Genomic DNA, 57,671 nt, shown 5'->3' with positions numbered 1-57,671 from the left:
CGGTTCCTCAAACCTCTTCTTTAGTGTTCCATCGGTTGTTCGATCTGCATTTTCATCTGTCTTCGGAAAACTTCGCGGACCATGTAGCCGACCCCATGTTGGTCGTTGGATCTCGTCACCCAATCCGCCGCATTCTGAACGGACTCTGGCGCATTGCCCATCGCTACACCTAATCCTACCTGACGGATCATTTCAATATCGTTCGTGAAATCTCCTACTGCTACCATCTCTTTCAAGGAAATACCTAAATGATTGCCAAGGAATTGAAGACCTGACGCTTTACTCACACCTTTTGGGCCGATCTCGAATCCGCAACGTGTCGAGGCTGTAACATCGATCTCCTCAAACTCTTCCATGAGCCTTTCGTATGCTTCTTCTTTTTCCTCTTCGTTGAAAAATTGAATGTCGATCTTCGGAACGGACATCGGTTTCTCTTCGAGATGATTGCTCAGCCTTTCCGTAAAGGTGACCGGATAGAACAGCGGATCGCCGATGCCCATCGTCATTTTCGCAACCAGCTGTGACTTTTGCTGCACTTGATTACCTAAAGCATAGCGTTCATGCAATAGACGCACATGCGCGTCATAATCCTCTACCACTTTTACAATGTTTCTCACTTTTTCCGCTGAAATCCTGTTTTCGTAGAGTGGTTCATCAATGGAAGAAGCAATTAATGCTCCGTTATGCGTAATCAGTATGCAGTCGAGCTTCAGGTCCTTTGCAATCTTCTTAGCAGAAGGAAAGTTCCGCCCTGTCGCAAGCGTGACATACACACCTTTTTTACGGACATAATCAATCGCATCCTTTGTCGAACGGTCAATCTTGAAATTACTTTTCAGCAGGGTACCATCGATGTCTAGAGCCAGCAGTCGATAAACCAGGATAATCCCCCCAATCTAGAGTTCTCCTCTTCTCAACTCTATGTACGAGTGAAAGAAAGTAGAACTGTAAAGGAAACAGGAATTTCCTCTTCCCTTCACGAATAGATTGTGTGGGTCAGAAGGAGGATTCGTCATGGAAAAACAACTAGTAGAACAGACAGACCAACCAAGAACAAGATTCACCATAGCAGAAGACTTACGCAATTTAGGGGTTCAGCCGGGTGATACCATCCTCGTGCATGCTTCGTTAAAATCATTAGGCTGGGTATGCGGCGGGAGTCAGACGGTCATCCAGGCTTTGATGGATGTGTTGACTGAGAAAGGAACGCTCGTCATGCCTGCACACTCAGGAGGACTATCAGATCCAGCCAATTGGGAGAACCCTCCTGTACCGGAAGATTGGTGGGAAACGATCCGTGAGACGATGCCGCCATTCGAAGTCGATAAAACCCCGACCAGGGCAATCGGGACGATACCTGAACTATTCCGCACGTATTCAGGGGTATTACGAAGCTATCATCCGAATATGTCGTTCGCAGCGTGGGGGCAGGATGCGCCATATGTAACGAGCGATCATTCCTTGGACGATGGGCTCGGTGAACAATCACCACTCGCTAAGCTTTATAAGATGGGTGCACAAGTCCTCTTCCTCGGATCAGATTTTGACACCCACACGTCATTCCATCTTTCAGAGCATCGAGCAGGCGCACGTAAAGCTATGTCGAAGGGTGCCCCTATTCTCGAGAACGGCAAAAGGGTATGGAAAAATTATTTGGAGATCGATTATGATGATGAACCATTCGGAGCGATCGGCAAGGCTTTTGAACAAGAGCACGATGTCACGATCGGGAAAGTCGGCTCAGCAACCTGCAAGCTCTTCAGCATACGGGAGTCGGTCGACTTCGGTGTAAAGTGGTTCAAAGAGAACCCACAGGATTAAGCGACCGGTTGGACATAAAAAAATGGCTGACACTCGAGGGTGTCAGCCATTTTCACTTCTTGCGATTATTGTTGTGGATCCTCTGGATTACCGTACAATTCTTCCAAAGGCTTCGTCACAATCTTGTTAATGTCCTGAATCAATTGGCTTACGCGTTGCTCAGCGTTCATCAACTTAGAGATCACTTCGTTCTGTTGAACGAGTTCAAACGTTTGTTGTGCTTTCTGAGCTTCTTCTTCTGTGATTTGTTGACCTTGCATCTGCTTTTGTTGAAGCTCTACTTGCAAGTTACGGAAGTTATCGAACATGTTCTTCACGCTCTCATCCGCGTTCACTTGATCATACAGATTGCGAAGCTCTTGGAAATCATCACTTTCACGCAACGCTGTTTCTAGATTGTATGCCGCATCATGGACATTTTTACTCATATTTAGCCTCCTAATATTTGCATTTCATGCCGTTACTATTAAGCACCTCTTCCACTATAACAAGAATTACGTAAGGAAGTAAACCATCAGCCCTTGTATGAAGCCGATTGCACCACCGAGTAACGCTCCCAGGTACGTAATCATCTTCAATTCACTCCTTGAAATGGAAAGGACCATCTCCTCAAGCCGCTGTACAGAGAACGTTTGAACTTGATGGCGGACGAGCTCTGATAGCTGTAGCTTCTCCATGATCTCTTCCATATGGCCCGCGATTCCATCCAACCCAAGATTGATTGCGTGTGGAATGAGTTCATCTTCAATATAAGGTAAGTAAGGGCTTAACAATTCATGAAGAGGTTTGTTGAATATCCCTTCCAGGTCCACTTGCCGAACAACATAATCAATGACATGTTCCTGTCCTTCCTTGAGCTTCAACAAGTCGATCAGTTCTGAAGCCGGTCTCTCTTTCAGTGCGTTCCATTCTTTCATCAACACTTCTTCCATCATAGAAGAGACTGTATGCCTTTGAAGGAGTTTAATCAACTCCGATTGAACCTTATCAATCAGACTTTCATTCCCGAGGAACATGTTGATCATATTGCCTAGCATGCCCCTCCCTGCAAGGAAATCATCCACTAATCGCTTCAGCTGCATCTTACCTTCCGGACTTTTGATAAAATCAATCAGCCGTGACTGGATGAAATCCGTCGTCTCAGGTATGTAGGCGTCTATATTTTTAAGTAAAGACTCGGGCACAACCTCTTTAATCGGCTTTCCTTCGATCTCTGAAATCTTTTCAGATACCTTGGCGTTCATATAGCTTTTCAACTGATCTTCCAGTGACTTGGTTACGTCCTCTTTATTGAATAAACCGACTACGCATTCGTTCAGTGTCCGCTCTTTCCCGATCTGCTTCTTCATCTCACGGCGTGCCCACGCCACGAGCTCTTCTTTGAATTGAGACTGCTGTAGCTTCTTTTCCAATCCCTCTTTTGTAATGAGATGGTTCACGGTCATTTGTCCGAGCTGGACCGCAAGCTCTTCCCTTCTTTTCGGGATCAACCCCGGCGTAAACGGGAGTTTGAAACGTCCTATATAGATTGCCTGATAAGGTCTGAATAACATTTTGATGGCAAGAGAGTTCGTGAACCCGCCAATCGCCGCTCCGATCACTACCATCATAAGTATGATCCATAAAAACTCCATCTATCTCAACCTTCCCGAACTGATGTCACCATTTTTCATATCTTACCATAGTATACGATATCCGCAGATGCCTATAAATGCAATAAAAATGAGGGAGTCCAATGAAGGGAAAAGAAACGATCCAAATCGCCTATACGCCACATACTTCCTCAACCCCCTATGTCATATGGCTCAGCAACCATTTATGTACCTCATTCCAAATCGAGCCGGGTAGTAAAACCTGGTTCCGATTCGGTAGTGAACGTTTTTTGGTGACGTGTGAACCGAAATTGGACGACACTTTCAGTCTGATGCTCTTTCCGGAGGAACTCGCCCTGAACCACATTTTACCTTCTCCACATCGCACCTATACGCTTTCTTATCATGTGGAAAAAAACGAACTCCAAGTCGGGCCGATCTTATCGATGCTCGTGGAAAAACAGGAAGACCAAAAGGACGATTTCGGAAAGCTTACCGATTTCGCTTCGGAACTGAATGAATACTGTCAACAACATCATGCGCTCTTCTATATGTTTTCAATCGACGATGTGGATGAGGACCGAATCTGGGGTTATCGGTTCAATGGAACGGAACTTCTAAAAGACGTATACCCTTTTCCGGATGTGATCTATAATCGCATTTCCAACAGGAAATTCGAACGTTCAGTTCCTTGCGTGCAATTTTTCAACCGTTGTCAGGATTGGGGCATCCCTTATTTCAATGACCGTTTCTTATCCAAATGGGATGTGTTCAACCTCCTTGTGGATCGCAATGCGTTGGCCGCACACTTGCCGAAAACCATTCAGCTTAAGGAGGAAGAATCCATCCTTGAGCTCTTGAACACGTTTCCGAGTCTGTTTTTAAAACCGATCGATGGCAGTGAAGGCAGAGGAATCTTACGAATCACCCGCCTATCCGATGGGCAGTTCCGATTGGATGCATCGAAAGCATTGGATCCACCTCTCCCATTATTGAATGAACAAGGTGTAATCACATTCATTGAACAGTATGTTCCTGAGGAACACTATATCCTTCAACAGGGTATCCCACTCATTCAGCAAAACGACAGCTATGTAGATTTTCGTATACTTTGCAACCGGAACGAATACGGTATATGGTGTATCACCTCAAGTACGGCAAGGGTCGGGACTAGAAACCGTATTATCACGAACGTCTCAAGCGGGGCTGCAATCGAGCCATTGATGGATGTGTTGGAAAAACGCTTTCCGATACAAAAAGCGAAATACATCCGCTCGGTCCTTTTCGATCTCGCTATTGAAACGGCGCAATGTATTCATGAAAAAGCAAACGGAATCTACGGAGAGTTCGGTATTGATTTCGGTGTGGATACGGAAGGACACGTATGGATCCTCGAAGTCAATACGAAGCCTTCAAAGCATGCGTCGATTCAGCGTGAATCTGGTGAAATCCGTCCTTCCGCCAAGGGCGTTTTCCTGTTTGCAAACTACCTTTACACAACATCTTCTCATGAATGGAATCACCATAAAAGCAAACGATGAAAGGAGCTTTCGTATGCACGACCCTCAAATCATCCCTGTCATGGAAGGCAATACCGACATCCTGTATGCGCCTAACAGCCAGTTCAGGGAATGGATGAATCTAAAGTCGTTTCCGAATACAGTTTGTTATGGACAGAAACAGATTCCGATTCAAGTTCAACCCCATCCGGATCAGATTGAACAATACGCAATGACTTGCTCTCTACAAAAAAAGTTGAACTGGCCGGCCGATGATCCCGTCCATCTGTTTGATAAGGACTCCATCTTATACGCTGGTCCGATTGTCGGAATCTTTACCGCCGGTTTTACGAGTAATCTCCATCTCCCTTTCGGTGAAAGGACGAAAATGTTCGCGAAGCTCCTATCAGCTGCACGCAGAAACGGTGTGATCTGTTTTGTCTTCGGCTCCCATCATATCGATTGGGAAAAAAGTGAAATCACTGGATACCAATATGATGCCTCTGGCTGGTCACGAAAGGATTTTCCTTTTCCAAATATCATTTATGACCGCCTTCCCAATCGTAGAATCGAGCAGATGCAAGTCTCAGTTGAAACGAAAGGAAAGCTGCAGGAGCAAGGCGCCCTCTGGTTCAACCCGGGCTTTTTCGATAAATGGCAGGTGTATGAAAAACTGAAGACGGATAAGACAGTGAGAAACTTCCTGCCGAACACAGTACTGTCACCGAATCAGAATCAGATTGAGCAACTATTATCCCGCTATCGAAACATCTATTTGAAACCGACGAACGGAAGCCTTGGCAATGGGATTCAACAAATCATCAAGCGAAAGAATGACCCATTTTACTATATTCGTTTCCGGAGCAGTGATTCGAACCGGCTGAGACGTTACACGAGCTTGAAACGCCTACTCCGAAAACAGTTCGCGAATGGAACCGATGGATTCATGGCACAACAAGGTATTCATCTCGTCCAGTCAAACGGCAACGCCATCGACTTCAGGGTCCATACGAATCGTGGGAGGAGAGGACAATGGGAGGTCAGTGCGATTGCGGCGAAACTTGCGGGTTCAGACAGCATCACGACACATATTACAAGTGGCGGCAAGACTTTAAGTCTTTCGGAAATCATCAATGACCTTGGATTGTCGAAAACGATTGTGCAAGACATTAAAGAGGCAGCGCTAAGTTTAAGTGATGCTTTGAGCGAGCATGAAAATGGGGAAATCGGGGAAATCGGATTCGATTTAGGTGTCGATGAAAAAGGATCGATCTGGATGTTCGAGGCAAACTCGAAGCCCGGTAGAAGCATTTTCGACCATCCGAATTTGAATGCCTATGATCGAAAAACGCTCGAACTTCCTTTCCAATATGCCCTTTACTTGTTTGAACAATCAATTGGACAACAGGCAGCTGTCAAACAATGATCCCGCTTTTCTACAATGTAAAAAAGAAGCAATGGTTTCATCGGGAAAAAGGTAAAGCCTACACATGGGGTGTGCTTGACACACCTATCTCCTATCTTGAAACAGATACAGATGACGAAACGTTTAAAACGGTGCTGCACGAAAAGCAGACGAAACTCGGTCCCGTCGTCGGGATTTTGGCTTCATCGAGTAAAGACGCTCCTTTTACAGGGAATACCAAGACGTTTCAAAGGTTCATCAACCATGTGCATAGCCATCATGGCTTCGCATTCGTTTTTACAAGGTCGGGGATCAAGGTGGACGCAGTAGACGGCTACACCCTCCATCCTGTTACACATCAATGGATTAAAATCCGCCTGCCTTATCCCGACTTCGTTTATAACCGGATTCCATCGCCTGACGACGAAGATTCTCTCGAGTATGAAGAGAATATGAGCTGGTTGAATGAATATGGGATCCCTTTTTTCAACCGCTCTTTTTTATCTAAATGGGAGACGTATCTATTATTGAACCACCATGTCCACTTACAACCGTTCTTGCCAGAAACGAAGCGCGTCACCTCTCCACAGGTTTTGAGACAGATGCTAAAGGATCATGGAGCCATTATCCTGAAACCTACATCACGATCAAAAGGAAGCGGTGTCTTGAAGCTTGAGAGGTCGTCTAATGGTAAGCTCCAGGCTTTCTCTAATGCAGGATTGGATTCATTTGAAGATGTTACGGAGTTTTGGAAAAAGCGTTTTGACCACACAGTGAGGTTTATCGCCCAGCCTTTCATTGTGCGGAAGAAAATAGAGGGTCTCCCATACGATTATCGGGTCCTCGTCCAAAAGGGACCGGATGGCTGGCGAGTTTCAGGGTATGGAATTCGTTGTGCAGGAAAAGGTAAGCTGACCACCCACGTTCCGAGCGGCGGTACTCTGTTACCTGTGAACATGGCGCCACTCCACGGGGAACGATTGAACCGTTTAGCCATCATGATTGGAAAAACACTCGACAATGCATTAGGACCGATCTGCGAATTTTCCATCGACCTTGGAATTGATCAAGGGAACCACTGTTGGATATTCGAAGTCAATTCGAAGCCGATGGTCTTTGACGAAGCACCGATTCAACGGGAATGGGAAAAACGGTGGTTCGAGCAGGTTTTAGCAATTACTGGGTTTTCTCAACATGACATAAATCCCCTCCCCGGCACTCATACTATCGGATAAGGAGGGTCAAAACATGGCTGATAATGGTTCACAGTATGAAGGACGCGACAAATCCTATATGGACATCGACCGGATGATCAATGAAGGGATGGCTGGAGGTACGGTAACAGGCCGTTACAATCATGAACAAATCGACGAAAGCCGTCCACTTTATGATGAAGAGCCTCCTGTTGAGTACAAAAACTCATCTAAAGACCGGTTGAAATAAAGGATTACGACGGACTGTACCATCCCCTTTATTGGAGATGGCAGTCCTTTCTATTTTTAATAGCGATGATTATACGTTCTGATCTAGCTATTGTTATACTAGAGTCAATACGTTGATGAAGGGATTATGGGCAATGACAGATCTACATAAACTGAAAAATATTCTAGGCCGTGACAACGTCATCCAACACAACCATGAGAAAGGAACGGACGAGGAGTTCTTATGGTACCGGACGCAAGAAGGTGAAGAGCTCGGGATCCGAAAAACAGCTGTGACCTCAGACAATGAACAGCTGCTTGGCGTGTTCCTTACACCTTTGGCAAGCCGTCCGATGGATGAGGACCAGACACAGTCCGCCTGGTTTGAGCTGTTGTACAATGACCGGACATCAGACAAGAATTATCGTATTGAAAAAGGCCGCCTTTTGCACTTTCAAATCAACAGCGAGGATGTCGAGCATGAGCTATTCGTAGAAGCTTTTCAGAACATGCTTTCTCCAGACATCATCCCTGTGTGGAGAGATCGGTATTCAGGCGTCTTCATTGAACCGTCGGACCTCCCTCCCACTACTGTCCAGCAATTAGACGAGCTGATCCATACAATTGAGAGCGACTTTTACATGAAAACGACGATGTTCATCGGCTCTCCCTTTTCTTCTATCCAGGAAGCGAAGAAATGTTTCGATAAGGAAGAGGATTTTTACGAAGTGGTGGCTGAATATCCGCAACGGTCGCAGATCTACACGCTCACTTCTGCCTTACCTGCCATACTGTTACATCAAGCAAAGCGCGATGATCTGACGTATGTACAAAATCAAATATTGAAAGAAGTCGATACCGAACTGTTGAATACGGTAAAAGTGTTGCTGGAGTGTGATTTGAACTATTCGTTAGCAGCGAAGAAATTGTTCATCCACCGCAACAGCCTGCAGTACCGGATTGAGAAGTTCTCTGATCTGACCGGTCTCGATCCGAAGACATTCATGGATGCCGTCACATGTCATCTGCTCTTCTTATCACTCGATTAATCAAACGTTTGTACAAAGTGCATAACAATAGGTGCATTTTTTGTGCATCCTTCCAATTTACGTGAAAACGTTTTCCCTCTAAACTTATGTATTAAGAGAAAACGTTTACATATTGGAGAGGGGAAATTGACATGGCAGATATCACTATGAGCAAAATCGTTAAACGATATGACAACTCCGTCACTGCAGTACAAGATTTCAACCTGGACATCAAAGATAAAGAATTCATCGTATTCGTCGGACCATCCGGTTGTGGTAAATCGACTACCCTTCGTATGATCGCCGGTCTTGAAGAAATTTCTGAAGGAGACCTAGTAATTGGGGACAAGCGTGTAAATGATGTTGCGCCTAAAGACCGTGACATCGCAATGGTTTTCCAAAACTACGCACTTTATCCGCATATGAATGTGTATGACAATATGGCTTTCGGACTGAAGCTCCGTAAGTTTGATAAAGGTGAGATTGAAAAGCGTGTAAAAGACGCCGCTCGTATTCTCGGACTTGAAGAATATTTGGATCGTAAACCAAAAGCATTGTCCGGTGGTCAGCGTCAGCGTGTGGCACTTGGTCGTGCCATCGTACGTGACCCACAAGTGTTCTTGATGGACGAGCCGCTTTCCAACCTTGATGCTAAGCTGCGTGTACAAATGCGCGCTGAGATTTCGAAGCTTCACCAACGTCTGCAAACGACTACGATTTACGTAACGCATGACCAGACGGAAGCAATGACGATGGCAACTCGGATCGTCGTCATGAAGGACGGCGTCATCCAACAAGTCGGAACTCCGAAACAAGTATACGACACACCTGAAAACGTATTTGTCGGCGGATTCATCGGGTCCCCTGCCATGAACTTCTTACATGGGCAATTGGAAGATAACCACTTTACCATGGGGAACATTAAATTGAACGTTCCTGAAGGAAAGATGAAAGTCCTTCGTGAGCAAGGTTATGGTGGTAAAGAAATCATCCTTGGCATCCGACCAGAAGACATTCATGATGAGCCTGTATTTACAGAGGCTTCTGAAGGAACGAAAATCTCTGCTGTCATCGATGTAGCAGAATTGATGGGTGCAGAAACGTACCTCTATTCAACTGTAGCGGATCAAAACTTTATCGCACGTGTCGACTCCCGTACTGACATCCAGAATGGACAAAAGCTCGAACTCGCATTCGACATGAACAAATGTCACTTCTTCGACGCAGAAACTGAAAAAAGAATCCACAGCTAATTGAAACTTAAGGAAGCTGACTCGAACATTCGAGTCAGCTTTTTTCATTACCTTTCTCCTATTTTTCTCCGATCATAAAATGAATAACCCCGATGCGTTATCCTCCTTCCATTTTCCCGAAGCATAGAGATTATGAAGAAGAGATTCAATCGTGCCTGGAACGGGAAATGCAGTTCACAAGATGTTTGTTTTAGCTGAAAATGAACATAATACTTTATGATTGACTTCACACGTTTACCTCACTACAATGTAAAAGGTACTTAGTTATCCTATGTATTTTGTCAGAATTAAAACATAAACCATCAGGAGGGTATATACATGAAACGTACTTGGCTTTATTCCTTTATTGCTGTCCTTCTCATTGGAATCCTCGCAGCTTGCGGAGGCAACAATGAAAACGGACAAGGTGAAGCGGGAGGAGATGGAGACGAGCGTGAAGTTCTGAAAATCGGAACGGAAGCGACCTATCCACCATTCAGCTTCAGAGATTCTGAATCCAATGAAATTACGGGTTATGACGTGGAAATTGCTCGTGAAGTCGCAAAACGCATCGGTATGAAAGCAGAATTCGTACCGACCGAATGGAAAGGTATGTTCGGAGCGCTTGATACAGAACGCATCGATATGGTTGCGAACCAGGTGACCATCACAGATGAACGTAAGGAAAAATACGCTTTCTCTGAGCCGTACACGGTTTCAGGTGGTCAAGTCATCGTTCATGAAGATAACGACGACATCAAAAGCATTGAAGACTTGAAAGGTAAAACCGTCGGTACGACCCAAGGAAGTAACTATGCGGAAGCTGCTGAAAAAGCGGGCGCAAACTTGAAGTATTACAAAGGGATCGCTCAAGTTCTTACTGATCTGAACGTCAAACGAATTGATGCAGCCTTGAACGACCGTCTCTTCATCCAGCAAGAATTGAAAGAGGACAGCTACAAGGTAAAACCTGTCGGAGATCCATTCAACCAAACGAAGATGGCATTCGCTTTCCGTAAAGGTCAAGATGAGCTTATTGAAAAAGTGAACAATGCGATGAAGGAAATGAAAGAAGACGGAACACTTGAAGAAATTTCTCAAAAGTATTTTGGAGAAGATGTAAGTGAATAACGACATCATCAACCTCATGACAAACTCCCTCCCGTTCTTACTGGAGGGAGTTCAAATTACAGTCTTCCTAAGTGTCGTTTCCATTATCGGCGCTTTGTTCCTTGGGCTGATCATTGCGGTTATGCGGATCTCGAATGTGAAGGTCTTATCGGGCTTGGCTCGATTCTATGTATCCTTTTTCAGAGGAACACCTTTGTTGACCCAGCTGTTGCTCATCTATTTCGGGTTGACCTGGTTATATGCATTCTCTGGCGTTCAAGCTGCGCTTTTAGGACTCATTCTCCATTTTAGTGCTTATATTTCAGAATCGTACCGGGCATCGATCCTTTCCATTTCAAAAGGACAATGGGAAGCAGGATATTCACTCGGTATGAACACAGCGCAAGTGTTTAAGGAGGTCATTCTTCCTCAAGCGTGGAGAAGATCGATTCCTCCTGTCTGGAACTCTTTAATTGATATTGTAAAAGCATCCTCTCTTGCGTCCGTATTGGCTGTCCAAGAACTGACTGCAAGAGCAGATATCATAGCGGCTTCGAACCTGGATGTCTTTTGGATCTACGTAGAAGTCCTCTTTATGTATTGGGGATTGACGACGTTGTTGAGCTTCCTTCAAACGTATCTGGAACGAAAACTGGATGTCAGTTTACAAGCCTAAGCAATAGCTCGAATGGAGCTGTTGCTTTTTAATTGGATTCAGATCGCCATTCGTGGATCAGCAATACATTTTCAGCCGCACATTGTGAACAATAAAATACATGAGGGCATTGGTTGTCCTTCTCATCATCCGGAATACCGTCTTCCATTTTCAATGAGTCGATTTCCGCATAGGGGCTATAATCATCATAGTAATCCATCACTCGACCGCTGTCTTCCATCATTCCAAGACAAGAGGGGCAACGATATTGGGTTGAACTTAATTGATTACAGACTGGACAAATGGACATAGTTGTCGATCTCCTTTTCAATAAAGTTGAAAGAAGGAGTGGAACTTGTCCACCCCCTCAAAGCCATCTTTATGAATGTTATCTTCCACCAAGTTGTGATTGAGCTTGTTGAACAAGACGCTTAGTGATTTCTCCTCCAACAGATCCGTTAGCACGAGAAGTTGTGTCTGGTCCTAGTTGTACTCCAAATTCAGAAGCGATTTCAGTCTTCATTTGGTCTAAAGCAGCTTGAGCACCTGGTACTACTAATTGATTAGAATTGTTTTGAGCCATGTATCTCACCTCCTCCTTGGTAACCATAGTTTGCGTTATTGAGAATGCGTTATTCATATTTATCGCATGGAATTTTATAGCACATGAATATGACTGCTTTTTCTCGAAAAACGAACCGTTCCTTTCGAGATACGAACCACTTCTCCCGAATTACGAACCACTTCTCCCGAATTACGAACCACTTCCCTCGAAATACGAACCGCTTCTCTCGAATTACGAACCACTTCTCTCGAATTACGAACCACTTCTCTCGAATTACGAACCACTTCTCCCGAAATACGAACCAAAATCTGTTCACTCCCAGAATTAACCCACTTTTACACAAAAAAACGACTGAGCTTTTCCGCTCAGTCGTAACATTTCTAGCCAATGATGACTTGTTCTTTTGGATAGTGATAGGTTTCTTTGACGATTTTCCCTCGAATGATGAACAGGAACGACAGGATGCCGACACGTCCTATGAACATCAGGAAAATGACGAGCACTTTTCCAGGTGTACTCAACACTGGGGTCAGTCCCATTGATAAGCCACACGTTCCGAAGGCTGATGCCACTTCAAAAATGATCGCCATCAGAGGAGCTGATTCCGTGTACATCAAAATAAGTACAGAGGTCCCGAACATGAGCACAGCGACACTTAGGACGACGAATGCTTTTTGCACATCCTCTGAAAGCAGTTCACGCTTGAACACCTTGATGGTCGGTTTTCCTTTCGCAAAGGACAGAATCGCCAGGATGACGATTGCGAAGGTAGTCGTCCGGATTCCGCCACCGACGGAACTTGGTGAGGCACCAATGAACATGAGACCGGACATCAGCAGCTGTGTCGGTTCCGAAAACGCATTGATGTCCATCGTCGATAATCCCCCACTCCGTGTCGTTACGGATTGGAACAAGGAATAGAACAAGATTTGATGCCACTTTTTATCTTCATAAAATAAATTGAACTCCAGTACAATAATGAGAAGTGTACCTATAACGACTAGGAAAAAGAAGGTCACTGTCGTCAATTTCGTAAACAATGAGAACTGGTACTTCCCTTTCTTAGAAGTTATGTATTCTTTTACTTCCAACAAGACCGGGAACCCGATTGCTCCAAGAATCATCAACAAAATATTGATGAATTGGACAAAATAATCGGCGGCAAATGGCTGCAGCGATTTCCCTGTTATGTCGAATCCTCCGTTCGTCGTCGCACTGACGGATGCGAAGAACCCTTGCATGAACGCCTCTTGCCACGTTTCGAAGTAATTCAGGAAATACACGCCAAGGATCATCGTTCCGATTGCTTCAATGATCAAGATGAGATAAAGGATCTGGATCATCAGGCGGACTAGCCCCTGGAGAGTCGATAGGTTCTGGTCGGTCATGATGAGCTGCCGTTCCCTTAACCCGATCCGCTTACCGACTAAGAGCCAGATGAACGTTCCGAGTGTCATGATTCCGATACCACCGAATTGTAAAACGAACGCCAACAAGAAATAACCCAGCTCGTTGAACGTCTCAGCCGTATTCACGACTGTCAGACCTGTTACACTGATCGCACTGACCGCCGTAAACAATGCGTCGATGAACGACCAGTCCATCCCGCCTCTATGCGCATATGGAATGCTTAATAAAGAGGTCGACATGACGACGGCCCCTAGGTAAAACAACACAATCAATTGTACGGAAGTTAAACGTATTCTGCGATAACGTCGAATTTTTTTCATCATTATACAACCTTCTACGATTTTCTATGTCGAATGAATCTATCGTACCTAATTTAGATAAAACTGAAAACCCTTTTCTTGAATTAGTTTTCCCATCTTTTCCCGACACAAATGCGTTTTATTGTTATTTAGTATTAACACCCAATGTAAATCAAAGTATAATATTGGTATTGTTTTGAAAAATAATAATCACCATCGCTTTATATCTGCATGGATTGGAATGAAGGAAATGAATGTTGTTTTGAAATATGTGTTGAAATCCCTGCCTCATCACGCGATTACGAATCTGGTGGGGACATTTATGAAATCCCGTCTCAGTAAATTTGCGATTCCTCTTTATATACGTTCATATCAGATCGATGTTTCAACAGTTGAGAAGCCTCTTTCTGAATTCGATAGCTTGAATGACTTTTTCAAAAGGAAATTGAAGTCGGATGCACGTCCGATTCATTCACATAAAGATGTATTCGTCAGTCCGGTCGATGGCGTCATCAGCCAGGTCGGTCGAATTGAAGACGGTGAATTGATCCAGGCGAAAGGCGTCTCTTATACGGTCGAGCAGCTGCTTGCTGATCCGTCCAAGGCAGAGATGTTCGAGAACGGTTCTTTCATGACGATCTATTTGAGCCCGAAGGATTATCACCGTATCCACGCACCTGTAGAAGGAACGATAACCGATTACAGCTATATTCCTGGACGGCTTTACCCGGTCAATAAAATCGGTGTCACCTCGATCGAAGGACTTTTCACAAAAAATGAACGCTTGTCCACCTACATGGATACTACTACTGGAAAAGTGGCGATTGTCAAAGTTGGAGCATTGATTGTAGGCAGTGTCCAGGTCGCTTACCAGGAGCAAGTTGAAAGGCTTCATCAAGGAAAACCGTATTCCGCGGTCCTTGAAACGATCCAGTCCGTCCACAAAGGGGATGAGATCGGGCACTTCGAATTCGGTTCCACCGTCATTCTATTATTTGAAGAAAATCAGATTGAAATGGCGGGGAGTGTCGCGGAGGGCTCATCCATCAAAATGGGTGAACCACTCGGCTATACAATGAAAAAGCTTGAACGGAAAGTCGATTAAAGGGTGATGAGATCACCCTTTTTTCATTTTACAAGAACAGCCTTCTCCTTATCATGTCTTGAAGCTTTATAGTATTTCACGATCGCTTCCCCGTATTCTTCAAAAGAAGGACAACGTATTCCTGAGCCATCCAAATCTTCGATCGTATTCGTCGCATCATAAATCGTTTCACAAAGGAAATAATCAAGCGTCTCCCTCTCTACCTGTACCCATCTTCTGAACTGAGGAATCCTCAGCATCCCGCTTACAACGGATGTCGGAAGGACCCAGGAAGGTTTCTTATGAAGGAGATGGCCGACAATCTGTTCATACAGATCTCTTGCGTCACTCGGGCGCGGATCGGTGAGATGATAGACCTTTCCTTCACTCTTATCATAATGCGCAAAATAATAGACGGCTTCCAAAATGTAATCGACGGGAACCAAATAGACCGGCACCTCTCCTCGTCCGATGTACGGAATCGGAAGACGTGCAAACTTATCGAGGAATCGCATGATGAAATAAGGACCGTCAAATTTCACGGTTTCACCTGTCTGAGAATGTCCGACAACGATGCCAGGACGAATGATTGTTGTCGGGACCTTGTCCATTCTTTCCTGAACGAGAACCTCCGCTTGATACTTTGTCGCTTCATAATGATTTTTGAAGCGTTGCCCCTTCACTAGCTCCTCTTCATAAACGATTCCAGTCCTGTCTCCAGATACATAGGCGGTGCTGAAGTAAATGAACCTCTTCAAATTAGGAAGTTGTTCTACGCAATCGATCACCATCCGAGTGCCTGTGACATTCACATTCTGTGCGAGCGTTTTCGGAACTGCGAGATCGTATATGGCAGCAAGGTGGAACACATGCGATACAGAATCCAGCTGCTGCTCCTCCTCCAAACCAAGTCCTTTTTGCGTGATATCTCCTTGTAAAAGAGTGTAGCGCTCCTGTGTCCCCAACATCCGAACGGTTGATTCCGCCTTTTCTATTTGGCTTGGATGGACCAACAGCTTGAACATCGCATCTGGTTCTTTTTCTGAAATGAATTCAACCAGCTTGGTAGCCAGAAAACCAGGGAAGCCTGTCATCAAATAAGTGTTGCGCATCGTCTTCACTCCAATCGTTTTCATTAAACTGGAAATCCTATATAATTTGAACTAACAGACCAAGTCGTGAGAGGTGACTAAGCAATGCCGAATGTATGGACACATATGTTTTTTGGGGAACGATTATTAGAAAAAACCAACATCATAAAGCTGGATGCGGACACGAAACCGTATTTCAATTTTGGTACCCAAGGTCCGGATCCCTTTTTCTATCACAATTTCTGGCCGTGGAAATCGAGTGCTGTTACGGAAGTCGGCGACCGGATCCACCATGAAATGTGCGGGGACTTCCTATTGAAACTGATCGACTTTACGAAAGACCGTTTGGATGATGAGAAACTCGTCGCCTTTACGACCGGCTTCATCACGCATCACATCCTGGACCGGAATGCACATCCGTACATCAATTACCGGTCAGGAACCGAAGGGAATCGACACCAAAAGCTTGAAATCATTATCGATACACTACTTATGAAAAAGTTCAAAAATATCGAAACGTGGAAAACGCCTGTATACAAAGAGTTGTCCATCGGAAAATCATTGCACGAGCCTGTTGAAAGGATGCTTAGAGAAACTGTCGATGCCACCTTCCCGGATCTTCACGCCAAAATGCCTGATGGCTATGTTCAGCAATCGTACCAACATATGCAGACGGCACTTCGGGTTCTATACGATCCGTTCGGTTGGAAAAACAAGCTGTTGAAAGAGCGTGTTCATCCTTTTTCCTATCAGAAAAACATTGCTCCGGCTGATTATTTGAATGAAGAAAGAACGCCATGGTTCCACCCTGCTCAACCCGATGAAAGACACGAAGAAACGTTCTTGGAATTGGTGGAGCAAGCAGAGCGTGAAGGGATCGATATTTTTACAGAGCTGAAATCCTATTGGTTTGAAGATGACATGAACGCTTATGAGTCTCTGAAACAAAAGCTCGGCAATATTTGCTATGACACAGGAAAAGATCTCTCACTGCAACTGGAAAACAGACACTTTGAACCGATTTTATAAGAAAGCCTGAGCGGAGCAACTCCTCCACTCAGGTTTTTTTACATTGTCACCTCATTGTTCAGCTGCGCTTCTTTTTTACCTTTTTCAATATCGACGCGGGAAAGTAGGAAGATTCCGAGCAGGAAGAAAATGATTAACGAGAAGATTCCCATGCGCGTAGATCCTGTCAGTTGACCGACGATCCCGAACACAAATGGTCCAAAAATCGCTGAGAACTTTGCTGATATCCCATAGAATCCGAAAAACTCTGCGTGCTTGTTCTCGGGCACCATGCTTCCGAATATCGAGCGGCTCAACGCCTGTGCCCCGCCTTGAACGAAACCGACCATGATGGCGAGCGCGTAAAAGTGTACGGCCGATGTCATGAAGTATCCGAGCATGACGATGACGACATATGTCCATAGCGCGATGTACAAGGCACGCTTCGCCTGGATCTTTTTCGCTAAAAAACCGAATAGGAAGGCAAACGGGATACCGACGAACTGGGTGATAAGGAGTGCAGCAATCAGATCTGTTGAACCGATTCCGATATCTCTCCCGTAAATGGTCGCCATTTTGATGATGGTCGAAATGCCGTCGTTGAACAACCAGAACGCGACTAAGAAGATCAGCAATTGCTTGAACTGGTTGATCTCCTTGAATGTCGTCTTCAAGCGTTTGAAGCCGATCGTGACATATGATCCTTTCAGGTCAGGTTGCTCGTGCTTGCGTTCCTGGATGTTGCGGAACAGCGGCAGTGAAAAGACGAACCACCAGACACCGACACTGGCGAATGAGAGTTGTGTTGCAATCAGTGAGTTCGGTAGGAAGAACCATGCCGGCTTCATGATCATCGTCAAGTTGAGGAGCAGGAGCAAACCTCCGCCAATGTATCCGAACGCATATCCTCTCGCAGAAATCCGGTCGATCTCCCCTTTTGGCGCAATTTCAGGTAAGAATGCATCGTAAAAGGCATTTCCCCCTGAAAAACCGATCGTACCGAATATGAGGAGAATCGAAGCGAGGATGTAGTCCCCTTCCCCGACAAAAGCGAGCAGGATACTCGCAAGGATCCCCATGTATGCGAAGAATCGTAGAAACTTTTTCTTAGAGTTCGAATGATCCGCGATCGCTCCGAGTATCGGGGCGAGTAGTGCGACAATCAAAACAGCGATGGATTGCGAATATCCCCAGTAAGCTGTTGCCGTCGTCTTATCGATGTTCTTTGCTGCAACATCGTAATAGAACACAGGTAAAACAGCTGCCATGATGGTCGTGGCAAAGGCGGAATTCGCCCAGTCGTACATCGTCCACGAATAGATTTCTTTCTTCTTCATATCGATCCCCCTCTTATCTGCACCAGATTATCGCTTTATATCATTGTATGTCCGATATTTTCCTTACAGTTCTATATTCGCTTCCATTAGGAGGTTCACCTTTTTGATTTTTGTAAAGCTTGGGAACGGTTAAGATGGACTTGAAGCCCATAAAGAAAGGACTGATCCACTAGGATCAGTCCTCCTCTCTCTTTCATACAGCCTGGGATTGTTTCGTTCCTTGCTGCATTTGATACATTTGATAGTATTTGCCTTGTACTTCCATCAGCTCATCGTGCGAGCCTCGCTCAACGATTCGCCCGCGATCGAGCACGAGAATCTGGTCTGCGCTCTTAATTGTAGAAAGTCGATGCGCGATGATGAACGTCGTTCGTCCTTTCTTCAATACATCCAGTGCCTCTTGGATGATCGCTTCCGTCTCAGTGTCGATGTTCGCTGTCGCTTCATCCAGAATCAAGATCGAAGGATTATAAGCCAACGCACGAGCGAATGAAATCAACTGACGCTGTCCAGCTGACAACGTACTTCCTTTTTCAATGACCGGCTCATCATAACCGTTCGGAAGATGCTGGATGAACGGCTCTGCACCGACATCGCGCAACGCTTTTTCAACCGTTTCACGAGAGATGTTCGGATCATCCAGGCTGACGTTCGAAGCAATCGTCCCTGTAAAAAGGAACGGATCCTGCAGCACGATTCCCATGTGCTTACGCAAGTCCTGCCTCGTCATCTTCTGGATGTCCTGCCCGTCAATCATGATTTTACCGTGTTCAATGTCATAGAAACGGAACAGCAGGTTCATGATGGAACTTTTACCTGAACCAGTGTGACCGACAAGCGCGACAGTCTCGCCTTGTTTCGCTTCAAAGGAAATGTTTTTCAACACGTAATCGTCCTCTTTATAGGCGAACGTCACGTCATCAAAGACGACATTTCCGTCATAACGAGGAAGTGTCGTATTGGACACGTCCTCCCCTTCACGATCCAACAAGCGGAACACTCGCTCACCAGAAACAAGTGCTTGCTCTAAGTTTGCGAGCTGCGTCACGATTCCCATGATTGGCTGGAACAAACGGTTCAAGTAATCGACGAATGCATACAGCACACCGACGGAAACAGCAGTTGTCGCCGTGAGGGATGCCCCACCGAAATACCAAATCAAGGTTACGAATGCGATGTTCCGCAGCAACCCGACTAGGTTGTGTGACATCAAGGCATCGAGACTGAGCAATTTGTTCCGATATTGGAAATACTCCTCGTTGATCGTTTCGAACTCTTTCGTCGTCTGCTTCTCTCTTCGGAATGCTTGGATGATCGTCATCCCTTGGATCGATTCGTTGATCATCGCATTCAAATCACTCAGCCGTTGACGGATCAAGTGGTTGTACTTGGACGCATACTTTCGATACATGATGATCCAGACGAACATGATCGGGATGATGACAGAACAGATCATCGCTAGTCGGACGTCCAGGAAGAAGAGCGCCGTCAGGATCCCGAGGATATAGATGATCCCTGTGAAAAATTGCGCCAACACCGTGACGTACAGTTCACGGATCGCTTCAGTATCGTTCGTGATTCTTGAAACGACTTTCCCGGCTGGCAAGTTATCAAAATAATTCACTGGCAATCGTTGAATCTGTCCGAATACATCCGTCCGCATATTTTGGATGATCCGATTGGCAGACTTCTGTAGCAAGTACTTTTGCCAGTAGGTGAAAAATGCAGAAATCACGAGCAACCCTAGGTAAAAGGCACTCAAATAGATGAGCCACTTCACTTCCGGTTGATAGAACGCGAGTAACTGATCGGTCGTCAGTTCGACCGCATCATACTCCGCTTGGTTTTCACCTTTTTCAATGACGATGCTGTCGCCTTCAATCGAGCGGTTCCCATCAAACTCAATCGGTTCGTCAATGAAATAGTAATCTCTTTTTACTTGTAGGATCCGGACTTCCGGGTACTCAGAGGCATCTCCGTCAAAATAAGCTGTACGGATGTAATGGTTCCCTTTGTATTCGACTGTCTCTTCACCTGGACCGTCTACTTGAATCCAAGGTTTTTCGATTCCTAGAATATGATTGTCGATCATTTTCTTTGCGATGAACGGACCGGTCAGCTCAGCTGAAACCGCAATCGTCAACATCGCCAATGCGAAAAAGATCATCTTCTTATATCGTAATGCGTATCGGTATAATCGTTGACCTACGCTCATAATTACACCACACCTTCTGAGAGGCCGTCTTCAAGCTGCTGTCTTTCGTATTGCTCCTTGTACCAGCCTCCGTTTTCCAATAGTTGTTCATGTGTTCCTTCTTCAATCACCTTGCCCTCATCCATGACGAGGATCCAGTCTGCATGCTGGACCGCGGAAAGACGGTGCGTCGTGATGAAGGTCGTTTTACCTGATCGTTCATTCCGGATGCTTTCGATGATTTTCGCTTCCGTTTTCCCATCGACAGCTGACATCGCATCATCCAATAGTAAAATCTCTGGATTGACGAGTAGCGCGCGGGCAATCGAAATCCGTTGCTTCTGACCACCTGACAACGCAACACCCTTCTCACCGACAAGCGTCTTCATGCCTTGCGGTAAGTTTTCAATATCATTTGTGAGTGATGACAGTTCGACCACATCGTTCAGTCGTTTTTGTGACGTATCATTCACGCCGAACGTGATGTTTTCCTTCACTGAACGTGAGAACAGGATTTGTTGTTGAGGAACATATCCCATCCATCCGTGCAATTGCGTCAATGGAATGTCATCGATCGGTGTGCCAGAAACGGTGATCGCACCTTTTCCGAGTGGATATTCACGCAGCAACTGCTTGATGAGCGTCGTCTTCCCGCTTCCCGTCTTTCCGACGATTCCTAGGGTTTGACCCTGTTTTAACGTAAAAGAAACATTCTTCAAGTTGTCGACTTGGGACGTTGGATAACGGAACGTCACGTTGTCGAACTTGACTTCAGTTGCCTTCGCTACCGGCTGAACGTTCTCTTTATCCTTCACATCCGCTTCATAATCAAGCGTATCGTTCACTCGGTCGAGGGACGCATTTCCACGTTGCATGATGTTGATCAATTCTCCGATCGCGAACATCGGCCAGATCAACATCCCAAGATAAACGTTGAAGGAAATCAACTCACCGAGCGTAATCGTCTTATGGAAAACGAGATACGCTCCGTAACCTAATCCAATCATATAGCTGATTCCGACGAGTATTTTGATCGTTGGTTCGAACAATGAATCAATCCGTGCAACAGAAATGTTCTTCTGGTAAACATCATCTGCCAGGTTTTCAAAACGTTTATGGTCTGCTTTCTCCTGAACGTAAGCACGTAGGACGCGGACACCGGAAACCGACTCCAACACCTGGTCATTCAAATCACCGAACGAATCCTGGGCGGTCGTAAAACGTTTATGCATCAGCTTTCCGTAGCGGTTCATGAGGATCGCCATGATTGGCAATGGCAACAATGCCGCTAACGTCAGCTTCCAACTGATCATGAATCCCATGACGAACAGGATCGTGATCAGGAAAAAAGTCGAGTCGATCAATGTCAGAATTCCAAAGCCTGCGGTCATCGAGATGGCCTTAAGATCATTCGTCGCTCTTGCCATCAAGTCACCGGTACGATGCTTTTCATAAAACGTCGGGGTCATTTTCAACAGATGTCCCATGAATTTTGAACGCATCGTCTTTTCAACCAAGAATGCACCCCCAAAGAGCTGATACATCCAGATGTAGTTGATACCGTAATTCGAAACGAGTAGCGCTCCGTATATCCCGACGAATTGCATCAATCTTTCAAAAGTAAGGCTGCCGATCGTCATTTCGTCGATTGCCATTCCGATCAGTTTCGGTGGAATGACCTCCATGACGTTGACGATCTGTAATAAGATGATTGCGATTGTGTATCTTTTCCAATGTTTTTTAAAAAACCAACCTAGTTTGACTAATACTGAAAACATGCTAGATCTCCTCTCCTGCTGTTCGCTTTTGTTTTGGTTTGTCAGCCGCCTTCGATCCGATCGATATGGCGTGCTTTTCTTTGGATTTTTGCATTCATGAGAATGGCTCCTTTCAATTACATGGGTTTTATTTATATGAAGCATTCCGTTTCGTTTCGGATGCTTATATACAAGTGGCACATCATGCTCCCCTTTTTTGTTTCCATAGAAGTTTAATCATTGAGGTTTCACTTTCAGCAACTTCTTTTAGTTTTATTTATTGACTATTTTCTTCATTTGGAAGTAGATTGAAGCGCAAGGTGCGAGACTCCTACGGGACGAGCGGTCAGGTGGAGACTCCTAATGACGCGAAGCGTCAGGAGGCTCACCGCCCGCCCCGTGGAAAGCGAGCAACCTGGAGCGGAAATCAATTCATACAAGAGCAACAATGCATAGGAAAACAGCTTTATTATAAAAAACAAAAAAAGCATGCCACACGTAAGCGGCATACTTCTTCCTTGGATTGAAATTTCTAAAAGAAATATAAAAAGCTCACGCATATAGGTGGCGTGAGCTGAATGTACAAATATCTAAAAATGCAGATAGAGGTGCCTTTATCGGTCCACGCCATGCTTTATGAAGTTGTTTGCAATTGAAACAATGCAATCTTGTTTCACTGAACGTACGATGTAGTTTTGCATGACGCTACCTCCTTTTCATCCTATTTTTATGAATTCCTATTAAAGTTTATACCAACCCTTTCCAAATGGCAATAGACTTTTGTCTATTTTTAAAATTTTTTTACAATTCCATTCAGGTTGGTATTCGCCTTACTTTTTCACCCAATATTCACTACAGTCTTTGCTGCGGTCAAGAAATCCATATTCAATGAGGTATCTTCTAACTGTAACAAAATCATCGATGATCGGTTTGAGCACTTCATTGACTTCCATTTCATTATATTTCCGTTCTGGCTCAAAACGACGAATAATTTGTTGAAGAACGATGATTTTCCGTTTCTCTTTACTCGGAAACTGGGTCAGTGGTCCATCTACGCCCTTGTTAAAATACGTATTCAAAACTTTTTCCCGTTCTTTGGTCGTTATTGCATATCGTTCATCCACTTGAGTTGCCCCCTTATGAATTTGTACGAGATCATCCTTTTGATCGGTATTTGTCTGCTTCAATAACTCCATGATGGCCAGGAACACCTTGGCTTGCTTTTCTTTTTCCTTCAACTTAAATCGGTGGGTCCGGATCGTAGAAGTACTACCTAAATCAAGGTGCTGAGCAATTTCCTTATCGGACTGCCCGTCTTTGAAGCAGGACAGGATTGTACGTTGGACATCCGTCAGCCCCGTGTATTTCTTGTTCATGCTTAATAGGTAGTCGAGCATCGTACCATGTTCATCCGTGATGTGTTGTTCGATCGCCCTTTCCGCTTCCATCAATAGATCATCAGTCCATTTATAGATGAAGCCTTTCTGAAAGCTTTTGCCGCAAACCAGGCATGAGTACTGCTCTCCATTAAATGTGTAGCCTTTTTTCAATTCTTCCGTATTCGCGTCCCAAAATCGGTCTTGGTGTTCCAATCGTAAACCCTCCATTATTCCGTTTGCTCTCTAACAAACACTTTACACTAATGTTTGCATTTTTACAATCGTTTTCTGGTTTTGTTTATAAAAGAACAAACAAAAAGGCTGACCGTTTGTAAAAAAACGGTCAACCTTTGACATTTATCCGGTTCAGTCTGATCACTTCTCCAATTATTCTGTTCAAATGTCGATTTATTCTATCCAAATCCGCAATAATTCTGCCCAATCTTCACATTTATCTGCCCAATTCTCAATTTATTCTACCCAATCTATTATTCCTTCTTCAATGAAACAAAAGAACCGTCCCCAATACTCACAGGTTCCTCTTATGCATACCCTTCCCATCGTAAGTGAAGGCGACTGGTTTGTTCTCTACCATCGTTTCCATGTGGACTGCTCTTCCCCACAGGTCGTATATATAAGGAAGGACTTTCTCAAGATATTTCAAATCCAGCTCGATGTCTTCGAAATGGTGCAGCAAATAAAGTTCCCCATTTTTCAAGTAATCCCCATCGTTTACAGTTATATAAGGAAAGCCTCCGTTCACCCGGCTGCTCACCAGCTGATCGCGCACTTCCTCCCATTGCTTGGTCGTGATTCGATAATCCTTCCCTTGCTTTTGGAATAAGTACAGATCCTCTTTATCGCAAAGATCCTTCGTCAAATAATTACGGATGAAAGAAATATCCGATTCAATTTCCCTTACTTCAAAAATCTTGTCTCTTCCGCTTCCCTTCGTGACCCCTTGCCTTATCAATTCTTCGGATGGATTATCATAACATTCTTCAATATCCTCGAAGATCTTCAATCCTAAGTAATAAGGATTCACTGAAGTTCTGGAAGGTTGCACAACACCCGCGTTCAACTTCGCAAATTCAATGACCTCGTCACTCGTCAGATCCATTTCACGTAAAATGCGCGCATGCCAGTAAGACGCCCAGCCTTCATTCATGATTTTCGTTTCGAGCTGTGGCCAGAAGTACAGCATTTCTTCACGCATCATTGATAGGATATCGCGCTGCCAATCTTCCAGTTCACGGCTGTACTCCTCAATGAACAAAAGGATATCTTTTTCCGGTTGTGGAGGAATCTTACGCCTTGTCGTCGGTTTCGCCTTTTCCCGCTTCTCATCCGTTTGGTCGATCTGCCATAGATCATCATACGGAGTAGCTTTTCTCTCCAGTTCCACTTCTTCATCGTCCCATTTATAGTTCAGCTTTGGCCTCATGATGGAAGGATCGATATGTTCTTGGATTGAAAGAATCGCATCGAGGAAGTGTTCAACTTCTTTCTTCCCATATAACTGTTCATATTGAGCGACCCGTTCTGCAGTCGAAGTCATGCTTTCGACCATATCCCGCCTCGTGTTCGAGAACCGGACATTGTTTTTGAAAAAGTCGCAATGCGCAAGTACGTGCGCGATGATCAATTTGTTCTGGATCAACGTATTGCTGTCCAACAAAAAGGCATAACAAGGATCTGAATTGATGACCAACTCGTAAATCTTGCTCAACCCAAGATCATATTGAAGCTTCATCTTATGAAATTGCTTACCGAAACTCCAATGAGAAAAACGAGTCGGCATCCCATACGCACCGAATGTATAAATGATATCAGCAGGACAGATTTCATATCTCATCTCATAGAAGTCAAGACCGAACCCCTCAGCAATTTCCGTAATTTCATGAATGGCGTTGATCAACTCTTTGTGTTCATCGATGCTCATTCCGGTCCCTCCTTAATCAATCTTCAAAACCCCTTTATTACATCAATGTATGATGGGAATCCCTTTTCATGAGTGGAAAGCCGAAAAGTGCGAGCGTCATTCCCCATACTTGTCTTTGCCTGTCCTTCGCTACCGTTGATATAACGGAATTTTCCGATAACTTAGATAAATAAAAAATCTGTGTTTTTCAGCAAGCGTATACATCCCTGTGCATAGATGAGACTTCCTAAGAAAGGATTTGAGACATATAAAAGTCGATGTAAACGCTTACTTGGGGTTTTTCGTCCTTATTCAACCTATTTGGTATATACTGTTGAATTAATTTGCCTGAATGTTACGATTAAAAACGTTGAAAAAAGGACGGTATATAGGAGTGGTTACTTTGTTAAAACAACGCGTTGCCTTTCTAGGCGCAGGTAATATGGCTGAAGCGATGATCTCTGGAATTGTTGAATCAGGAAAATTAGCTCCAGAACAACTCGTCGTGACCAACCGTAGTAACCAAGAACGTTTAAATGAAATGAAAGTAAAGTATGGAATTGAAGCAATAAAGAAAAGTGAATTAGACTTTAGCGAAATCGATGTATTCATTCTAGCAATGAAACCGAAAGACATTGATGCAGTATTAGAAGACTTGAAAGATCGTCTTCGACCTGAACAAGTGCTCATCTCGGTATTGGCTGGTATTTCAACCTCTTATATGGAAGAAAACCTGAATGAGAGCCAGCAAGTCATCCGAGTGATGCCGAACACATCCAGCATGCTGCGTGAATCCGCAACAGCAATTTCACCTGGTAAGCATGTTTCAATGGATCAAGTCGTCTTTACGAAAGAACTTATGCAATGCATCGGAGAAGCTTACATCATTGAAGAAGAGCAAATGGATATCTTCACAGGAATTGCAGGCAGTGGCCCAGCTTACTTCTACAACTTGATGGAACACATCGAGCAAGCTGGTGTCGAAGGCGGAATGGATCGTGAAATGGCTCGTAAAATCGGTGCCCAAACGATTCTAGGCGCGGCGACAATGATGCTTGAACGGGAAGAAACGCCAACACAGCTTCGTAAGAACGTCACCTCCCCGAACGGAACAACTGCAGCAGGACTAGATGCGCTTGACGAACATGGTGGCGGTGAAGCGATTGCAGAAGCCGTGAAAGGTGCAGCTTCACGTTCAAAAGAACTACGTGAAGAACTTGAAAAAGTATTTGCCGTACGATAGAAAAGCGTAAGCGCTCTGCTTAACTACGAAGGTCACTGGAAGACTGATGAGGAGGCTTTGCCGCCGCAAGAAGTCTGAAGTGAGCCAAGTAGTTGGGCGCTGAGCTAGACATTTCATCTTAGAAAATTAGGAAATCTTTATTTTTAAAAAAACGCTAGATTATAGGAGTGAATGTGACACCTGATATGGATAAAAAACGAATTGTAATCAAAATAGGAAGCAGTTCATTAACAAGCTTACACGGAGAATTGAGTCGTAGAAAAATTGAAAAGCTGGTCGATGAAGTCGTCCGACTGAAAGACGATGGGCATGAAGTATTGCTCGTATCATCCGGAGCCGTTGCAGCGGGCTACCGAAAACTCGGGTTCATTTCCCGACCAGATACGTTGCCAGAAAAACAAGCGGCCGCGTCAATCGGCCAAGGACTTCTGATTGAAACGTACTCGGATCTCTTCATCTCCCACGGATATGTCGGATCTCAAATCTTGATCACCCGTGATGATTTTTCAGATGAAAACCGGTACAACAATGCAAGAAGTACATTGACCGTACTATTAGAACGCGGAATCATCCCGATTGTGAACGAAAATGACACGATCACGATGGATTTCTTGAAGTTCGGAGACAACGATACACTATCTGCAAAAGTTGCAGGACTCGTCAACGCAGATCAGCTCATCATTTTATCCGATATTGACGGATTGTACGACGATGACCCTCGAAAGAATGAAGATGCACAGCTTCTCAATCAGGTTCACGAAATTACTCCTGAAATCGAAGCGGTAGCCGGAGATCCTGGTAGCGCAGTCGGTACAGGTGGTATGAAATCGAAGATTGATGCATTCAAGATTTCACTTGCATCCGGCATTTCATCTTTCTTAGGGAAAGCAAGTACGCCGAATATCGTTTATGATGCTGTCAATCATGAAGCGACTGGAACGTACTTCGAACCGAAGAGTGAAAATGAAAACTTGAACCAGAAGAAGCAATGGATTGCGTTCAATTCTGGACCTGAAGGTGAAGTGACGATCAACGATAAGATCGGTGCATCTATCCAAGAAAACAACAAGAGCCTTTCACCATTAGATGTGCACAGTGTCAGTGGACGCTTCGACAAAGGTGCGGTCATCCGTATCAAAAACATCAGCGGCGAAGACATCGGCCTTGGTGTAATGAATTATTCAGCAAACGAATTGAAACGTCTGATCAATCAAAAAGAAATCAAGCTGCAAGATTTCCAAACAGCGGCTGTCGAAAGTGAAGACCTCGTCTGTCACCTCGATGTAGCCGTACCGGTTGGCGTTTAACAAGATTTTTCATTTAGAGTATAGGCTGTTTTGCAAACTTTGTTGCTCTTGAAAGTCGTTGATTTCCGCTCCAGGATGCTCGCTTTCCGCGGGGCGTGCGGTGAGCCCACTCACTTGCACAGGATGTGCTGGCTTCGACGTTCACCACAGGACGTGGTGGGTCTTAGTCGAAGATCCTTTTAAAAAGTGAATGGTCTCACCTGTCCCGCTGATCCCGCTGGAGTCTCGCACCTTGCTCTCCAAACAACTTGAACAAGGTGATTTTTAAAAATGCCATAAGAGCAACAATCTTATAGAAAAGAGCCAAATTATAAAGTCTCACAACAATCAATGAACGACACTCAATTATATTACTGGAGGGATAGAATGACGTTAACAGTTGAAAAAACGAACGTCGAAGAACAAGCTATTAAAGCAAAGAAAGCTGCAAAAACGTTGTCCATGCTGACAACAGAAGAGAAGAATGAAGCACTGCATACGGTAGCAGATATGCTTGAAAAAGATTACGAAACGATTTTACAAGCGAATGAAAAGGACCTTGAAAAAGGAAAGGAAAAAGGCTATGACGATGCCTTCATGGATCGTTTGGCTCTTTCCAAAGAACGAATCTATGATTTTGCAAAAGGGCTTCGCGAAGTCGCTGACCTTGAAGATCCGACAGGAATCGTTAAATCCGACTGGGATCTTGAAAATGGATTGAACGTACAGCAAGTGACAGTACCACTTGGTGTCATCGGCATGATTTATGAAGCTCGCCCGAACGTAACCGTTGACGCAACAGGACTTGCATTGAAATCCGGTAACGCAATCGTTCTGAAAGGTGGATCTTCTGCCCTTGTTTCAAACCAGACGATTGTCGAGGTCATGCACCGCGGTCTTGAAAAGACGAAGATTCCGAAAGAAGCGGTACAATTCATTGCAAGTACTGATCGTTCTGCAACACAAGAACTGTTCACGATGAAAGAGCACATCGATGTGTTGATTCCACGAGGAGGCGGCTCCCTGATTGCAGCGGTCGTTAACAATGCGACAGTGCCGGTCCTTGAAACCGGTGTCGGAAACTGTCACATCTATATCGACAAAGCGGCAGATGTTGAGAAAGCCATCAACATTGTTATGAACGCGAAAACGGATCGTCCAGCGGTTTGTAACGCCGTAGAGACAGTAATCATTCACAAAGAATGGTTCGAAACGAATAAAGACCAATTGATTGCTGCATTCAAAGAGCACGGAATTACACCTCATGGTGACGAATATGCATTATCTGTCCTACCTGGAGCGATCGAAGCTGGTGAGGAAGATTGGGCGAACGAATATCTTTCCAAGCATATCGCTGTCAAAACAGTAGGCGATGTATCTGAAGCAGTCGAGCACATCGAAACGTATGGTACAAAACACTCTGAAGCGATTGTTACAGAAGACGATACTGCTGCTAAAACATTCTTAGGACTAGTAGATGCAGCTGCTGTATATCACAACGCTTCAACACGTTTCACAGACGGTAGTGCACTCGGTTTCGGTGCTGAAATCGGTATTTCCACTCAGAAGTTACATGCACGTGGACCAATGGGTCTACCAGCACTAACAACAGTGAAATATCAAATGACTGGAACAGGACAAATTCGATAAAAGTTCATTAGAAAGGATCAGCCGAATATGGCTGATCCTTTCTTGTTATGATTTGTTGGTAAATTTTAATTAGTGAATAACTCAATTCTAAATATACTAAAATAATGTACTAATACTCCTTAAAAGCTTTAGTAGTGTAAAGTTCAACTATTAGTATAAGTCACTCGTACAAGCACCCTCCTTTTTAATGAATAAACTATTATAAAAGGAGGTGTTTTTCTTGGATTGTGGATGTTACGGTGTAAGAAAACAAAGTTCTTGTCCTAATCCAGTTCCACCTAATGAGTCACTTGAATGTGCTGCTAAAAGAGAAGAAATTAACACAGCTATATTCTTCACCGATATGGGTGAGCGTATATTCTTTGTCAATCAGTTAGTAAGTTCTGAAGAAGCACAATCATTATGTCCAAGTTTAGATGCTGGTTCACATTTAATTAATCAAGAAGACCTTAATAATCAGGGTATAATAAAAACTCTAAAAAGAGCATTAACAGTAGATGGTACTCCATGTTCAGTAGTGATCTGGGCTTCAATAAATGGTAACCCAAAACTAGTATCCTTATTTGGTAAGAAGTGCATCCGTATAAATGAATGCCTTTCAGTATGTAACGATGTGGACGTTGAAATCTTACGTACACCTTCTGTCAATTGTCCAGCATTTGTCGTATGTGTTGCTCCATTTTAAATAACAAAATGGACTTTTTTTTTGCTTTGATAAAGTGCGCTAGTGAAAGAATCTCACTTTTACTCAACAATTCTATCTATATTTCTCCATGTTATTCCATTTGGTAGTTATCCCAAAACCGACTCCATTTGATTAGTACACGCATGATTTACCAATGAAAGCTACATTCGTCTACTCTAGCTTCAACTGATAGAAATGAATGTCGTGCCATCTTCCGAACTTGTACCCGGCTTCCTTGATGTATCCTGTTTTTACGAAGCCGAACTTCTCATGCAGTTTCACACTGGAAGATTCATCGTTCGCTATGACAGCAATGATGGAATGATGACCTTGTTGACGCGCCTCACGGATCAACTTCGTGAGCAGCATCGAACCTACTCCATTCCCTCGGGCTTTCTTTTTAATATAGACAGAGTCTTCTACTGTATCGGTATAGGCAGGCTTTGGACGGAACTTCGTCAGACAAGCATATCCAAGAATCTCACCGTCATGTTCCGCGACAAAAATCGGATACTTCTCATTAAACTGCCGGAACCACTCTTCTCTTTCTTCCAATGTTTGTTCGTTTAAATCAAAGGTTACTGGAGAGGTACGGACAACCTCATTATAGATGGTTAACATTTCGCCTAAATCACTGATTTTCGCGTTACGTATTCGAACTTTCATCATGATTTCCTTTCTCATATCACAATAGACTTGTACATATGTTGTTATAAAGGTTGCGGTTCACAGGGAGAGGTTTTAATGAAAAAGTGGTTTGCGATTCTGATTGGGAGTATTTTCATAGGCGTCGGGATTAACGGTCTGCTAGCCCCTCATCATCTCCTCGATGGAGGGATGATCGGCATCAGCTTGATTGCGAATTATACGTGGGGATTCCAGCCGGGTCTCGTGATCATTCTGTTGAGTCTCCCGTTATACGGACTAGCCTGGTTCTATCACCGTTCCTATTTTTATAACAGCTTGCATGGGATGCTGATTTCATCCTTTTTCATTGATGCGTTCTCCCCGATCCGGCATTGGTCACATCCGCCGTTATTTCTATGTGCTTTGATTGGTGGTTTTCTAGTCGGTATAGGGATCGGAATCATGCTTCAACAAGAGACAAGTACGGGTGGCACCGATCTACTCGCTCAAATGATTTCGAAGCTGACCAATCTGAATGTCGGGATCATCATCTTCCTTATCGATGGAATCGTCATCATTTGCGGTGGCCTTTTACTAGGGGGCGAATCCTTTCTCTACTCGCTCATCACGATTATTGCGGTCGGTATCACGACCACATTCATCACCTTGACCAAACGGTCTCACCCAGCACTTTAGGGCATTCTTGGTGCCCATAATATGATAGAGACTCCGATCAGACAGACGATTGCACCAATGATGTCATACTGATCCGGGGTCTTTTTATCGACCAACCAACCCCATAACAAGGCTAAAACGATGAAAATTCCTCCATAGGCCGCATATACCCTACCAAACGATGGGAACGATTGAAAGGTCGGAACAATGCCATAAATCATGAGTATGATTGCTCCGATCCCTCCAAACCAGACAGGTCCTCCTTCTCTCAACCATAACCAGAACAAATAGCCGCCTCCAATTTCGGCAAGACCAGCAAGTACGAATAAGATGATGGCTTGTAACATTGAGTGATTCACCTGCTTCCACGTTTAAGTTTATTCATCTAGACATAGAATGGTAATAGAGTTCGTTCATCGACAGAAATTCATTCGTTCAGAGAAAGGAGACAAGGATGGCGATTTTCATACTTTGTCCGCAATGCAAAGGTTCAGGAAAAGTCTCTTCCTTCCTCCCTTTTATCAAAATCAAAAAATGCCCGGCTTGCAAAGGGCACGGAAAAATCAAGTCAAAACGCGATTTGTTTAGGACGACGTGATAGGTAGGTGTTTACCTGGTAGTCAACTTAAGTTTTTTCGTTATCAGTACCAGCTAGACCTTCTATGTGGTACTCAAAACAGCCGTTTCTCGGTTTTCAGTACCAGCTAGCCTTCCATAACATTTTGAAAAAAGGATTGACGCTATGGTCAATCCTTCCTTATTTTATCCTCTGATGTGGTTCACTTTTTCCATTACGTCTTCTTTCAACTTCGCTAGAAGATCCTGGCTCTTTTTCAGTGAATCCGATTGGGTACCGAAATAGAACTTGATCTTCGGCTCGGTTCCGGATGGACGAAGACATACCCATGAACCATCCTCTAGGATATATTTAATGACGTTCGATGGTGGTAGTGTCATTTCCTCAACATCTGTCGACTGGACGTAAAAACGTTCCTTGCTTTGATAATCTTCAATGATGGATACCGGAATGCCTCCGAATTCGGAAGGTGCCTGGGTTCTGAAGGATGACAAAATCTCCTGGATTTCCTCTGCTCCTTTTTTCCCTTTCAAAGTGAGTGATTCAAGACCCTCTTGATAGTATCCGTACTCTTCAAAGATTTCCAGCAATCCTTGATAAAGCGTCTTTCCTTTTGATTTATAATAAGCCGCAACTTCTGCTGCCATCAGACAAGCCTGGACCGCATCCTTATCCCGCACGAAATCTCCGATGAGGTATCCGTAACTTTCCTCATATCCGAACAAGAAAGTGTGCTCGCCCGTTTCTTCGTATTCTTTCATCTTTTCACCGATGAACTTGAATCCAGTCAGCGTATCGACCGTTTTAAGTCCATACTTCGAAGCAATCGTACGACCGATTTCCGAGGTTACGATCGTTTTCAAAACAACACCGTTTTCCGGGAGCTCACCTTGGTTTTGTTTTTCGTTCAACAAATAGTTCAAGATGAGAGCGCCGGTTTGGTTCCCCGTCAGTACGACGTACTCCCCTTCCTCATTCTTCACAGCGATTCCGACTCGGTCCGCATCTGGATCGGTTGCCATCAAAAGATCGGCATTTTCTTTCTCTCCATATTGCATCGCAAGCTCAAATGCAGCATGTTCCTCAGGGTTTGGAGATTTTACAGTTGAAAACTCAGGGTCAGGTAGCTCCTGTTCACTGACAACCGTCACATGCTTGAACCCTAACGCTTCCAAGCCTCGTCTTACAGGTTTGTTCGCCGTTCCATGTAAAGGTGTGAATACGATCTTCAGATCACTCTGCTCCTGAATCAGTTCAGAGTTGACGGAAATGCCGACAAGCTGTTCGACATACGCTCGATCGATTTGCTCTCCGATCATTTTCAATAAGCCCGAAGCCTTCAATTCTTCTTCATCAGCAATCTCAATCTCCAGTTCATTTTCAACCTGATTGACACATTCGATCACTTCATTCGCCGTTTTCGGAGGAAGCTGTCCCCCGTCATCTCCGTATACCTTATAACCATTGTATTCCGGAGGATTATGGCTCGCGGTAATGACGATTCCTGAGAACGCATGTAAATAACGTACTGCGAAGGACAATTCAGGTGTCGGACGCAACTCGTTAAAAACATACGTTTGAATGCCATGACGACCGAGCGTTCTAGCCGCTTCCATCGCAAATTCCGGTGACTTATGACGAGAATCGTAAGCGATGACGACACCGCGGTGTTTCGCTTCCTCACCAAATTGATCTATGTATCGGGCAAGCCCTTCTGAAGCCTTACGGATGGTGTATTTGTTCATCCGGTTCGTTCCAGGTCCGATTTCTCCGCGCATACCACCTGTTCCGAACTCCAAGTTTTTATAGAAGCTGTCTTCCAACTTCTCTTCTTGTTCACGAATGGAATGAAGCTGCTTGCGTAGTTCCTTATCCAGTTGTTCAAATGCATTCCAACGATCATAACTTGTTTTCCAGCTCATGTTTGCCTCCTGTTAATATAGACTCTTCCACACCCTATTGTATAAGAATTCCGGGTAATCCTCCACTATTTCTCATACATTGCCATCAGCAGGTCTTTCGGTACTGAATTCTACAGCATCTTCCCTACTCCTCCATACCTTTCGTAGTTCATGCCTGATCTGCTACCATGCTGTCGAAACCATCTTTTTACAAAATAAGCAACCATAAAATGTCAGTATTCCCCGGAAAATAAAGAAAAGCGGAAGAGCCCGTTCAGCCTTGAAAGTCACTGGAAGTATGACGAGGAGGCTCGAACCAAACATTGTTTGGTCCTGCGTGGGTTGAATCCTGTAAGTAATTCAGTGTGTTGCCGCCACAGGAGGACTGAAGTGGACTGAAAGGATGGGCTCTGTAGCTAGACAATACTTCATCGAATAATGAAAAAAGGCAGGTCGAATGCCTGCCTTTTCCCGTGTAGAATTACTGTTCATCTTGCTTTTTCATGTTCACTTCATAAAGGTCACGTCTTCTGTCACGGAGTTGCATGACACTTCCTGACCTTCTATGTCTTCTTAAAATCTCTAAATCGACATCTCCGACAACCAGCGTTTCTATGTTCGGATTACACTCTCCGACAATTCCGTCGCGCGGGAAAGTGAAATCAGATGGTGTGAAAATACCGGACTGTGCGTATTGGACGTCCATGTTTTCCGTTTGAGGAAGATTTCCGACAGTTCCGGAAAGCACCGTATAAACTTGGTTTTCGATCGCACGAGCTTGAGAACAATATCTCACACGGAGGTATCCTTGACGGTCATCTGTACAGAAAGGTGTGAAGATGATCCGTGCACCTTTATCGGTTACGTAACGCGCAAGCTCAGGGAATTCGATGTCATAACAGATCAGGATCGCAATTTTCCCGCAATCCGTATCGAACACATTCACTTTATCTCCAGGACTGACGCCCCACCACTTCCGCTCGTTTGGTGTGATGTGTAGCTTGTATTGCTTCTCGATCGTCCCATCTCTTCGGAAAAGGTAAGCGATGTTATAGATTTTCCCTTCTTCTTCAACGAAATGGGATCCGCCGATGATATTCACGTTGTATCGGACAGCGAATTCGGTAAACAACTCGATATAGTCTTCCGTATATTGAGTCAGACGGCGAACAGCCTGGCTCGGACTCTTCTCATCAAGATAGCTCATCAATTGCGTCGTGAAAATTTCTGGGAACACGACGAAATCCGATCCATAGTCTGAAGCTACATCCGTATAATATTCGACCTGGTTGGCAAACTCATCAAACGAATGAATCTGTCTCATCATGTACTGGATTGTCGTAATGCGAACCGGGAAAGACGTTTTGAAATGACGTTTGGACGTCGCCCTGTAATCGATGTTGTTCCATTCCATAAGTGTCGCATGAGCATTGGAAGCTTTGTCATCCGGAAGATAATCCGGATTGATCCGCATGAGTGCAAAGCCGTTCATCAACTGGAAGGTCAGCACAGGGTCATAAATATTGTGATGCACCACTTCTTTCACGTATTCACGCGGTGTCATCTGATCGGCATATTTATGGTAGTTTGGAATCCGGCCTCCGATGATGATGCTTTTCAAATTCAGCTTTTCCGCCAACTCTTTTCGAGCTTCGTATAGTCGTCGACCGATTTTCATCCTGCGGAAATCCGGATGGACCATCACTTCAATTCCATAAAGGTTGTACCCTTCTGGATCATGATTCGTAATATAGCCTTCATCCGTAATTTCATCCCATGTATGCTTCTCATCGTATTCGTCGAAGTTGACGATCAGACTGGAGCAAGTCCCAATGATTTTCCCATCGAATTCCACGCAAAATTGGCCTTCCGGAAAAATATCCAGATGGCTCTCCAAATGCGCTCTTTTCCACGGGTCCATATTCGGGAAACAGATTTTCTGCAATTCAAGGATTTCATCAATATCTTTATGTTCTATGTTTCTTAGGAAAATTTTCTTCTCAAATTTTGATTCATCCACTGATGACATGCACTACCATCCTTCCTATTTATCGCCAGTCTTTCATTCTCGTCTGCAAATTTGATGTGTTCAGTTCGAGTTGAATGCCATTCGGATCAAGAAAGTTCACGACAAGACCTCCACCGCGTTCAATCGGTCCCCTGACAATCGGTACCTGGTTTGAATGGAGAGCTTGTACCATGTCGTGGAAACCACTCTCACTGATTGAAAAAGCAAAGTGATCGACTCCGATGGATTCATTGTTGGATTCACTTTCATGATGCCCTTTTTCCAAAAGACAAATCCACGCCGCTCCACTCTCCAAATAGGCATCCGTTTTTCCTAGGTGCACTCTCTTCATATTCAAAATGCCCTCATAAAAATGAAGGGACTCTTTCAAGTCCCGGACATTCAGTGTGATGTGATTGATTCCTGTAATCTGCCTATTCCCGTTCATCACTGTTTTGAAAACTGATCGATCATCTGTTGAAGTTCCATCTCCGCTAATGACTCCAGCTTCAGGTCATACTCCTCAAACGTCAAATGGCGAGTGACCAAGTTCGGGATAACGACTGTGTGAAGGCCTGCACGTTTTGCTGATTTGGCGCCGTTCACAGAGTCCTCGAATGCAATCGCCTCTTCTGGTTTAACTCCTAGCGCTTCTACCGCTAAACGGAACAATGTCGGGTCTGGTTTGACGGTCTCTACATCATCTGAAGTTTTAATCGTCTCGAAATAATGATCAATTCCAAGGTTTTTGATATGCTTCGACACCCACTTGTAGGATGAGCTGGACGCAAGCCCGATTTTCAGACCGAGCTGTTTGGCAGCTTCAAGGTATTCCGTTACGCCAGGAAGAGCTTCACGGTCTTTGATGAGCTCCTGGAAAATGTCCAGCCTTTGCTGCTTGATATGTTCTCGATCGAGTTTCTTCCCGATCTGTTCCTCTAAATACTCATGCGCATCAAAATATGTAGCGTGTGTGCCAATACATTCTCCCCATACTTCAATCGGAAGCTCAGCACCATGTTCCTTATAAATTCGTTGTAAAACGTTGTACTCACACGACTCTGTATCAAGAATCGTCCCATCAAAATCGAACACAACCGCTTTAATCATACCCTCACACCCTTTGCACAGATTCTAATCCCACTATATAAAGAAATCTAGTCGACTGGCAAGTGGAACGAAGCCAGAGACGTAGATGCACTTATACTTGAACTTACACTTTTCCACCACGTCGAGTGAACTTCCTGCTGAAAAGTGATTGTAACCAAGTGAAAAGTAGACTGGCTGATTGGCAAGTGATAGCGTAGCCAGAAGCCTAGTCGCACTTATACTTGTTCCTATACTTTTCAACGACGTCGAATGTTCATCCTGCTGAAAAGTAATCTTTAACAAGTGAAAAGAAAACTTAGTAATTGGCAACTGTAAAGGCAGCCAATTACTTTAGTTGCACTTATACTTGAACTTACACTTTTCCACCACATCGAGTGAACTTCCTGCTGAAAAGTAATTAGAACCAAGTGAAAAGAAATCTAGTCGACTGGCAAGTGGAACGAAGCCAGAGACGTAGATGCACTTATACTTGAACTTACACTTTTCCACCACGTCGAGTGAACTTCCTGCTGAAAAGTGATTGTAACCAAGTGAAAAGTAGACTGGCTGATTGGCAAGTGATAGCGTAGCCAGAAGCCTAGTCGCACTTATCTTGTACCTATACTTTTCAACGACTTCCAGTGTCTTTCCTGCCAAAAAGTCATTAAGCTAAAGCGATTCAGTCTCAGCTCTCCATCCAATCTGAACTTTTCCAATGGAAAAGTTTCATTTTAAGGTAAAATTCTGGCCAATGTATAAGCGGCGGATTATTTCCCATAAAAATATGAGTATTTCCAATAAAAATAAAAAATTATAGATCAGTTTTGCGAATTTCCCATAAAAACCGCCTTATTTCCCATAAAAACAAAAAATTATAGACCAAAACACGAAACACCACACCACCACAACCGCTAAACACCACCATAAAAAAAGCACCTGAGGTCAGGTGCTTTTACTCCGGTTATTGTATTGCGTTTGGATTGGAAGGAGTAGAAATGCTTGAAAGTGCTTGACCAGCGTTGTTCGGGTCGCCGTCCTTTGTTGCAAGGTCACCAAGTGAAACCATTCCGACCATCTGATTGTTTTCTACAACCGGTAAACGGCGGATTTGGTTTTGGGACATCAACTGAGCAGCTTCTTGAGCACTCATATTCGGGTTTCCAGCAACGATGTTGGATGACATACATTGGGATACTTGTGTATTCCCATCCAACCCTTGGGCAGTTGAACGTAACGTAATGTCACGGTCAGTGATGATCCCTCGGACTTGTCCGTTTTCTACTACTGGGATGGCACCTACATTATATTGGCTCATTAACGCAGCCGCTTCCTTCAACGATTGTTGAGGAGAAACTGAAGCCACATTATTGGACATGATGGCACGTAATTGTTGGTTCGTTAAGTTGTTCATTTAAGCACATCCTCCTTTCACCCATAGTGTAGCCTCTACGTAAAAAGATTATTTTTCCTTTATTTTCAACGTTCGACCTATTCCAATTTCTATCAAAATCCTCTACACTTGGAGGTGGCATTTGTACATAAAACTTTTAACACCTAGAGGTGGAAGAATTGGCTAAAGAGTATTTCAACGTCTTGGAAGAAATCATCCCCACGCTCGTTACCGTCATGTTGAACAGCCCCGATTACCAAACGGTATGCCGCTGTCAGAAATGTTCCGTCGACATTATCGCCTTGACGCTCAACAGTGTACCGCCACGATACGTGACTTCAGATGAAAAAAGGGAAATCATCTTCCGTTTATATAATCAGAGCTTCATGCGTACGACCTTGAACAAGCACATCATCAGTGCCATCCATGTCGTTCGTAAAAATCCAAATCACGATTGAGGGAATTCTGTAAAGAACTTTACAGATTTCCCATCGCTTTTGGTGATGATCGTTCCTAGCTTATCGGTTCGGTACACTTGGATTTTATGGGCATTCAATCTCTTCAACACATCTTTGGAAGGATATCCGTACTTGTTCTTCCGACCTACCGAAATGATGGCGTAATCGGGATTCGCTTTTTTGAGCAATGCATGACCCGTGCCAGTATTCGCACCATGATGCGCCACTTTCAGTACATCTACTTTTTCCCCGTCAATTCGAGAAAGCAGTTCATTCTCTGACTTCACCCCTGCATCCGCCATGAGTAAAAAGTTCTTTTTTCCATGATGAAGTTGTAAGACAGCCGAATAGTCGTTCAAGGATTTATAGCGCTTTTTTTCTGGAGGAGCGATGAACTCCATTGTAATATTTCGGGCGAGCTTCACTTTCACGCCTGCTTTCGCAACATACTGATCCACTCCAGAATTGGCGATCGACTGAACGAGGCGTTTGTAGTACGTTGTGTGATACATGATATCCGGCAAATAGACCTTTCCGACATCGAAGGATTGGAAAATATCATCCATGCTGCCGATGTGATCGTGGTGAGGATGTGTCGCGATCAAATAATCAATCCGCTCGATTCCTCGCTTCTGCAGGTACGAGACGACTTTCTTTCCATCGTGCTCATCCCCAGAATCGATGAGCACATGTTTTCCGTTTGAGGTCTCGATATAAATACAGTCTGCCTGACCGACATCGATGACGTGCATTTCGAGGTTCGTTTTCCAAAGCGCTTCTGCAGGCTGTGGAAACAGGACAAGAATACTGATAATAAGGATGAATTGTCGCATTCTGCTTTATGAACCTCCCCTTTCGAATTTTTCTTAGTTTATGTAAGCGCGGGGAGATTATTTTTCCATAAAAATCCCTTCATCCATTGATGATGATGAAGGGTAAATCAGGCTTATGCCAGATCCTTTTCGCCTTTCTTAAAAAAGCTTCTCATCGAATGATACACATCGCGTTTTTCTTTTAAAATGTAGTGATAGAACTTCTCATTTTTGATGTTCTTGTATACACTCATCAGTGTTGAATGTCTGTTGTATGGATTCACTTCACCGTAGCCGAACATGTTCGATACTTCCATGATTTTGTTGACGAGCTTGATACAGCGTGCATTATCACTCGTAAGATTGTCGCCATCAGAAAAGTGGAATGGATAGATATTGTATCGACTTGGTGGATATTTATGGTCGATTAACTCAAGTGCTTTCTTATATGCTGATGAACAGATGGTTCCGCCGCTTTCACCTTTGGAGAAAAAGTCCTCTTCCGATACAACTTTCGCTTCAGTATGATGCGCAATAAATTCAATTTCAACGGTTTCATATTTAGAGCGGAGGAAACGTGTCATCCAGAAGAAAAAGCTTCTTGCCATATACTTTTCCCAGATGCCCATTGATCCTGACGTATCCATCATCGCAAGTACGACGGCTTTCGATTCCGGCTTTTCGATTTGGTTCCACGTCTTGAAACGAAGATCCTCAGGAAAGATTGGGGTTATGCAAGGATCACCTTTCAGAGCATTACGTTTGTAAGCCGTCAAGATGGTCTTCTTCTTGTCGATATTCCCCATCAGACCGGTTTTTCGAATGTCGTTGAACTCGACTTTCTCACGGATGATATTCTCTTGTTCCTTCTGCTGCAGATTCGGCAATTCCAACTCTTTGAAAAGCAATTCCTCAAGCTCTAGCAAGGACACTTCTGCTTCATAATAATCGTCACCCGCTTGATCGCCTGCTTTTTTGCCTTTACCGGCACCTTTCTTACCGCTTGAATTCCCATCGCGTGCAATGACATCACCGACTTGGCTGTCTCCGTCTCCCTGCCCGACGTGTTTTGATTTATCGTAGTTATAACGGATTTTATATTCATCCAGGGAACGAATCGGAATTTTAATTACATCATGACCATTGGATAAAATGATACTTTCCTCACTAATCAGATCAGGTAGATTGTTCTTAAGAGCTTCCTGTACTTTTTCCATGTGGCGCTGTTGGTCTTGATAACCTTTGCGGTGGAGGGACCAGTTCTCCTGTGACACGACGAAGTTTTCTTTTTTGTTGACGGTCATAAATGATTCCCCTCCTTATTTATTTTCCCTGAAAGTGGAAAGCACGTTCACTTTCGGGGATTACTCTATCCTATGCAGTAAATGTTCAGAATTGCTAATAAATTCGAACAAAAACCTGCTTGTCTACAAAGTTCCGCGCTATGCAAGGTTCTTGAATTTAAAAGTGATTTTGAAATGTCCATGAAGTGGGATGATGTAGGACAAAACTGCCTCCGAAAGTAAAAAAACGACCTGTTCGTACAGGTCGTCTCATAATCAGTCCACTCTTATGATGATTTCATTCAGTTTATTCCCATCCGCTATGATGCTGATTTTCCACGTTCCCTCTTTTGGGAATTGAAAGGTGACAGGATAGGCATACGGCACATTCTCACTCGCTTGCTCAGTGAGGATCTTATTTAACGGATCTGCTCCGCCCCATTTACGTGTCGCTTCCAGCTTAAGCTCTTCGTACGGAGCCCAGGTGAGAATTTCTGTTTCGTACTGTTCATCCGCTTGCGGTCTTTCATTCATGACAATACCTACATTTGTTTTACTGCCCGCATATGTAACGGGTTCCGAACCGATGGTAACTGGATACGTCCAGCTTTCTCTCCACTCCGCTTCGTGCAGTCCATTGAAATGGGCTCCGAAGAAATAGGCGGCAACTCCCAATATGACGGCCTGTGCTAATACAAAGCTTTTCTTCGTTTCGAACGCGTGCATCATCTCGGAATGAGGTGCGACAAAATACAGGATGATGAAAATCGCAAACGTGATCAGCATCACAATTCCAAGTACAAGAAACATCGTCTCTCTCCCCTTTCTCTACTAATATGTACGATGGAAGAGAGCAGAAGTTTCGTATTTCAAGGAAAAAGAGGATGACCCATCGGGATCATCCTCTTCATATATGCCTATTCCTTATCGTCTTCTTCTTGCTCATGTTGGACTGGGTCAGGCGTTTTACCGCTTTTCCTGACATCCTCATTCGTCGAGACGTTTTCCATTACTTTGCTGTGTTCTTTCATTTCTTTCTCGTTTCGTACCATCGAACTGTTTTTAGGCTCTTCGCCTTTGTTTTTAGTCATGGTTACCACCTCTTGAAACTATCGTTACCCAAAATCAAGATTTCATAAACCTCTACTGGATGAGTTTGAATTCAGAGACTGGCCAATAACGTAAATTCACTTCTCCGACGATGTTCTCCACTGGCACAAAGCCGATGTGACGGCTGTCGATGCTGTGTAGGCGATTGTCCCCAAGGACGAAAACCGTCCCTTCAGGAACCCGCTCTTTCTTTGTGATATCTTTTAACGTAAAGTCTCCAGTCAATTGCGAGCCTTGCTGCAAGTCTTCACGGAAACGCTCTAAATATGGCTCCTCTACCGGTTTATCATTGATGAATAGTTTATCATTGCGATACTCAATCTTATCACCGGGCAGACCGATGACACGTTTGATGTAGTCTTCTTGTTCATTCGCTCGAAAGACGATTAAATCAAATCGGTTAGGATCAGAAATGTCATAGTTGATTTTATTGACGATTAAACGGTTGCCTTCTTGGATCGTCGGCATCATGGACTCTCCGAATACGACATAATTCGTAAACAGGAAATGACGGACGACAAACGCAATCAGAAGGGCAATGCCGATTGCTTTAATCCATTCCCAAAAACTGTTCTTTGTTTTGGTCATGTATGTTTACACACCCTTTTTTACCTTTGATATCTTTAATCTACCATTTTATACAATTTAATAGCAAGTGCACCAAAGGTTAAACTTGTGTAAAGTTTTTGACAAACCTTACGGCGGTGCCAGGTACGATAATACAAAGCAGGTGTATCAACGGTTTTGATTCGGTACCAGGTACCATTTTTCAATCCTACTCCCCCAACGGCTTACAAATGGTACCTGGTACTGCCGTTCGTCATTCAACCCAAAAAAGGCGCACTGCTGTACGCCTTTTCTCTTTCATCCATTCCTATACTCTTGTCACCATCTAGCGGTTCAGCAAGCTTCCGACATAGCGGAGCAGCTCATTCGCCGAAATGGAATTGTATCCGTGCTCATCAATCAAGCGAGCGATAACTTCGTTTACCTTCTTCAACTGCGACTCATCCGGTGTCTTCGTGGACGTGGTAATCTTTACGACATCCTTCAAATCAGCGAACAGCTTCTTCTGGATCGCTTCACGTAAACGCTCATGAGAGTTGTAATCGAATTTCTTGCCTTTACGAGCATACGCCGAAATACGGATCAAAATCTCTTCACGGAATGCTTTCTTCGCATTCTCTGAAATACCGATCTGTTCTTCAATGGAACGCATGAGCTTTTCGTCTGGATTCATCTCATCACCTGTCAATGGATCGCGTAACTTATTCTTGTTACAATACGCTTCTACGTTGTCGAGATAATTGTCCATAAGTGTTTTGGCAGACTCTTCATAGGAATAGACGAATGCCTTTTGTACTTCTTTCTTCGCAATATCGTCGTACTCTTTACGTGCGACCGATATGAAATTGATATACTTCTCGCGGTCTTCCTTCGAGATCGAAGCATGTTGATCGAGTCCATCCTTCAACGAGCGTAACACATCAAGCGGACTGATGGCTGGTACTTCTTTACGTATGATTGCAGATGATATCCGGTTGATGACATAACGCGGATCGATTCCGCTCATTCCTTCATCATTGAACTCCTTCTTCATTTCCTCGACATCCGCCGTGTTAAAGCCCTCTACATTCTCACCATCATAGAGTCGCATCTTTTTCACAACATCGACACCTTGCTTCGATGACTCCTTCAACCTCGTCAATACAGAGAATATCGCAGCAACACGTAAGGCATGAGGAGCAATATGAATGTCACCGATGTCACTGTCACTGATCATCTTTTCATAAATCTTCTCTTCTTCTGTCACCTTCAGGTTATAAGGAATCGGCATGACGATGATCCGTGAATGCAACGCCTCATTTTTCTTATTCGAAATGAACGACTTGTACTCTGCTTCGTTCGTATGCGCTACAATCAGCTCATCCGCCGAAATCAGTGCAAAGCGGCCCGCCTTGAAATTCCCCTCTTGCGTCAACGACAATAAGTGCCATAAGAACTTCTCATCACACTTCAACATTTCCTGGAACTCCATCATCCCTCGGTTCGCTTTGTTCAACTCACCGTCAAAACGATAGGCACGTGGGTCTGATTCGGAACCGAATTCAGCGATCGTAGAAAAGTCGATGCTACCTGTCAAATCGGCAATATCTTGAGACTTCGGATCGGACGGACTGAACGTCCCGATCCCTGTCCGCTTATCTTCACTGAAGAAGATTCGCTCGACCATCATGTCCTCGATACGGCCATCGAACTCCTGCTCCAAACGCATCATGTTCAGCGGAGACAACGAACCTTCAATACGGATGCCATACTCCTTGTGGAAATCATCGCGCATGTTGTGAGGAATCAAGTGCAATGGATCCTCATGCATCGGACATCCTTTGATGGCATATACTGCGCCTTCGTCTGTCTTGGAGTAAGCTTCCAGTCCCCGCTTCAACATCGTAACGATTGTCGATTTACCTCCACTGACTGGACCCATCAACAGCAAAATACGCTTACGGACATCAAGCCTTTTTGCAGATGGATGGAAATACTCCTCAACAAGCCGCTCTACCGAATCTTCCAGCCCAAAGATCTGATTGGAGAAGAAATTGAACTTCTTCTTTCCATTCATATCTTCAATGCCATGACTTTTAATCATATTATAAACACGAGAATGGGCAGATTGAGCAACTTCAGGACGCTCTCGTAAAATCTCCAAATATTCAGCGAAGGTACCTTCCCAAACCAGTCTTTTTTCTTCTTCACGATGCTGTTGCAATTTACCTAAAATATCCATGAGTACCCCCTCCAAGGAATAATCGTACATGTAATACATCGTATGCCCGGACACCCGGTAACATTCGATTTCTTTTGAACCAGATGGTTTCCAGACATGGTAAACTATAGAAAGACACTCTACTTAAGGACAGGATGTACGTGAGACTTTTCGCAGGATATATCATAACAGCAAGCCTTTTGATGGTGATGTACGCCTTCTCAGATGATGTTTGGGCCGACCTCCAGCAAGTTGAATCACCGACCGATATGATTGAAAATCAGGTCCCGATTGAAACGATCGACCTGACCGAAAGTTCGACCGTCCATGCGCAAGATGGTACGAAAATCGCCACCTTACACGGAACCGAACATCGAAATTACATACCTTTTGAACAACTGCCGATCTCGGTCATTCATGCGTTCGTTGCGGCTGAAGACAATCATTTTTTCGAGCACACCGGAATCGACGGGTCCGCCATCATCCGGGCGATGATTGTGAATGCCCGCTCCCAAACGCCTCAGCAAGGCGGAAGCACGATCACCCAGCAGCTTGCAAGGAACTTATTTTTATCACACGCCAAAACATATAAACGAAAGCTGAATGAAGCCTTCTTCTCTTATCAACTGGAAAATCAGCTGTCAAAAGAGGAAATTTTCGAGCTGTACAGTAACGCCATCTACTTCGGAAACGGCGTGTACGGTATCGAAACCGCCAGCCAGTATTATTTCGGTAAAACCGTACGGGAGTTGTCCCTCGGAGAGATCGCTCTGCTCTGCGGTATTCCGAACAGCCCGAATCACTATGATCCGACGCGGCACCTGGAACCAGCCATGAGCCGTCAGCACTACGTCCTTCAGAAAATGAAGGAAAACCAATTCATCACAGAGGAAGAATGGCAACAAGCGAAAAAGGAAAAAATCACCCTTCAGGTGACAAAGTCTGAGTATCTATACCCAGATTACACGTCCTATGTCCTTCATGAGTTGAAGCAACTCATCCGACACTCTGAGGGTTTTGAGGAAAAATGGCAGCAAGCTAACTTAGACGAGGAAAAGGAGAAAATCGACCGTGAACTTGATCAGTTCGTGTATGATCTCGTGTACAAGCAAGGCGTCAAAATCGAAACGCACCTGAACACGACGCTACAGAAGGAGGCACAAAAGGGGCTGAAGACATTGCCAGCACAAGTGGAAGGCGCTTTCGTCATCCTTGATCATCAGACCCGACAAGTTGCCGCCATGGTGGGCGGAAAAAACATGAAAGCGAATGAATTCAACCGAGCCTATCAAGCCTATCGACAGCCTGGCTCAACGATCAAACCATTGCTCGCTTTTGCCCCCTTTTTGGATGTAACTTCGACACCACTGAATGTACCGATCAACGCCTCGCCCATTTGTAAAGGAGACTACTGTCCTCAAAACTACGGAAACGCAGTTTACGGAAAAGTTTCCATCCGAGAGGCAATCGGAAAATCGATCAACACAGCAGCGGTACGACTGACGGACAGAATCGGTGTGAAGAAAGCATTCAACTACCTGGAGCCTTTTGATTTTCAGGAGGTCTATGAAACCGATCAGAAATTGTCTTCAGTACTCGGTGGTTTTACAAAGGGGGTGAGCCCGCTCGAGATGACGAATGCCTATACGACGTTCAGCAACGGAGGCAACTACCAGCCTTCCCGAGCCATCAAGCGTGTATTGAAGCCAAATGGAGAGTTGCTCTATACATGGGGTGACAAACCGAAGGAAGTGTGGTCCAAAAACACGAACGACAAGATGCGTACGCTATTGAATCATGTGATGACGAGCGGGACTGGAAGACAAGCGTCTATTCCTGCTCCTTATATCGGTGGCAAAACAGGAACGACGAACAACACCAAAGATCTCTGGTTCATCGGAATGACTGACCGTTATACAGCAGGCATCTGGGTCGGAAAAGACAAACCCGCTCCGATCCCTTACGTGCAAAGCCAGGCTCAACACATGAAAGTCTGGAAGCAGATCATGAGAACGACACTACGTCAAAAGGGATGACATCACTGTCATCCCTTTTTTTATCCAGGTAAGATACTAGACATGAACGCTTTATAAACTTGTAGGACCGCATATAAGACGCCTAATGTAAAACAAGCCCAAAACAGCATGTGCATGAAGATCAATCCGAACATCCCTGCCGTCGTCAGAGCAGAGCCCGCCTTATAAACAAAGTAAAAGAAGTAGATGAAAGCTGTCAGCACGAATAGTATCGGTAAGAGAATGGTTGATTTGACCAGTAGAATCGAACAAAGACTGCCGACGAGAAAGATGGAACTGCCTCCTCTGATCTGATTCAACGTCGCCCCTTCCCCTTCTTTTGAAAAGAAAAATAGGGATAACTCAATCAACGTGTCTGAGATCAACTTCAAGGCGGCGAACAACATGAAAAAGAGCAACGTACAGATGAACCAGAGCGCTAATTCGATTTGAACGTTGGAGAACAGCTCTGTCATCCCGCGATAAATCCCTAACCGCTTCAATTGTCCGATGAGATACGCTTCCGTATAATAACCGAAAGACGAACTGAATAAAATGATGGCAAACAACGGGAAATACCCCGTCAAATATGTGTTTTTCCCCAGCATGTAAAACTCCCAGTATGTATTTTATCTAATGTAATCGGTTCCTAGATTGCCATTTGGAAACAAGAAACCATATGATCCCTTTTCATTATTACATTTTTGTCACAGTTTTTCATATACAATTCTGTGTGATTTGCTATAATGGTATGTATGAATGGATATACTATGCTCTAAAGGAGGATGTTATATGAGCTTTGTCCTCATTTTAGGTGTTATTCTTGCCTTTTTAGTAGCTATTTTCACTGCTGGATATAATGATCGTCCAGGTACAAGAAAATAACTGTGGTCTACATACCACAAGAAAACGACTGAAATCCGCAAAGGATTCAGTCGTTTTTTTGTGCCTATTTTAAATGCAGATAGTCCAGCTGTCTCAAAGCCTCGTACACGAGAATCGCAGCTGTGTTGGATAGGTTCAAAGACCGCACATTGTTTGTCATCGGGATACGCAGGCAACGATCTGCATACGCCTCCTTGACTTCGTCCGGAAGACCAGTGGTTTCCTTACCGAAGACGAAGTAGTAATCTTCTTCAGGATTGCTGTAATCAAAGGATGTATGCGGCTTCTTGCCAAACTTGGTCAATAAGAAATACTCGCCTTCCGTCTGTTCGAAAAACTCATCGATCGAGTCATAATAAGTAATGTTCACATGCTCCCAATAATCCAGCCCCGCTCTCTTCAACATCTTGTCATCCGTGGAAAAACCAAGCGGACGAATCAAGTGCAAATGCGTATCGGTCGCTGCACAAGTACGAGCGATATTCCCTGTATTCGCAGGAATTTCAGGCTGATACAAAACGATATGGACTGCCAACTTCATTCACCTCTTTTAAAAACTAAAACCTCATCCATTATAGCATGTCCAAATTGACTTCGCAGTTTCAATAGCAGTACTCATAGCAGTGCCATGCACCGAAATGAACCCGTTGTCTCCCAACGGTTCAAGATCGGTGCCTGGCACCATCTGAACGTCCTTCTCCCCCAACGACTCTTTGAGCGTACCTGGTATGACACAGTTGTTTTTTACCCGTCTACGATGTGAAAGAATTTATATTTGATCTTCGGTGTATAGGCTGTCGAGTCGGTGTAATCCCAATAACGCATGCGGCTGTTATGGGTGTGCGCATTAACGAGTGGCATCCCCATTTCATCCTTCGCAACGACGATCGTATTATGCTGCCAGCGCCCGTCACCATCAAAGTCATAGCAGATGACATCTCCCGGAATAAGCTGTTCCGCTGATCGTACCTCTTGCCCTCTCAAGCCTTGCTTGGACCCGCTCAAATACCATCGTAACGTGTTGGCGACAGCCCAGCTAAAGCTCCAGTTATTACTACGATACCACCAGCCCTTGGACCGGTTCGGGTACCCTCGCATCGGCGCACCACCCGCATGCAAGCACTGAGAAATGAAATTAGTACAATCATTTTCAAATAGCTTGTAAGCCGTATTGTGAGAGTTCCACCACCTCTCCGCATATCTTACTGCTTCCAACCGGTTGTAGCGGTATCGGGGCATCGGAACGATTTCCTCATCCCGCTCGATTGTCGGTAGGTCAGACCGTTCCATACCTTCTTCAATGAGCGATTCATCACGGATGATTTCATCGTCTTTGATCGTCGCTTTTCTTTTTTCCAGACACTCTTCTATATAGAATTTCACGGTTTGCTTAATCAAATAGGAACGCAGAACTAAATAGACGACCTCTTCCCTGTCCCCTTGCTGTGTGCGCTCGATGATCTTCGCTTTAACTTGAGCGTTGACGATGACCGCATTCCGCTCTTTCATGCTTTTCGCCCTTCGAACCAACGCCTCTCCTTCAAGCGTACTGATCCGCTCATCCTTCATGTAGTCCATCGTATAGGAGGCATTATGTTCTTCAATATAGTTCTGCAATGTCGTCAGCCAATCCATCCCCCAACCCCCTCAGTCATTCTCCATTCATGTCTATGGTTGATAAGTGGAAAAAAGAACCCTGTTGTACAGGGTTCTACCGAATTGAGCGGATTAGGTTGTCTTTCTATCCTCAATAATGCTGAAAACTTAAAATGAAGGACAGAAAGAGGTCCTTTCTATGCGTGATATCGCTCAAAAACCAAAATGACGGTACGAAACCAAAAAAGGACCGACCACGCAGGTCAGCCCTCTAAATCAACTAAGAACAAATTCGAGACGGTTGCTGTTCTAAGTTTAACAAGATTTCTTTCTTATCGAGTCCGCCGCCGTACCCGACTAATGATCCGTTGCTTCCAATGACACGATGGCATGGAATGACGATCGGGAGCGGATTCTTGTTATTCGCGTTTCCGATCGCTCTTACCGCTTTCGGTGAGCCGATCATCGTCGCGACATCTTTATAGGAATAGGTTTCACCATATGGTATTTCCCTCAAACCTTCCCACACTTGCTTTTGGAATTCAGATCCATGCAAATCAATCGGAAGATCGAACGACTTGCGCTGCTGAGCGAAATACTCATTGATTTGGGTGATGAAAGACTGAAATGAACTTAAATCATACGTCAGCTCTGCTTTCAGTGCTTGTTTCTTCAACCAAGCATTGATAAGAGGAAGATTTTCCTCTGCCGTCCCAAAATCAATACGGCATAAACCTTTTTCAGTTTTGAGTAACGTAAGGGGACCGACTGGACTGTCCATCTCCCCATATTGCACATATAGTGTCGTCTCCATCTTATCCCTTCTTTAACCCTTTTGCATTATCATACTTAACGTTTTTAGATAAAACCATTACGATTTTACGTGATTATCAAGCATATTCAGGCCTCTATCGATTTCACCTATGACATCTGCGTCTTTTTCTCTCTCTTTCGCCTGTTTAAGCGCTTTTTCAGCTTGACTTCCCTGGATTTTACCTAGTGCCCAGGCTGCCGTCCCACGGATGACTGGACGAGGATCTTCCATCAAGACATGCGTCAATTCCGGCAATGCCGTTTCATCTTTAAAATTGCCCAATGCAATGATTGCATTTCGCTGAATCGGCTTCTTTCCTCTCCATGAACCAGAGACTGGACCGAACTGTTCCTTGAACTCACGATTACTGATCGTCAATAAAGGCTTCAACTTCGGCTTCGCGATTTCAGGATCGGGCTCCATTTCAGGATGATGATGAAAGTCCTTCCCCTTATTTTCAGGGCAGACTTGCTGGCATGTATCGCAGCCGTATAAACGGTTGCCAAGCTTCTCTCGATAACGTTCAGGTAAGAACCCTTTCGTCTGAGTCAAAAACGCAATGCATTTATTGGAGTCCAATTGCCCGCCTGTCACGAGCGCACCTGTCGGACATGCATCCACACATTTGTTGCACGTGCCGCATTGGTCCGTCATTGGCGTATCGGGCGGAAACGGTATCGTGGTGATCAATTCTCCAAGATACACGTAGGAGCCAAACTCAGGTGTAATGGTTGCGCAGTTTTTACCGCTCCAACCAATTCCAGCGCGTTCAGCTACCGCACGGTCGGACAGTTCTCCTGTATCGACCATCGAAACGACCTTCGCATCTGGATCGAGTTCAGCGATGTATTGTTCGAGCTTCTTCATCCGATCTCGCAATACATCATGGTAATCTTTCCCCCAGGAGGCACGGCAGAAGATTCCTCGACGGTCTTCCTTCGTACTTCTTGGTGCGTCCTTCATTTTGGAAGGATAGGCAAGCGCGATAGAGATGATGGAACGCGCTTTAGGTAAAAGCCGCTCCGGTTCCGTCCGCTTTTCAATATCCGACTCCTCAAAACCGGATTGATAGCCGAGGTCTTGCTGCGTCTTCAACCGTTCTTTCAGCTCCACGAACGGATCCGCAGTCGTAAACCCAATTTTATCAATGCCGATTGATTTACTATATGCAACGACTTTTTCTTTTAACTGGGCACCTGTCATCGTTTGACCCCCTTTCTTTAAAAAAGTATTTATTGAACTGGTTTTAAACCGCTATTGTTCAACCTTCAGCGTACGTAAACGGTTCAATGCTGAAGCTAATTCTAACATACGGGGCCGCGCCAAGTCACCAGGGTGCTGGTTAGGAAATTCTGTAAATGATGCTAGTCCGCTTTCATCGAGCTGCCTTTCCACTCGCTCCAGCATATCGGAAACGGTCAGACTACCTAGCCATTTCTTTTTCTCGATAAAATGTAGGATTTCAGCGATCGCTCTCGTCTGACTTGCATCTGTCAGCTGTTCTACATAGTCGATCTTAATATCCGTAGTTCCATACTGGATCGTATGAAGACCTCTCGCTGCAACCTTGGACCGCTTCCCTTTCTGACTATCTAGACTGGATGCTTGAGGCTTCCTCGACTGGATCTCACCGAACCGCTCTCCGCCTTCTCTTTTACGATTCGAGACGGACGTCCTCGCAATTTCCTTCGCTTCATTCGTCACATCGAACGGGCGGTATTGATCCATAAGAATGACCGTATCTGCCACATCGAAATAATCTCCCGAACCACCCATCACAAGCAAAGTGGACACATCATGCTCTTCATATAACTGCCTCACTTTATCAATGAAAGGGGTGATTGGTTCTTTCTCCTTCGATACGAGGTGCTGCATCCTTTCATCACGGATCATGAAGTTGGTCGCGCTCGTATCTTCATCAATTAACAGGGCACGAGCATCTGCTTCGAGCGATTCAACGATGGTTGCCGCCTGGGATGTACTCCCACTCGCATCTTCGGATGTAAAATGGGTCGTCGTTTTACCGAATGGAAGGTTCTGAATGAACGGTGAAATATCGACATTCGTAATCTTTCGGCCGTCTTCTGCACGCACTTTCATCGCCTTCGTATCCGTCAGTACGAACTCGCGCCCATCCCCACTGATATGGTCATAAACGCCACGTTCAATCGCTTCTAACATCGTACTCTTTCCGTGGTAGCCGCCACCGACAATCAATGTGATGCCGTTCTGGATGCCCATCCCTTGAACCGGCTCCTTCCGATGGGGAACTGGAATCGATACTGTCATAGACTCAGGAGCTTCAAACGCCACCACTTCATTCGTTCGGAGCGGACGATCACTAATTCTACTCTCTCGCGGTAAAACCGATCCGTTCGCGATGAACGCAACGAGATTGTTCCCAGCCATGAACTCACGGATGGCATCCTGCTGATCACATAACTCAACAGCATCGACGACTGTTTCTTCTTTTAATGAAAAAATCGAGTCTTTCAAAATTTGAGGAAGAAGAGTCACCAGCATTTTTTCTGCCTGTTTACCCAGTACCTTCCGACCTCTTGCCGGAAGTCCAACAGATAGACAGACGATGACAGAACGGTCTGTCAGCTGGACAGCTGTCCGATCCAGCAATTCTTGAGCGGGACGATCAATCACGATGACGCCACTCTTACCAGATCCGCCGGCCCGATCATCCATCTGACGAATCGCTTTTGCTACACTTCTCGCGATCGTATCTTCCACTCTGATTTTACGTGAAGTCGTCGATTCCCAATCTTCTTGTAAAATCGTCCGCTCTTTCGGAATCTCTAAACGGATCTTAGATGGCGCTGCGAATGGATCACCTTGGACATGATCGATATGAAGAGTGAAACCATCAAAACGATACTTTCCCCGGATGTCTTTATACGCTTTATAACCTTTCCCATCAATTCTTTTCAGAATGGATTGCAATTTGTCCATGATTGTAAGCACTCCTTTTTCAGTTGCAAAATCTATTATGGTACACTTAGTGAAAATACATAATCAGTGAGGTGACATAATGAATTTCACCATTTCAAATCAGCTCAAACAAGCAGTACCAAACTTCAAAGTCGGTATCATCCAATATCATGGTATCACGGTTGCTGAGCCTCCTAAAATGTTAGCTGGCCGCTTGCAGCTTTTCCAGGAATCATTAATGCTCGATGCTGAAGATCAGCCCGTTTCAGAAATCGGTCCGATTCAAGAGTGGCGTCAAATTTTCAAAGCGTTAGGCACGGATCCTTCCAGATACCGCCCATCATCAGAAGCGCTGCTCCGCCGCGTTTATAAAGGCTCACAGCTTGGCTCAGTCCACTCTGCAGTCGATACGAACAATTTCTTTTCCTTACAATATCAAATCCCACTCGGAATTTATGACGCTACCAACATTAAAGGTGATGTCATGGTGGACATAGGCGCAAATGAAGACGCTTATGAGGGCATCAATGGACGGGTGATGGATATGAGTAACAAGATCATCACACGAGATGATGAAGGGGCATTCGGAAGCCCGATCGTCGATTCGAAACGCACAATGGTCACAGAAGATACGACAGATGCCCTGCATGTCGTCTATTTCCAACCTTCACTGTCAGATGAACATGCCAATGATATGCTGCAAGCTATAGAGAAAATGTTCATCCAAGTCCACGGAGGAACAGCCAAGTCCTATATATTCAAGTAGGCCTTGCAAAAATAAAAACGCAACACCCCGTTACCTGTGAACGAAGCACTGCGTTAAACAAGTTTCTATCATTATAAGTCAGAACTGAATGATTTATGTACAAAACCTCCAAGTGGAGGTTTTTTCATTTACGCCATGCTTCCTTTACCAACGGAACGCTTTTGATGGATGACGAAAAACGCGTGGATCACACCCGGTAACCAACCAATCAAAGTCAAAACCAAGTTAATCAATGTTTGTGTTTTACTTCCGGAAAGAAGTACAGCAAGAGGCGGAAGTAAAAGTGCTAATATATACATCATGTCTGAGCTTCCTCCTTTATTTCGTGTAGTATAGTCATACCCCGGTAAAATTAAGCTTAAACGTTCGATGATCAATGGTAGATAGGAGGAGCACTTTTTGCGTCCAATGATTTCTCAGACACATGTAAATTCTTCTTTTCATCAATAGAGGCAAAGAAAACATCCTCATAGTCAGTAATCCCTAGATGACCCAGTTTTGTTTTCAACCATTTTTCATTGACTTGAACGACATTCAGAACCTCACGATACAGCGTACCTTCAACAATCAAAGGATACGCTAGATCGACATGTGGCTTATAAATCTGTAAATCCTCTACGGTTACCGGGGATTTTTCCGGCTTTTTCAACACGGTCAATTGCCCATTCGCTTCTATGATCCCAAGTTTTACACTCGTAATGTCAAAAATGTCTTTCTCCCTTAACATGAGAAGAACATTATCAATCGAGTATTGCATGTTTTTGAGATTTTCAATGATAAATGAACCGTCCTGGATCACCACCGTCGGTTCAAAAGTAACCAGCTTTCCAAACTTCCGATTCATGATCTTCAATTTTGCAACGAGTTTTTGAAGGATTCCAATCAGAATAATAGCGACAATGGTATGAATATGTACGACATCCGGTTCCGCAATATCCGCACCGACTACAGACCCTAATGTAAGTAAAATCAATAAATCGAATACAGGAAGTTCTCCAATGGACCTCTTTCCCATAAACAAGGTCACGACTAAAAGTAAAGGAAGAATGGTTACGACCCTTCCGAATAAGATGAGTAATTCTTTTGCCATCTCCACTATGAATCCCTCCGAACAAGCAAAATCAAAAACCACATATTCCTATGGTCTACAATTCGAAAAGATGTATGTAAAAAAACACACTGTGTGCTTTATGAGACAACAAAAAAAGCCAATACTTTGAGTTAATCAAAGCATTGACTTTAGATTATGTAATGGTACCGGTGGTCGGGGTCGAACCGACACTCCGTGAGGAACACGATTTTGAGTCGTGCGCGTCTGCCAATTCCGCCACACCGGCATGTGTCAATAAAAGAAAGATATTAAATTCATATGGTGCCGAGGGCCGGACTTGAACCGGCACGGTAGTCACCTACCGCAGGATTTTAAGTCCTGTGTGTCTGCCAATTCCACCACCCCGGCTGGGTAGTTATGGAGGCGGCACCCGGATTCGAACCGGGGGATAAGGGTTTTGCAGACCCGTGCCTTACCACTTGGCTATGCCGCCGTACTCTATCTTATGTTTTATATAAAAAATCGAGTACCACTTTCGGCAGTTCATTTAAGAATTTAATGGAGCGGAAGACGGGATTCGAACCCGCGACCCCCACCTTGGCAAGGTGGTGTTCTACCACTGAACTACTTCCGCGAAATTTGGCTGGGCTAGCTGGATTCGAACCAACGCATGACGGAGTCAAAGTCCGTTGCCTTACCGCTTGGCTATAGCCCAACGTAATGGGGCGACTGATGGGAATCGAACCCACGAATGCCGGAACCACAATCCGGTGCGTTAACCACTTCGCCACAATCGCCATTATTATTTTAGTTGTAAAATTGGCAGGGGTAGTAGGAATCGAACCCACACTGGAGGTTTTGGAGACCTCTGTTCTACCGTTAAACTATACCCCTAAATGGTGGAGGGGGACGGATTCGAACCGCCGAACCCTGAGGGAGCGGATTTACAGTCCGCCGCGTTTAGCCACTTCGCTACCCCTCCAAAGAGACAATTAATATTGTAGTACAGATTTCACTCTGTTTCAAGTGTAAAATCAGGAATCATAACCAATCTATTCCTGAAAGAGAAAATGGTGCTGGCCAGAGGACTTGAACCCCCAACCTACTGATTACAAGTCAGTTGCTCTACCAATTGAGCTAGGCCAGCAAACCAATGGTGGCTCGAGACGGAATCGAACCGCCGACACGAGGATTTTCAGTCCTCTGCTCTACCGACTGAGCTATCGAGCCAAGATGGCGGACCCGACCGGATTCGAACCGGCGATCTCCTGCGTGACAGGCAGGCATGTTAACCCCTACACCACGGGTCCATCTTGTAAGAATTTAATTTGGTTGCACCCTTACGGGTACCACGATCTAAAACTAACTATGAAGTAAAATCGACGTAGTAAGTTTTAATTTGGTTGCACCCTTACGGGTACTTCAGATATTCATTGAAAGAATGTCGATTCGACGTTGTTCAATGAATTATTTTGGTTGCGGGGATAGGATTTGAACCTACGACCTTCGGGTTATGAGCCCGACGAGCTACCAGACTGCTCCACCCCGCGACGATATGAATTAAATGGTGGAGGATGACGGGATCGAACCGCCGACCCCCTGCTTGTAAGGCAGGTGCTCTCCCAGCTGAGCTAATCCTCCAATATGAATGGTGACCCCTACGGGATTCGAACCCGTGTTACCGCCGTGAAAGGGCGGTGTCTTAACCACTTGACCAAGGGGCCGATATATAGTTATGTAGTATGAATTTCTTAATGGCGGAGAGCGAGGGATTCGAACCCTCGGTACGGGTTAAAACCGTACACACGATTTCCAATCGTGCTCCTTCGACCTCTCGGACAGCTCTCCGTGGCTCCGCAGGCAGGACTCGAACCTGCGACCGATCGGTTAACAGCCGATAGCTCTACCACTGAGCTACTGCGGATCGATATAGTATAGCCCGGCGACGTTCTACTCTCACAGGGGGAAGCCCCCAATTACCATTGACGCTGAAGAGCTTAACTTCCGTGTTCGGCATGGGAACGGGTGTGACCTCTTCGCTATCGTCACCAGACTATGAAGTTGAAGGAACCATTCCTTCAAAACTAGATAACGGTTCTTGAAAACGTAAGTATTGTGGTTAAGTCCTCGATCGATTAGTATCTGTCAGCTTCACGTGTCACCACGCTTCCACACCAGACCTATCAACCTCATCATCTCTGAGGGATCTTACTCGCTTGACGCGATGGGAAATCT

53 protein-coding genes, 16 tRNA genes and 2 rRNA genes are annotated in these 57,671 nt (G+C 44.6%); 19 read left to right on the top strand and 52 right to left on the bottom strand.

Annotated elements, in window-relative coordinates:
- Nucleotides 1–20 precede the first annotated feature (20 nt).
- Complete coding sequence (locus tag ACSVDE_RS00355; protein ID WP_439301903.1) at nt 21–866, bottom strand: Cof-type HAD-IIB family hydrolase; 846 nt, start codon at nt 864–866, stop codon at nt 21–23.
- Between the two features lie 148 nt (nt 867–1,014).
- Between ACSVDE_RS00355 and ACSVDE_RS00350 the strand changes: the two genes are divergently transcribed.
- A complete protein-coding gene (locus tag ACSVDE_RS00350) occupies nt 1,015–1,821 on the top strand; it encodes an aminoglycoside N(3)-acetyltransferase (protein ID WP_439298978.1) in 807 nt (268 codons plus the stop codon).
- 65 nt (nt 1,822–1,886) lie between these two features.
- Here ACSVDE_RS00350 and ACSVDE_RS00345 read toward each other — a convergent pair whose 3' ends face one another.
- Nucleotides 1,887–2,249, bottom strand: coding sequence for a YlbF family regulator (locus ACSVDE_RS00345; protein WP_439298977.1), 363 nt, complete (start codon nt 2,247–2,249; stop codon nt 1,887–1,889).
- Nucleotides 2,250–2,315: 66 nt separating this feature from the next.
- Nucleotides 2,316–3,455: a DUF445 domain-containing protein gene (locus tag ACSVDE_RS00340; protein ID WP_439298976.1), complete on the bottom strand. Its 1,140-nt coding sequence runs from the start codon at nt 3,453–3,455 to the stop codon at nt 2,316–2,318.
- A 101-nt stretch (nt 3,456–3,556) separates the two neighbouring features.
- Here ACSVDE_RS00340 and ACSVDE_RS00335 point away from each other — a divergent pair, with 101 nt between their 5' ends.
- From ACSVDE_RS00335 to ACSVDE_RS00300, 8 genes are all read left to right on the top strand, one after another.
- The gene (locus tag ACSVDE_RS00335) at nt 3,557–4,954 is read left to right on the top strand and encodes a YheC/YheD family endospore coat-associated protein (RefSeq protein WP_439298975.1); all 1,398 of its coding nucleotides are present in this window, start codon (nt 3,557–3,559) and stop codon (nt 4,952–4,954) included.
- A gap of 13 nt (nt 4,955–4,967) precedes the next feature.
- Nucleotides 4,968–6,338 (top strand): YheC/YheD family endospore coat-associated protein, encoded by a 1,371-nt coding sequence (locus ACSVDE_RS00330; protein ID WP_439298974.1) that lies wholly within the window; start codon nt 4,968–4,970, stop codon nt 6,336–6,338.
- Entirely contained in the window at nt 6,335–7,552 is a 1,218-nt protein-coding gene (locus ACSVDE_RS00325; protein ID WP_439298973.1) for a YheC/YheD family endospore coat-associated protein, read from the top strand. The genes ACSVDE_RS00330 and ACSVDE_RS00325 overlap by 4 nt, the downstream gene beginning before the upstream one ends.
- 13 nt (nt 7,553–7,565) lie before the next feature.
- Entirely contained in the window at nt 7,566–7,760 is a 195-nt protein-coding gene (locus ACSVDE_RS00320) for a hypothetical protein (protein WP_439298972.1), read from the top strand.
- A gap of 133 nt (nt 7,761–7,893) precedes the next feature.
- Nucleotides 7,894–8,787 carry a PucR family transcriptional regulator gene (locus tag ACSVDE_RS00315; RefSeq protein ID WP_439298971.1) on the top strand — a complete coding sequence of 298 codons (894 nt, stop codon included), beginning with the start codon at nt 7,894–7,896 and terminating at the stop codon, nt 8,785–8,787.
- A gap of 131 nt (nt 8,788–8,918) precedes the next feature.
- Entirely contained in the window at nt 8,919–10,019 is a 1,101-nt protein-coding gene (locus tag ACSVDE_RS00310) for an ABC transporter ATP-binding protein (protein ID WP_439298970.1), read from the top strand.
- 318 nt (nt 10,020–10,337) lie between these two features.
- Nucleotides 10,338–11,129 carry a transporter substrate-binding domain-containing protein gene (locus tag ACSVDE_RS00305; RefSeq protein ID WP_439298969.1) on the top strand — a complete coding sequence of 264 codons (792 nt, stop codon included), beginning with the start codon at nt 10,338–10,340 and terminating at the stop codon, nt 11,127–11,129.
- Nucleotides 11,122–11,784 carry an amino acid ABC transporter permease gene (locus tag ACSVDE_RS00300; protein WP_439298968.1) on the top strand — a complete coding sequence of 221 codons (663 nt, stop codon included), beginning with the start codon at nt 11,122–11,124 and terminating at the stop codon, nt 11,782–11,784. The genes ACSVDE_RS00305 and ACSVDE_RS00300 overlap by 8 nt, the downstream gene beginning before the upstream one ends.
- 28 nt (nt 11,785–11,812) lie before the next feature.
- On the opposite strand, the gene ACSVDE_RS00295 is transcribed toward ACSVDE_RS00300, so the two are convergent.
- From ACSVDE_RS00295 to ACSVDE_RS00280, 4 genes are all read right to left on the bottom strand, one after another.
- The gene (locus ACSVDE_RS00295; protein WP_439298967.1) at nt 11,813–12,073 is read right to left on the bottom strand and encodes a hypothetical protein; all 261 of its coding nucleotides are present in this window, start codon (nt 12,071–12,073) and stop codon (nt 11,813–11,815) included.
- A 78-nt stretch (nt 12,074–12,151) separates the two neighbouring features.
- Nucleotides 12,152–12,346, bottom strand: a complete 195-nt coding sequence (locus tag ACSVDE_RS00290) for an alpha/beta-type small acid-soluble spore protein (RefSeq protein WP_349409562.1) — start codon at nt 12,344–12,346, stop codon at nt 12,152–12,154.
- Between the two features lie 74 nt (nt 12,347–12,420).
- Nucleotides 12,421–12,633 carry a hypothetical protein gene (locus ACSVDE_RS00285; RefSeq protein ID WP_439298966.1) on the bottom strand — a complete coding sequence of 71 codons (213 nt, stop codon included), beginning with the start codon at nt 12,631–12,633 and terminating at the stop codon, nt 12,421–12,423.
- Between the two features lie 75 nt (nt 12,634–12,708).
- A complete protein-coding gene (locus ACSVDE_RS00280; RefSeq protein ID WP_439298965.1) occupies nt 12,709–14,061 on the bottom strand; it encodes a TrkH family potassium uptake protein in 1,353 nt (450 codons plus the stop codon).
- A 226-nt stretch (nt 14,062–14,287) separates the two neighbouring features.
- On the opposite strand from ACSVDE_RS00280, the gene asd reads away from it, so the two are divergent.
- The gene (asd, locus tag ACSVDE_RS00275; RefSeq protein ID WP_439298964.1) at nt 14,288–15,142 is read left to right on the top strand and encodes an archaetidylserine decarboxylase; all 855 of its coding nucleotides are present in this window, start codon (nt 14,288–14,290) and stop codon (nt 15,140–15,142) included.
- A 23-nt stretch (nt 15,143–15,165) separates the two neighbouring features.
- Here asd and ACSVDE_RS00270 read toward each other — a convergent pair whose 3' ends face one another.
- The gene (locus ACSVDE_RS00270) at nt 15,166–16,257 is read right to left on the bottom strand and encodes an SDR family oxidoreductase (protein WP_439298963.1); all 1,092 of its coding nucleotides are present in this window, start codon (nt 16,255–16,257) and stop codon (nt 15,166–15,168) included.
- 60 nt (nt 16,258–16,317) lie between these two features.
- On the opposite strand from ACSVDE_RS00270, the gene ACSVDE_RS00265 reads away from it, so the two are divergent.
- Nucleotides 16,318–17,241: a zinc dependent phospholipase C family protein gene (locus tag ACSVDE_RS00265; protein WP_439298962.1), complete on the top strand. Its 924-nt coding sequence runs from the start codon at nt 16,318–16,320 to the stop codon at nt 17,239–17,241.
- Between the two features lie 38 nt (nt 17,242–17,279).
- On the opposite strand, the gene ACSVDE_RS00260 is transcribed toward ACSVDE_RS00265, so the two are convergent.
- From ACSVDE_RS00260 to ACSVDE_RS00240, 5 genes are all read right to left on the bottom strand, one after another.
- Nucleotides 17,280–18,557: an MFS transporter gene (locus ACSVDE_RS00260; RefSeq protein ID WP_439298961.1), complete on the bottom strand. Its 1,278-nt coding sequence runs from the start codon at nt 18,555–18,557 to the stop codon at nt 17,280–17,282.
- Nucleotides 18,558–18,750: 193 nt separating this feature from the next.
- Entirely contained in the window at nt 18,751–20,772 is a 2,022-nt protein-coding gene (locus ACSVDE_RS00255; protein ID WP_439298960.1) for an ABC transporter ATP-binding protein, read from the bottom strand.
- Between the two features lie 2 nt (nt 20,773–20,774).
- Nucleotides 20,775–22,529 carry an ABC transporter ATP-binding protein gene (locus ACSVDE_RS00250; RefSeq protein ID WP_439298959.1) on the bottom strand — a complete coding sequence of 585 codons (1,755 nt, stop codon included), beginning with the start codon at nt 22,527–22,529 and terminating at the stop codon, nt 20,775–20,777.
- Nucleotides 22,530–23,338: 809 nt separating this feature from the next.
- A complete protein-coding gene (locus ACSVDE_RS00245) occupies nt 23,339–24,100 on the bottom strand; it encodes a DUF2087 domain-containing protein (protein ID WP_439298958.1) in 762 nt (253 codons plus the stop codon).
- Nucleotides 24,101–24,416: 316 nt separating this feature from the next.
- On the bottom strand, nt 24,417–25,829 hold the full coding sequence (locus ACSVDE_RS00240) for a SpoVR family protein (protein WP_439298957.1): 1,413 nt from the start codon (nt 25,827–25,829) through the stop codon (nt 24,417–24,419).
- A 331-nt stretch (nt 25,830–26,160) separates the two neighbouring features.
- Between ACSVDE_RS00240 and proC the strand changes: the two genes are divergently transcribed.
- The 4 genes from proC to ACSVDE_RS00220 all read left to right on the top strand — a co-directional run bounded on the left by proC (nt 26,161) and on the right by ACSVDE_RS00220 (nt 30,672).
- Complete coding sequence (proC, locus tag ACSVDE_RS00235; RefSeq protein WP_439298956.1) at nt 26,161–27,051, top strand: pyrroline-5-carboxylate reductase; 891 nt, start codon at nt 26,161–26,163, stop codon at nt 27,049–27,051.
- Nucleotides 27,052–27,236: 185 nt separating this feature from the next.
- Complete coding sequence (gene proB, locus ACSVDE_RS00230) at nt 27,237–28,358, top strand: glutamate 5-kinase (RefSeq protein WP_439298955.1); 1,122 nt, start codon at nt 27,237–27,239, stop codon at nt 28,356–28,358.
- A 366-nt stretch (nt 28,359–28,724) separates the two neighbouring features.
- Complete coding sequence (locus ACSVDE_RS00225) at nt 28,725–29,987, top strand: glutamate-5-semialdehyde dehydrogenase (RefSeq protein WP_439298954.1); 1,263 nt, start codon at nt 28,725–28,727, stop codon at nt 29,985–29,987.
- A gap of 220 nt (nt 29,988–30,207) precedes the next feature.
- Nucleotides 30,208–30,672, top strand: a complete 465-nt coding sequence (locus tag ACSVDE_RS00220; RefSeq protein WP_439298953.1) for a hypothetical protein — start codon at nt 30,208–30,210, stop codon at nt 30,670–30,672.
- A 171-nt stretch (nt 30,673–30,843) separates the two neighbouring features.
- Here the strand turns inward: ACSVDE_RS00220 and ACSVDE_RS00215 are convergent, their stop codons facing one another.
- Complete coding sequence (locus tag ACSVDE_RS00215) at nt 30,844–31,341, bottom strand: GNAT family N-acetyltransferase (protein WP_439298952.1); 498 nt, start codon at nt 31,339–31,341, stop codon at nt 30,844–30,846.
- 75 nt (nt 31,342–31,416) lie between these two features.
- Here ACSVDE_RS00215 and ACSVDE_RS00210 point away from each other — a divergent pair, with 75 nt between their 5' ends.
- Nucleotides 31,417–31,995: a YitT family protein gene (locus ACSVDE_RS00210; RefSeq protein ID WP_439298951.1), complete on the top strand. Its 579-nt coding sequence runs from the start codon at nt 31,417–31,419 to the stop codon at nt 31,993–31,995.
- On the opposite strand, the gene ACSVDE_RS00205 is transcribed toward ACSVDE_RS00210, so the two are convergent.
- From ACSVDE_RS00205 to ACSVDE_RS00180, 6 genes are all read right to left on the bottom strand, one after another.
- On the bottom strand, nt 31,992–32,321 hold the full coding sequence (locus ACSVDE_RS00205; RefSeq protein ID WP_439298950.1) for a YnfA family protein: 330 nt from the start codon (nt 32,319–32,321) through the stop codon (nt 31,992–31,994). The genes ACSVDE_RS00210 and ACSVDE_RS00205 overlap by 4 nt on opposite strands.
- Before the next feature lie 415 nt (nt 32,322–32,736).
- The gene (locus ACSVDE_RS00200; protein ID WP_439298949.1) at nt 32,737–34,473 is read right to left on the bottom strand and encodes a phospho-sugar mutase; all 1,737 of its coding nucleotides are present in this window, start codon (nt 34,471–34,473) and stop codon (nt 32,737–32,739) included.
- Between the two features lie 460 nt (nt 34,474–34,933).
- Nucleotides 34,934–36,481, bottom strand: coding sequence for a bifunctional GNAT family N-acetyltransferase/carbon-nitrogen hydrolase family protein (locus ACSVDE_RS00195; protein ID WP_226548518.1), 1,548 nt, complete (start codon nt 36,479–36,481; stop codon nt 34,934–34,936).
- 19 nt (nt 36,482–36,500) lie between these two features.
- Nucleotides 36,501–36,908 (bottom strand): VOC family protein, encoded by a 408-nt coding sequence (locus tag ACSVDE_RS00190; RefSeq protein WP_439301902.1) that lies wholly within the window; start codon nt 36,906–36,908, stop codon nt 36,501–36,503.
- Nucleotides 36,908–37,570 carry an HAD family hydrolase gene (locus tag ACSVDE_RS00185; RefSeq protein WP_439298948.1) on the bottom strand — a complete coding sequence of 221 codons (663 nt, stop codon included), beginning with the start codon at nt 37,568–37,570 and terminating at the stop codon, nt 36,908–36,910. The genes ACSVDE_RS00190 and ACSVDE_RS00185 overlap by 1 nt, the downstream gene beginning before the upstream one ends.
- A gap of 940 nt (nt 37,571–38,510) precedes the next feature.
- On the bottom strand, nt 38,511–38,960 hold the full coding sequence (locus ACSVDE_RS00180) for a CBS domain-containing protein (RefSeq protein ID WP_439298947.1): 450 nt from the start codon (nt 38,958–38,960) through the stop codon (nt 38,511–38,513).
- A 158-nt stretch (nt 38,961–39,118) separates the two neighbouring features.
- On the opposite strand from ACSVDE_RS00180, the gene ACSVDE_RS00175 reads away from it, so the two are divergent.
- Nucleotides 39,119–39,397 (top strand): late competence development ComFB family protein, encoded by a 279-nt coding sequence (locus ACSVDE_RS00175; protein WP_439298946.1) that lies wholly within the window; start codon nt 39,119–39,121, stop codon nt 39,395–39,397.
- Here ACSVDE_RS00175 and ACSVDE_RS00170 read toward each other — a convergent pair.
- From ACSVDE_RS00170 to ACSVDE_RS00145, 6 genes are all read right to left on the bottom strand, one after another.
- The gene (locus ACSVDE_RS00170) at nt 39,388–40,230 is read right to left on the bottom strand and encodes a ComEC/Rec2 family competence protein (protein ID WP_439298945.1); all 843 of its coding nucleotides are present in this window, start codon (nt 40,228–40,230) and stop codon (nt 39,388–39,390) included. The genes ACSVDE_RS00175 and ACSVDE_RS00170 overlap by 10 nt on opposite strands.
- Before the next feature lie 113 nt (nt 40,231–40,343).
- Nucleotides 40,344–41,513 (bottom strand): sporulation protein YhbH, encoded by a 1,170-nt coding sequence (gene yhbH / locus ACSVDE_RS00165; protein ID WP_439298944.1) that lies wholly within the window; start codon nt 41,511–41,513, stop codon nt 40,344–40,346.
- A gap of 255 nt (nt 41,514–41,768) precedes the next feature.
- Nucleotides 41,769–42,302 (bottom strand): hypothetical protein, encoded by a 534-nt coding sequence (locus ACSVDE_RS00160; RefSeq protein ID WP_439298943.1) that lies wholly within the window; start codon nt 42,300–42,302, stop codon nt 41,769–41,771.
- Nucleotides 42,303–42,409: 107 nt separating this feature from the next.
- Nucleotides 42,410–42,583: a hypothetical protein gene (locus ACSVDE_RS00155; RefSeq protein WP_439298942.1), complete on the bottom strand. Its 174-nt coding sequence runs from the start codon at nt 42,581–42,583 to the stop codon at nt 42,410–42,412.
- Nucleotides 42,584–42,635: 52 nt separating this feature from the next.
- The gene (lepB, locus tag ACSVDE_RS00150) at nt 42,636–43,190 is read right to left on the bottom strand and encodes a signal peptidase I (RefSeq protein WP_439298941.1); all 555 of its coding nucleotides are present in this window, start codon (nt 43,188–43,190) and stop codon (nt 42,636–42,638) included.
- A 304-nt stretch (nt 43,191–43,494) separates the two neighbouring features.
- Entirely contained in the window at nt 43,495–45,390 is a 1,896-nt protein-coding gene (locus tag ACSVDE_RS00145) for a PrkA family serine protein kinase (protein ID WP_439298940.1), read from the bottom strand.
- A 140-nt stretch (nt 45,391–45,530) separates the two neighbouring features.
- Here ACSVDE_RS00145 and ACSVDE_RS00140 point away from each other — a divergent pair, with 140 nt between their 5' ends.
- Nucleotides 45,531–47,405, top strand: a complete 1,875-nt coding sequence (locus ACSVDE_RS00140; RefSeq protein ID WP_439298939.1) for a transglycosylase domain-containing protein — start codon at nt 45,531–45,533, stop codon at nt 47,403–47,405.
- 20 nt (nt 47,406–47,425) lie between these two features.
- Here ACSVDE_RS00140 and ACSVDE_RS00135 read toward each other — a convergent pair whose 3' ends face one another.
- The 6 genes from ACSVDE_RS00135 to ACSVDE_RS00110 all read right to left on the bottom strand — a co-directional run bounded on the left by ACSVDE_RS00135 (nt 47,426) and on the right by ACSVDE_RS00110 (nt 53,640).
- The gene (locus ACSVDE_RS00135) at nt 47,426–47,992 is read right to left on the bottom strand and encodes a DUF5366 family protein (RefSeq protein WP_439298938.1); all 567 of its coding nucleotides are present in this window, start codon (nt 47,990–47,992) and stop codon (nt 47,426–47,428) included.
- Nucleotides 47,993–48,333: 341 nt separating this feature from the next.
- Nucleotides 48,334–48,804 (bottom strand): tRNA (uridine(34)/cytosine(34)/5-carboxymethylaminomethyluridine(34)-2'-O)-methyltransferase TrmL, encoded by a 471-nt coding sequence (gene trmL, locus ACSVDE_RS00130; protein ID WP_439298937.1) that lies wholly within the window; start codon nt 48,802–48,804, stop codon nt 48,334–48,336.
- A gap of 209 nt (nt 48,805–49,013) precedes the next feature.
- Nucleotides 49,014–49,904 carry an amidase domain-containing protein gene (locus ACSVDE_RS00125; protein WP_439298936.1) on the bottom strand — a complete coding sequence of 297 codons (891 nt, stop codon included), beginning with the start codon at nt 49,902–49,904 and terminating at the stop codon, nt 49,014–49,016.
- A gap of 241 nt (nt 49,905–50,145) precedes the next feature.
- The gene (locus ACSVDE_RS00120; protein WP_439298935.1) at nt 50,146–50,679 is read right to left on the bottom strand and encodes a methylated-DNA--[protein]-cysteine S-methyltransferase; all 534 of its coding nucleotides are present in this window, start codon (nt 50,677–50,679) and stop codon (nt 50,146–50,148) included.
- A gap of 57 nt (nt 50,680–50,736) precedes the next feature.
- Nucleotides 50,737–51,882 carry a tRNA epoxyqueuosine(34) reductase QueG gene (gene queG / locus ACSVDE_RS00115; RefSeq protein WP_439298934.1) on the bottom strand — a complete coding sequence of 382 codons (1,146 nt, stop codon included), beginning with the start codon at nt 51,880–51,882 and terminating at the stop codon, nt 50,737–50,739.
- A gap of 51 nt (nt 51,883–51,933) precedes the next feature.
- A complete protein-coding gene (locus tag ACSVDE_RS00110; protein ID WP_439298933.1) occupies nt 51,934–53,640 on the bottom strand; it encodes an ABC-ATPase domain-containing protein in 1,707 nt (568 codons plus the stop codon).
- Between the two features lie 79 nt (nt 53,641–53,719).
- Between ACSVDE_RS00110 and ACSVDE_RS00105 the strand changes: the two genes are divergently transcribed.
- On the top strand, nt 53,720–54,385 hold the full coding sequence (locus ACSVDE_RS00105; protein ID WP_439298932.1) for a B3/B4 domain-containing protein: 666 nt from the start codon (nt 53,720–53,722) through the stop codon (nt 54,383–54,385).
- Between the two features lie 128 nt (nt 54,386–54,513).
- Here ACSVDE_RS00105 and ACSVDE_RS00100 read toward each other — a convergent pair whose 3' ends face one another.
- From ACSVDE_RS00100 to ACSVDE_RS00005, 20 genes are all read right to left on the bottom strand, one after another.
- Nucleotides 54,514–54,687, bottom strand: coding sequence for a YqaE/Pmp3 family membrane protein (locus ACSVDE_RS00100; protein WP_226548549.1), 174 nt, complete (start codon nt 54,685–54,687; stop codon nt 54,514–54,516).
- A 71-nt stretch (nt 54,688–54,758) separates the two neighbouring features.
- Complete coding sequence (locus ACSVDE_RS00095) at nt 54,759–55,481, bottom strand: DUF421 domain-containing protein (RefSeq protein ID WP_439298931.1); 723 nt, start codon at nt 55,479–55,481, stop codon at nt 54,759–54,761.
- A gap of 156 nt (nt 55,482–55,637) precedes the next feature.
- Nucleotides 55,638–55,722: transfer RNA gene (locus tag ACSVDE_RS00090), tRNA-Leu, on the bottom strand.
- Nucleotides 55,723–55,755: 33 nt separating this feature from the next.
- A tRNA-Leu gene (locus ACSVDE_RS00085) sits at nt 55,756–55,844 on the bottom strand.
- 10 nt (nt 55,845–55,854) lie between these two features.
- Nucleotides 55,855–55,929, bottom strand: a tRNA-Cys gene (locus ACSVDE_RS00080).
- 66 nt (nt 55,930–55,995) lie between these two features.
- Nucleotides 55,996–56,070 (bottom strand) — tRNA-Gly (locus ACSVDE_RS00075).
- Between the two features lie 6 nt (nt 56,071–56,076).
- Nucleotides 56,077–56,151, bottom strand: a tRNA-Gln gene (locus ACSVDE_RS00070).
- A gap of 6 nt (nt 56,152–56,157) precedes the next feature.
- Nucleotides 56,158–56,233: transfer RNA gene (locus tag ACSVDE_RS00065), tRNA-His, on the bottom strand.
- A gap of 23 nt (nt 56,234–56,256) precedes the next feature.
- Nucleotides 56,257–56,330, bottom strand: a tRNA-Trp gene (locus ACSVDE_RS00060).
- 3 nt (nt 56,331–56,333) lie between these two features.
- Nucleotides 56,334–56,418: transfer RNA gene (locus ACSVDE_RS00055), tRNA-Tyr, on the bottom strand.
- A gap of 89 nt (nt 56,419–56,507) precedes the next feature.
- Nucleotides 56,508–56,583 (bottom strand) — tRNA-Thr (locus ACSVDE_RS00050).
- Between the two features lie 7 nt (nt 56,584–56,590).
- A tRNA-Phe gene (locus ACSVDE_RS00045) sits at nt 56,591–56,666 on the bottom strand.
- Between the two features lie 4 nt (nt 56,667–56,670).
- Nucleotides 56,671–56,746 (bottom strand) — tRNA-Asp (locus tag ACSVDE_RS00040).
- A gap of 163 nt (nt 56,747–56,909) precedes the next feature.
- Nucleotides 56,910–56,986 (bottom strand) — tRNA-Met (locus ACSVDE_RS00035).
- Nucleotides 56,987–57,001: 15 nt separating this feature from the next.
- Nucleotides 57,002–57,077 (bottom strand) — tRNA-Val (locus ACSVDE_RS00030).
- Between the two features lie 8 nt (nt 57,078–57,085).
- A tRNA-Glu gene (locus tag ACSVDE_RS00025) sits at nt 57,086–57,160 on the bottom strand.
- A 31-nt stretch (nt 57,161–57,191) separates the two neighbouring features.
- Nucleotides 57,192–57,284: transfer RNA gene (locus ACSVDE_RS00020), tRNA-Ser, on the bottom strand.
- Between the two features lies 1 nt (nt 57,285).
- Nucleotides 57,286–57,360 (bottom strand) — tRNA-Asn (locus ACSVDE_RS00015).
- Nucleotides 57,361–57,373: 13 nt separating this feature from the next.
- Nucleotides 57,374–57,489: ribosomal RNA gene (gene rrf, locus ACSVDE_RS00010) — 5S ribosomal RNA — on the bottom strand.
- A 62-nt stretch (nt 57,490–57,551) separates the two neighbouring features.
- Nucleotides 57,552–57,671 (bottom strand): 23S ribosomal RNA (locus ACSVDE_RS00005); the annotation flags it as partial.

This window comes from Pseudalkalibacillus sp. Hm43, from assembly GCF_051842935.1.
Classification (GTDB): domain Bacteria; phylum Bacillota; class Bacilli; order Bacillales; family Fictibacillaceae; genus Pseudalkalibacillus.
This window is presented reverse-complemented; position numbering and strand designations above follow the sequence as displayed.

Coding starts and splice junctions, on each gene's coding strand:
- ACSVDE_RS00350 (WP_439298978.1), top strand. CDS start 1,015: ATGGAAAAACAACTAGTAGAACAGACAGACCAACCAAGAACAAGATTC.
- ACSVDE_RS00345 (WP_439298977.1), bottom strand. CDS start 2,249: ATGAGTAAAAATGTCCATGATGCGGCATACAATCTAGAAACAGCGTTG.
- ACSVDE_RS00340 (WP_439298976.1), bottom strand. CDS start 3,455: ATGGAGTTTTTATGGATCATACTTATGATGGTAGTGATCGGAGCGGCG.
- ACSVDE_RS00335 (WP_439298975.1), top strand. CDS start 3,557: ATGAAGGGAAAAGAAACGATCCAAATCGCCTATACGCCACATACTTCC.
- ACSVDE_RS00330 (WP_439298974.1), top strand. CDS start 4,968: ATGCACGACCCTCAAATCATCCCTGTCATGGAAGGCAATACCGACATC.
- ACSVDE_RS00325 (WP_439298973.1), top strand. CDS start 6,335: ATGATCCCGCTTTTCTACAATGTAAAAAAGAAGCAATGGTTTCATCGG.
- ACSVDE_RS00320 (WP_439298972.1), top strand. CDS start 7,566: ATGGCTGATAATGGTTCACAGTATGAAGGACGCGACAAATCCTATATG.
- ACSVDE_RS00315 (WP_439298971.1), top strand. CDS start 7,894: ATGACAGATCTACATAAACTGAAAAATATTCTAGGCCGTGACAACGTC.
- ACSVDE_RS00310 (WP_439298970.1), top strand. CDS start 8,919: ATGGCAGATATCACTATGAGCAAAATCGTTAAACGATATGACAACTCC.
- ACSVDE_RS00305 (WP_439298969.1), top strand. CDS start 10,338: ATGAAACGTACTTGGCTTTATTCCTTTATTGCTGTCCTTCTCATTGGA.
- ACSVDE_RS00295 (WP_439298967.1), bottom strand. CDS start 12,073: ATGTCCATTTGTCCAGTCTGTAATCAATTAAGTTCAACCCAATATCGT.
- ACSVDE_RS00290 (WP_349409562.1), bottom strand. CDS start 12,346: ATGGCTCAAAACAATTCTAATCAATTAGTAGTACCAGGTGCTCAAGCT.
- ACSVDE_RS00280 (WP_439298965.1), bottom strand. CDS start 14,061: ATGATGAAAAAAATTCGACGTTATCGCAGAATACGTTTAACTTCCGTA.
- asd (WP_439298964.1), top strand. CDS start 14,288: ATGAATGTTGTTTTGAAATATGTGTTGAAATCCCTGCCTCATCACGCG.
- ACSVDE_RS00270 (WP_439298963.1), bottom strand. CDS start 16,257: ATGAAAACGATTGGAGTGAAGACGATGCGCAACACTTATTTGATGACA.
- ACSVDE_RS00265 (WP_439298962.1), top strand. CDS start 16,318: ATGCCGAATGTATGGACACATATGTTTTTTGGGGAACGATTATTAGAA.
- ACSVDE_RS00260 (WP_439298961.1), bottom strand. CDS start 18,557: ATGAAGAAGAAAGAAATCTATTCGTGGACGATGTACGACTGGGCGAAT.
- ACSVDE_RS00255 (WP_439298960.1), bottom strand. CDS start 20,772: ATGAGCGTAGGTCAACGATTATACCGATACGCATTACGATATAAGAAG.
- ACSVDE_RS00250 (WP_439298959.1), bottom strand. CDS start 22,529: ATGTTTTCAGTATTAGTCAAACTAGGTTGGTTTTTTAAAAAACATTGG.
- ACSVDE_RS00240 (WP_439298957.1), bottom strand. CDS start 25,829: ATGAGCATCGATGAACACAAAGAGTTGATCAACGCCATTCATGAAATT.
- proC (WP_439298956.1), top strand. CDS start 26,161: ATGTTACGATTAAAAACGTTGAAAAAAGGACGGTATATAGGAGTGGTT.
- proB (WP_439298955.1), top strand. CDS start 27,237: ATGGATAAAAAACGAATTGTAATCAAAATAGGAAGCAGTTCATTAACA.
- ACSVDE_RS00225 (WP_439298954.1), top strand. CDS start 28,725: ATGACGTTAACAGTTGAAAAAACGAACGTCGAAGAACAAGCTATTAAA.
- ACSVDE_RS00215 (WP_439298952.1), bottom strand. CDS start 31,341: ATGATGAAAGTTCGAATACGTAACGCGAAAATCAGTGATTTAGGCGAA.
- ACSVDE_RS00210 (WP_439298951.1), top strand. CDS start 31,417: ATGAAAAAGTGGTTTGCGATTCTGATTGGGAGTATTTTCATAGGCGTC.
- ACSVDE_RS00205 (WP_439298950.1), bottom strand. CDS start 32,321: ATGTTACAAGCCATCATCTTATTCGTACTTGCTGGTCTTGCCGAAATT.
- ACSVDE_RS00200 (WP_439298949.1), bottom strand. CDS start 34,473: ATGAGCTGGAAAACAAGTTATGATCGTTGGAATGCATTTGAACAACTG.
- ACSVDE_RS00195 (WP_226548518.1), bottom strand. CDS start 36,481: ATGTCATCAGTGGATGAATCAAAATTTGAGAAGAAAATTTTCCTAAGA.
- ACSVDE_RS00190 (WP_439301902.1), bottom strand. CDS start 36,908: ATGAACGGGAATAGGCAGATTACAGGAATCAATCACATCACACTGAAT.
- ACSVDE_RS00185 (WP_439298948.1), bottom strand. CDS start 37,570: ATGATTAAAGCGGTTGTGTTCGATTTTGATGGGACGATTCTTGATACA.
- ACSVDE_RS00180 (WP_439298947.1), bottom strand. CDS start 38,960: ATGAACAACTTAACGAACCAACAATTACGTGCCATCATGTCCAATAAT.
- ACSVDE_RS00170 (WP_439298945.1), bottom strand. CDS start 40,230: ATGCGACAATTCATCCTTATTATCAGTATTCTTGTCCTGTTTCCACAG.
- yhbH (WP_439298944.1), bottom strand. CDS start 41,513: ATGACCGTCAACAAAAAAGAAAACTTCGTCGTGTCACAGGAGAACTGG.
- ACSVDE_RS00160 (WP_439298943.1), bottom strand. CDS start 42,302: ATGTTTCTTGTACTTGGAATTGTGATGCTGATCACGTTTGCGATTTTC.
- ACSVDE_RS00155 (WP_439298942.1), bottom strand. CDS start 42,583: ATGACTAAAAACAAAGGCGAAGAGCCTAAAAACAGTTCGATGGTACGA.
- lepB (WP_439298941.1), bottom strand. CDS start 43,190: ATGACCAAAACAAAGAACAGTTTTTGGGAATGGATTAAAGCAATCGGC.
- ACSVDE_RS00145 (WP_439298940.1), bottom strand. CDS start 45,390: ATGGATATTTTAGGTAAATTGCAACAGCATCGTGAAGAAGAAAAAAGA.
- ACSVDE_RS00135 (WP_439298938.1), bottom strand. CDS start 47,992: ATGCTGGGGAAAAACACATATTTGACGGGGTATTTCCCGTTGTTTGCC.
- ACSVDE_RS00125 (WP_439298936.1), bottom strand. CDS start 49,904: ATGGATTGGCTGACGACATTGCAGAACTATATTGAAGAACATAATGCC.
- ACSVDE_RS00120 (WP_439298935.1), bottom strand. CDS start 50,679: ATGGAGACGACACTATATGTGCAATATGGGGAGATGGACAGTCCAGTC.
- queG (WP_439298934.1), bottom strand. CDS start 51,882: ATGACAGGTGCCCAGTTAAAAGAAAAAGTCGTTGCATATAGTAAATCA.
- ACSVDE_RS00110 (WP_439298933.1), bottom strand. CDS start 53,640: ATGGACAAATTGCAATCCATTCTGAAAAGAATTGATGGGAAAGGTTAT.
- ACSVDE_RS00105 (WP_439298932.1), top strand. CDS start 53,720: ATGAATTTCACCATTTCAAATCAGCTCAAACAAGCAGTACCAAACTTC.
- ACSVDE_RS00100 (WP_226548549.1), bottom strand. CDS start 54,687: ATGATGTATATATTAGCACTTTTACTTCCGCCTCTTGCTGTACTTCTT.